This is a genomic window from Yoonia maritima (assembly GCF_002933395.1).
Classification (GTDB): Bacteria; Pseudomonadota; Alphaproteobacteria; order Rhodobacterales; family Rhodobacteraceae; genus Yoonia; species Yoonia maritima_A.
This window is the reverse complement of the sequence record NZ_PKFN01000007.1, coordinates 563,557-620,786: the sequence shown is the minus strand read 5'-3', so window position 1 is coordinate 620,786 and position 57,230 is coordinate 563,557. Positions and strand designations below refer to the sequence as shown.

The window sequence follows — 57,230 nt, the reverse complement described above, 5'->3', positions numbered from 1 at the left end:
GTGAGCCGTAGATGTACTGACCCATTTTAGGGTTCCAGCGGGCGGTCTGGTGACCAAAGTGTACGCCTGCTTCAAGCAGTTGGCGCATGGAGAACTCAGGAAGAGCCATGTCTTTTTTCCTTTTCCGGTTTCAACCTCAGCGGGGGATTAGCGTGTTGCCAACCGGTGGATCCTTTGGGATTTGTCCCCATTGGACCCGCCCCCGCCTGCGGGATTAAGTGCGTGCGCTTTAACCGGGCTTTGCGCCGGACGCAACCCTTTGGCTGCCTCCGGCGGGAGTATTTTATACAAAGCGAGGTGATATCTTACAAAAAGACCCGCTCAACGAACCAATACGCCCCGACCGCCGCGATTGCGACAGATGCAGGAATTGCGACAAGACGGCGGTATGCGTCAACTTGATCGCGAAAATGGATGGATGCTGCACATAAAGCAAAAACCATCGCCAATGGCGCTGCGAAGACCCAAACGGGACCTTCGATCAAAGTTTGCAATGGCGCGGGGTTCAAAACAGCAAGTGCGAGTGCCGCAATAAGCAACACCGTATAGAGCGCAAAGCCCTGCCCTACTTCATTTGCACCGCGATCAACGCGCAGCGCCTGCCAAATACACAAGAACATGACAGCAATTACCGCAAGTTGCCCTACTTCGACCCCGACATTGAACCCAATGAGTGCCGGGATAAACGCGTTTTCGGGCAGTCCGAATTCCGCCAAAACAGAGGCGAAACCAAGCCCGTGAAGCAATCCAAAACCGAATACCACGACAGGTCGCCACCGGCTTAGCCCTTTTGCATAAATATTTTCGAGCGCGACAAACACGATGGACGCCGCAATAAGCGGTTCGACCACGCTGCCGGGCAACCGCACATATCCAAGCGCAGCCAATGCCAGCGTCAGCGTATGCGCCAAGGTGAACAACGAAACCTGCGTCAACAAAGGTCGGATGCGCGCAGATAAGAAAAACAGCCCGAGCACAAATAAGATATGGTCCAAACCTTTAGGGACGATGTGATCAAAGCCGATCGGAATATAGGACCCAAATACATGCAAACCAGACTGTGCCGATCCACCATTAATCAAGAAAGGTTCCGATAACGCACCGCCCGACAAGGTGCCCGTATATGGATCATTAGCGATGTCGTTCTGGCGTACAATTAATGTACCGTATGCAGGCACCCAGCCGATTTGAAACGTTTCGGCGTCCTCAGGGTATGTTCCGACAAGCGTAAGGCGGGTCATACGTACGGACGTTTCGTCTTCGGCGCCATAAACAATGGTGCCGTTGTCATTTAGTATCGTAGGTTTGCCATCGACCAAAAACGTAAAATTTTCTATAAATTGCGGCCAGTAGGCGTCAAACCGATCTGCAATGTCCTGCGGTGTTAACGTACGCAGCGCGTCGTAATCTTGGGCATTGGTCGCTGTATCTGTGTCTTCGACAGTATTTAGGTCAACACCGGCCAGCATGGCCTCTGCGTTGACGTCTAGTTCAATCATGACAACGCCGTCCTCGGCCCGCAAATTTAAAATGCTTGGAAAGACTTCATGCGCCCTCGCGGACGTGCCTGTCATCACAATAACCGTGATCATGCTTGACATCAGCGCATGAAAGACAACCCTTGCAACGTTGGATAAGGAAACACCTATGCGCATTTTAGCTCTTCTCTTTTCATTGTTGGCCGTTCCTGCAACCGCACATGAGTTCTGGCTTGAACCAACGGCTTATCAGATAGCCGCGGACGGTAACCTTGAGGCACATATTGTCAATGGCCAGAATTTCGCGGGAACCAAGCAGGTGTTTTTTCCACAACGTTTTGAACATTTCGCAGTCATCGCTGGCGGGACGGGCGTAAATGTTCGTGGACGTGCCGGAGATCGACCAGCGCTGAACCAAGCACCTGCTGCTGAAGGTCTAAACATCGTCGCGTATCAGGCGCGTAACGCGACGGTCGATTACGCAACTTGGGAAAAATTTCAAAACTTTGTTGATCATAAAGACTTTGGCGATGTGTTGACGCGCCAAAGGGAACGTGGATTGCCCGAAGCTAACTTCAAAGAAGTGTATTCACGCTATTCCAAGACATTAATTGGCGTTGGGAATGCTGCCGGTGCCGATCACCGTGTGGGGCTGGAAACTGAACTCGTTGCCCTGACGAACCCCTACACGGATGACTTGGATAACGGCTTCACGGTTCAATTGTTTTATCGTCAGGACGTGCGCGCAAATGTGCAGATCGAGGTCTTTGACAAGGCGGCCGACGGTACTGTCGAAGTTTCATATTTCCAAACCAATGATGATGGTATTGCAACTTTTCCAGTCACCGGTGGCAATAGCTATATGGTCGATGCAGTTGTGTTGCGCGAACCGACTGATGAATTGCAAGAGCAAACTGGCGCCGTTTGGGAAACGCTGTGGGCAAACCTGACATTTGGCGTCCCCGAATGAGAACTAGCCTTCGTCAAAAAGCTACCGCCGTTTGTGACCAAAAAATCGCACAAAAAGGTGACGGTGTTGGGTTGTCTTTCTATGCATTTTTTGCAAACCGCAATGATGATCCTGCCTTGCTAATGGAGGCCGCGACTTGGTGGATCGAAACCCATAAATTGGACCATTTTGAAAAGGCGGTAAAAATTCGTCAAATGATGCAAGATGGGCTGTGACGGACGCTTGCGCATCGTTCCCGGCTCGGTCAGAACGGGCGCATGACACAACAAGCTGACATTCTTTGTATTGGTTCGGTCCTTTGGGACGTGATTGGACGCACGGCAAGTTCAATGCGTGTAGGCTCTGATGTTCCGGGGCGCATTACGCGGCTTCCGGGTGGCGTTGCGATGAACATTGCAATGACCCTACGGCGTTTTGGTATGACCCCTGCCTTACTTACCGCAATTGGGCGTGATGCTGAGGGCGATGAACTGGTTGCAGAAGCCACCCGCATGGGAATGGTGTGCGATCATATTTATCGCTCCGAAGACCTGCCTACGGATGTGTATATGGCGGTTGAAGGCGCGAATGGCTTGATCGCCGCAATCGCTGACGCGCATTCGCTAGAAGCCGCAGGTAATAAGATTTTGCGCGCGATGGCAAACGGTGCACTTGGCACAGCTGACGTGCCGTATAGCGGCACCGTTGCACTGGATGGCAATCTGACCGAGGAGCTCTTGCAAGACATCGCGGGATCAAACTTGTTCCAACATGCAGACCTACGCGTTGCGCCAGCATCACCGGGCAAAGCGGAACGGTTGTTGGCGCTTCTTGGTCACCCATCAGCAACATTGTACGTCAATCTCGAAGAGGCCGGGCTACTGTGCCACATGCAATTTGATGATAGCGCCAGTGCCGCGGCTGCGCTGATCCAACGTGGTGCGCACCGCGTGCTTGTCACAGATGGCGGCAAATCCGCATCAGAAGGTACGCAAGGTGACATCATCACGCAAACCCCACCTGCTGTCATGGTCACGCGTGTGACTGGCGCAGGCGACACATTTATGGCGGCACACATAGCGTCAGAGTCAGAGGGCATGAACCGCGCGACAGCCTTGACACGTGCACTAAACGCCGCAGCGACATACGTATCCGGAGAAACACCACTATGACCATTCCAATTCATTACAGCGCCGAAGTTGCACATGCGCGCGCGGACGGTCGTCCGATTGTCGCACTCGAAAGCACGATCATTACTCACGGCATGCCATTTCCTCAGAATGTCGAAACTGCCCGTATCGTAGAAGACGATGTCCGCAAGGCTGGTGCCGTTCCCGCCACGATCGCTGTGATTGACGGATTGCTTCATGTTGGACTTGAGCCTGAACAATTGGACAGTCTTGGGCAGGCCCAAAACGTCGCAAAGCTATCACGTGCCGACATGGCGGCATGTATCGCAACAGGTGGTACGGGTGCCACGACGGTTGCGGCGACAATGATCGCTGCGCATCTGGCGGATATTCATATATTCGCTACTGGTGGAATTGGCGGCGTGCATCGGGGCGCTGAACTCAGCTTTGATATTTCTGCAGACCTACAGGAACTGGCGCAAACACCTGTCACAGTCGTCGGCGCTGGCGCGAAGGCAATTCTTGATCTACCCAAGACGTTTGAGGTGCTCGAAACGCTGGGTGTGCCTGTCATCGCATATGGGCAAGATGTGCTACCCGCCTTTTGGTCTGCCACGTCTGACATCGCGGCGCCATTGCGGATGGACACCGCCGAAGATATCGCGCGCGCGCAAACCACGCGCACGGCAATGGGTCTTAAGGGTGGACAGTTGGTTGCCAACCCAATCCCGCAAGCGGATCAGATTACGGCAGAAACGCTTGCTCCGATCATCGCGCAAGCCTTGGCTGAAGCGGATGAACAGAGCGTCAGCGCGAAAGCTGTCACACCATTCCTGTTAGGACGCATTTTCGAACTGACCGAAGGACGGTCACTCACTGCAAATATTGCGCTTGTTCGAAACAATGCGCGGCTAGCTGCACAAATAGCCATCGAAATGGTAAAACTGGGCTGATATCAAACACCATAAGGTTGTGGCTTGGTCCGGTAGTACATAGATGTCCATTAAAGATATTTGAGATAGTGAAATGACCAACGCGACTCCTGACGACCCTAAGCGCCGTGGTAAGTTGCGCATATTTTCAGCCTTACGCAGTAACTTTTTGGCGGGACTTATCATTGTCGCGCCCATTGGGCTGACCCTTTGGCTGATTTGGACTGTTGTCGGTTGGATCGATAGCTGGGTTTGGCCCTTTGTTCCCGATGCCTACCACCCCGAAGAGCTTGTTAACCGACTTCTAAACCGGGGGCCGGGTGACGAAATTACCGTGAACGTGCGTGGCATTGGCGTATTCATCTTTTTGATTTTCACGGTGATGGTTGGCTGGACGGGCAAGGGGCTGATCGGGCGTTCGTTTATACGCATCGGTGAACGGTTTGTGGACCGTATGCCGGTCGTGCGCTCTATCTATAACGCCGCAAAACAGCTGGCCGAAACTGTGTTTTCACAACGCGACACGTCGTTTGATAAGGCTTGTATGGTTGAATATCCACGTAAGGGTATTTGGGCAATTGCATTTGTATCAACAAATGCCAAAGGCGAAATCGACGCCAAACTATCAAATGGCGAACCTGTTGTGACGGTATTTCTACCCACGACGCCTAACCCGACATCAGGCTTTTTGCTGTTCTTACCTCAAAGCGAGGTGAAGTTCTTGGACATGACGGTCGAGGATGCCGCGAAGCTTGTGATTTCGGCCGGTCTTGTCTATCCGAACAAAAAACAAACGCCCGAAATTGTCGAAAGTGACGCTTAAGTGTTCAGTGCTGCTATTACGGGTTTTTTCACGGGCTTTAGTCTTATTTTAGCGATCGGCGCACAGAACGCATTTGTATTGCGGCAAGGCTTAGCGCGGAATCATGTATTCTTACTTTGCTTGTTATGTGCGGGTTCTGACGCGCTTTTGATTGCGGCTGGCGTTCTGGGGTTTGGCGTGATCGTTGAACTGTACCCTCTTCTGCCGCAAATCATGACATGGGGCGGTGCCGCATTCCTGATCGTTTATGGCGCGATACGTCTTTGGGCGGCTTACAAAGGGGAATACGCCATGCAGATCGCCGGGCAATCCGCCGGATTGTGGGCAACGTTAGGCACCGTCGCTGCGCTGACATGGCTTAACCCACATGTGTATTTGGACACACTCGGTTTAATCGGTGCGATTTCGGTCCAATACGATGACGTCGCCCAGAAAACCGTTTTTGGGATTGGCGCAATCACGGCGTCTTTTGTCTTTTTCTTCAGCTTAGGTTACGGCGCACGACTGTTGGCGCCAATAATGCAATCCGCGAAGGCATGGCAATTCTTGGATGTGCTCATCGGTGTCGTCATGTGGCTTTTGGCGTTTAAGCTGCTTAGCTAAACATGTCTGCCAAATCCACGGTGCTTTGATTGTTCAAGTCGCCTTTGTGCTGCGATAAGAACGCATGTGCCGCAGCTTCGCCCGCTTCGCGCAGGCGGCTTAACACGACGGGCGTTGGAATGGTTTTGGTCGCGACGTTGAGTTCGTTCATCAAACCATCATCCGCGATCATATGCACCAAGACGCTTTTCATAGCACCCTCGGGTACTGATCCTTCACGGATCAGACGTTGCACAAACGCAATCGCGCGAAGTTCACGTAGTAACGAGCTGTTAAAACTGATCTCATTTATCCGATTATGAATGCCCTGTACGTCTTCTGGAACATCTTCACGGTAAAGCGGGTTGATGTTCACAACTAAAACGTCGCTAGGCAGATGTTTTTCAAACAATGGGAATAACGCTGGGTTACCAGTGTATCCACCATCCCAGAACGCCTCTGTTTTACCTGTTTTCGGGTCTGTAAATTCGACTGCCTGAAACATCGTGGGTAAGCAGGCAGATGCCATGATCACATTAGGACAGATTTCCACATCATTGAAAACACGTATTTTTCCAGACCGAACGTTCGTTGCGCAAATATAAAGTTCAGGCCCTTCATCTCGGCAGATTTTATCGTAATTGAATTTGTTGACGATTGCCTCAAGTGGGTTGCGAAGTGCTGGGCCGTAGATATAGGGCGACATCATGCGCGTCGTAAAATCAAAGGCGGCGTAAGCGGGCGAATATTTCAGTGTCTTGGCCCAAACATGCGCTGTCGGAGCAAGCGACGCGATCCAGTCAGAAAGGCTTGGGTCCGTAACGGCACCCACCTGCCCCCAAAGCCATTCGAGGTTATCTATCGCGCCTTGTCGGCCGCCATCGACCCAACCAGATTTCAACGCAGCAGCATTCAAAGCGCCGGCAGACGTGCCCGAAATCGCCGCGATTTCAATATCTTCTTCCGCAAGAAGACGCGACAACACCCCCCAAGTGAACGCGCCATGCGCACCACCGCCCTGAAGCGCGAGGTTGATACGTTTCACAGTGCGGTCCAACCGCCATCGACACTAATGGTGGTGCCGGTAACCTGCGCCGCGGCATCAGAACAAAGATACAAAGCCGTACCGCCCAACTGTTCGGTCGTCGCAAATTCTTTTGATGGTTGCCGTTCTAGCATGACGTTTTTAATCACGTCTTCACGGGACATGTCGTATTCTTTCATCGTGTCAGGGATCTGCGCCTCGACCAAAGGGGTCAGAACATAACCCGGACAGATCGCGTTGCATGTGATGGGTTCTTGCGCGGTTTCAAGGCCGATTGTTTTCGTGAAACCGACAATCCCGTGTTTTGCAGCAACATAGGCGGATTTATACGGTGACGCGGTCAGTCCATGAGCGGATGCAATGTTGATAATCCGCCCCCAGCCCTTTTCACGCATACCAGTGATTGCAGCTGCAGTTGTATGAAAAGCAGAGCTTAGGTTAATCGCGATGATCGCATCCCATTTTCCCGCCGGAAATTCTTCGACTGGGGCCACGTGTTGAATACCGGCGTTATTCACCAAAATATCACAACCGCCAGCATCAGCTATCAACCGACGACATTCATCGCCCTTCGACATGTCGGCTTGAATGTAACGCGCAGTCACCCCAGTTTCTTGAGCGATTTCAGCAGCAAGAGCATGGTCTTCGGCCGTATCAGTGTAGGAATTTAGCACCACATTGATGCCTGCCTTAGCCAATTCACGGGCAACACCCAGCCCGATACCTGAATTTGAGCCTGTGATAATCACGGTTTTGCCTGAAAGTGACATGGAATCTGCTCCGTCATGTTGCGTTACGACTCAGTCTACATGCTGCAACTGCAAAGGCCACCGATTGTTAGAATAGCCAATAAAAAAACGCCCGCACAAGGCGGGCGTAAAGTTATTGAGGCAGGTTTCATACAGGCAAGAAACCTATCGAGCAGTGACTCCTTTATAAGCAATCACTTGCGCGGCTCCAAGCTAAAAGTTTGAAAACGCACAAAAGCCGCTTTACGATCAGTTTTAATAACCAAATCAAACCAACGGGGCATCACAATTATGACATCGCATTTTCATTACAGCTGGCGAGGTTTGGCAACTTCCTTAATGCTCTTCGCCACAGGCACAACAGCGGTCGCCGAACCCCAGCATGGCATAGCTATGTATGGCGATCCTGCCCTTCCACCGGATTTTGTGTCCCTGCCCTATGCAAATGCGAATGCCCCGACGGGCGGCCACATTGTCACCGCCGAAGTCGGCAGTTTTGACAGCCTAAATCCATTCATCCGGAAAGGGTCAGTTCCGTGGCAGTTACGCTTCTTTATCGGCGAAAGTTTTATGGGCCGAAGCCTAGATGAACCGTTCACACTCTACGGTGTTTTGGCCGAATCGGTTGAAACCGGACCGAATCGCGAATGGGTTGAATTCACGTTGCGCGAAGGCACGCAATTCTCGGATGGTAGCCCGCTCACAATCGAAGATGTGATGTGGTCTTATGAAACGCTGGGCACAATTGGACACCCGCGCTATCTGGGCTTCTGGTCCAAGGTTGAAAGCATGGAACAGACTGGTGATCGGTCCGTCCGGTTTACCTTCAATGTCGAAGATCGTGAGCTGGCGTTGCTTGCTGGGATGCGCCCAATTTTGAAAAAGGCACAATGGGAAGGCGTGGATTTCGCCGAAAGCACGACAGACATCGTACCAATCACATCAGCCCCTTACATTATCGATGACTTTGAACCGGGGCGTTTTGTTTCGCTAAAACGTAATCCAGACTATTGGGGCGCCGACGTTCCATTTCGGGTCGGCACCAATAACATCGACGAAATACGCCTTGAATTCTTTGGCGATGAAACGGCGGCATTTGAGGCGTTCAAGGTTGGTGAAGTGAATTCAAACCGTGAATTCAACGTGGCGCGTTGGGATACATGGTACAACTTCCCGGCGGTTCAAAATGGCGATGTGATCAAATCTGTTCTCGGCCATGAACGCCCATCTGGTATGACAGGGTTTGCGATGAACACCCGCAAAGCCATATTTGCTGATTGGCGCGTACGCGATGCAATGCTGCATGCGTTTAATTTTGAATTCATCAACCAAGCCCTAACAGGTTCAGTCCAGCCGCGGATCACGTCATATTGGTCTAACTCACCGCTTAGCATGTCGCATGGTCCTGCCGAAGGGCGTGTGCGCGAATTTCTAGAACCTTTCGCCGATGAGCTGATCCCTGGCACATTAGAAGGCTATAGCCTGCCTGTCGCAGATGGCAGCGAACGGAACCGCGCAGGGACGCGCGCCGCATTGGATCAAATGGAAGCAGCCGGTTGGACTGTGCAAGACGGCGTGATGAAAAACGAAGCTGGTGACGAATTCACATTCGATATCCTTCTTGATCAAGGAGCAACCGAAAATCAGACGATCATCGATATGTATGTTGAATCGCTGTCACGTATTGGTGTCACCCCGACAGTAACTGTTGCCGACAGTGCGCAATTCAAAGAACGCACTGACGCCTATCAATTTGACATGGTTTACTATCGCCGGGGTGTGTCGCTCTCGCCTGGCAACGAGCAATTTAACTACTTCGGTTCCGAAGACGCCGATCAAACCGGAGGCCGTAACCTGATGGGGGTCAAATCACCCGCAGTGGACGCGATGATTGGTCGGCTTCTTACCTCAGATAGCCAAGATGACTTTGTCGCGGCTGTGAAAGCCTTGGATCGGTCACTGACTGCAGGACGCTATGTTATCCCTATCTACCAGTGGAACATTAGCCGTATCGCGCATTCCAAAAACCTTCACTTCCCCGACACAATGCCAATTTTTGGCGATTGGCCAGGCTGGCAGCCAGACGTCTGGTGGTACTCTGAAGACTAAAGCGTTCCCCTTAGCCCGCGCGGCTGGGGGTTAGCTCAAGGACGTGACCCATAAAATGGTCGCGTCTTCTTGGCTTAGCGACACGACGTTATGCCCCATAGACGCATCGTAGTATGCGTTGTCACCACGGCTAAGTTCAATTGGCTCATAAAATTCTGTGTAAAGCCGAACTTGCCCAGTTAATACGTATAGAAACTCCTCGCCGTCGTGGCGCACCCAGCCGTCGAAATCATCCATAGAACGGGCCCGCACACGGGCGCGATACGGTAACATTTTTTTGGTCGTCAAAGTTTCGGCTAGTAACGCATGCTCGTAAGTGGTTGTGATCTTTGTACCTTCGTCACCGTTCCTTGTGACAGCCATACGGCCGTTTACTTGTCCTTTTGACGGTGGTGTAAACAATTGAGGTACCGATATTTCCAATCCGACCGCTAACTTTTTCAGCGCATCATAGGTTGGTGACATCTGGCCATTTTCAATTTTGGAAAGCGTCGAACGCGCGAGGCCAGCTTGCTGGGCAGCCTGCTCCAATGTCCAATCACGTGCCTTGCGTAATTCACGTACACGCGCCCCTAAATCAAGAGGCTGGGCAATTGTGCTGTCGCCGTTTTCATGTGCAACGCGGATAAGGCTTTGTGGATCGTGTTCTGTCATGACGCCTGTCTTAATCAGAGGGCGCAATTGTTGCAACTGCGAGGATTGCCCCGATGCACCATGCGCACAGGTCTAGCACGAATATGTGCTATTTTGCACAGTGTTTTATGTGCATTGGCTCTGGCCCCTGTTCACTGACGTGCTATCACAAATCGAACGGTACGTGTGACGCGTACGGAATGCTCAGCCGTCGACAACCCGCTAAACGTTGCGACGCGACAGGAGAACCAGATGGTCAAACTTGATATTATTTCCGATCCAATCTGCCCGTGGTGCTATATTGGTAAGACCAATTTGGATAAGGCGTTGCTCCAGTTTCCGGATCACCCATTTATCATGGAGTGGCACCCCTTTCAGCTGAACCCCGATATGCCCGCCGAAGGTATGGACCGGCGCGCCTACCTTGAGGCAAAATTTGGCGGTAAAGATGGTGCGGTAAAGGCATATGCCCCTGTTGTCGAACATGCAGAAAAGACAGGCGCCGTGATCAATTTTGACGCTATTAAAACGACCCCAAACACGATTGATGCGCATCGGCTCATCCACTGGGCGGGGATCGAGCAGCGACAAACCTTTGTCGTTGATTTGTTGTTCAAAGCCTACTTCGTTGATGGGCGCGATATCAGCAACCACGAAGTTCTCGCAGACATCGCCGACACAGCCGAAATGGATGCTGCCACAATCACAAAGCTACTGAGCTCTGACGCTGACATCGAAGATATCCGCGCGCGCGATGCCCATAGCCGCAAAATGGGTGTAAACTCTGTACCGACATTTATCGTGGCGCAGCAACATGCGGTTCCCGGTGCGCAGCCGCCTGAAACCTGGGTCAGCGTGATTACCGAAATCATGGATAAGCTAGAAGAAGACGCATGAACGCTCCACGTCCAGCTTGGCACAATAATGACAGGCATCAGGTTGCTTTGGCACCCTAATTCAGAATGCGAACAAACTAATCGTAACCTGTCGCACCCTATTGCTGGACCCCTTTTATGAAACGCCTACCACAAACAGAATTCATTGCGCTGATGGCAATGGTCGCGGCAACAGTCGCATTTTCAATCGACGCGATGCTCCCTGCTTTACCGCAAATCGGTGCAGAACTGACGCCGCTTGACCTAAACCGTGCGCAGCTGATCGTGACCAGCTTTGTGCTGGGTATGGGCATTGGGACGTTATTTACTGGCCCACTGTCGGACGCATTCGGACGCAAACCGGTCATGGTCGGCGGTGCGCTGCTTTATATTATTGCATGTGTCATCGCTTGGCAGGCCCAAAACCTCGAAGTCATGCTCGCGGCTCGTGTACTACAAGGACTGGGTGCAGCAGGCCCGCGCGTGGTCGCGATGGCATTGGTACGTGATCTCTATAGCGGCCGCGAAATGGCGCGGATCATGTCTTTTGTCATGATCGTATTTTCAATTGTACCGGCACTGGCGCCCACCATTGGTCACTACATCATCATTGGTTTTGGCTGGCGTGGAATTTTCGCAGCCTTTGTCGTATTTGCATCCATTGTGATGACATGGTTGGTCATAAGACAGCCTGAAACACTGACGCCTGAAAAACGACGCCCACTTAGCGTTAAGGCTCTTGTTAGTGCAACGCGCGAAATGTTCGTTCACCGGACAGCACGATTGTCGATCCTGGTGCAAACCTTGACCTTTGGCATGCTGTTTATGTTGATTTCGTCAACACAGCAGGTCTTTGACCAAACTTTTGCGCAAGGCGATGTCTTTCACCTCTGGTTTGGCGCAATCGCAATTTTCGCCTCATCGGCAAGCGTGCTGAACGCACGACTGGTCGTTCGATTGGGGATGCGCGCGATTATTAAATCTATGTATACAGTGCAAATTGCTATCACTGTAATGCTTGTCGCCGTGACACTGTTCAACGGGCCCTATTGGCTTAGTTTCGGTGCCTATCTTATTTGGGTCACAGGTAATTTTTTCCAAGCCGGCCTAACAATCGGGAACCTTAATGCGCTCGCGATGGAAGAAATGGGGCATATTGCAGGGCTAGCCGCATCCGTCATTGCCGCTGTGGCGACCGTTGGTGCTGTGGTTATCGCTGTGCCTGTCGCGCTGATGTTTGATGGAACGCCGATGCCAATGGCCTATGGTACATTGGTATGCGCAAGCTTGGCGCTATGGCTCACGACCATGATCAAACGGCCCGGTGAAGAATAACCACCGTTCTCGCTTTGTACCAAATACTCATAACAAAGGCCGGGTTTACCCGGCCTTTTTCTTTTTCTCGTCGGCAAGCTTTTGTGCCAACTCTCGTGCGATATTAAACGCACCTTGGATTTTATCGCGCTCCTTAGCCCAGTCACGCAGCACGACGATCTTGTTGTCCTTGACCTTGGCCTGACCGTCTTGGGCATGCACAAACTCAACCAATCCCTGCGGTGACGCGAATTTATCGTTGTGAAACTGAATCGTCGCGCCTTTTGGCCCTGCATCCAATTTTGAAATACCCGCGCGTTTACACATTGCTTTGATACGTACGACCAACATCAATGTGTTCACCTCACGCGGAAGCTTACCAAACCGATCAATTAACTCCGCCGCAAAACCTTCTAACTCGACCTTGGTCGTTAACTCCGACAGGCGGCGATACAGGCCAAGCCGTACATCTAGATCAGGCACATAGTCTTCTGGGATCAGGACAGGGACACCAAGGTTGATCTGTGGCGCCCATTGACCATCATCGATGATGCCCTCGGCATCCCCAGATTTAATCGCGGCAATCTGATCTTCAAGCATCTGTTGGTATAGTTCATATCCAACTTCGCGCATCTGCCCTGATTGCTCTTCACCAAGCAGGTTCCCCGCCCCACGAATATCCAAATCTTGACTCGCGAGCGTAAAGCCAGCCCCAAGGCTGTCGATAGACCCCAACACACGCAAACGCTTTTGTGCCGTGTCGGTCAGTTTTTGCCTCGGTTTAGTTGTTAAATAAGCATAAGCACGTGTCTTAGACCTGCCAACACGTCCACGAATTTGATAAAGCTGTGACAGACCAAACATGTCAGAACGCCAAACAATCATCGTATTTGCCGTCGGAATATCAAGGCCGGATTCAACAATTGTTGTCGCCAATAAGACATCGTATTTCCCATCATAAAACGCGTTCATCCTGTCGTCCAATTCACCGGCGGCCATCTGGCCTGTCGCAGTGATATAGGATACTTCAGGCATCTCCGTTTTCAGGAACTCCTCCATTTCGGGCATATCGGCGATCCGAGGAACAACGATAAACGATTGCCCGCCACGGTAGTGCTCGCGCAACAATGCCTCGCGCACCGTGACCGTATCGAATTCGCTCACGTAGGTACGTATCGCAAGCCGGTCGATCGGCGGTGTGCCGATAATTGACAGGTCGCGCACACCAGACAACGATAGCTGCAAGGTCCGTGGAATAGGTGTGGCTGTCAGCGTAAGCACATGCACATCAGTACGAAGTTGCTTTAGGCGTTCTTTGTGTTGAACCCCAAATTTTTGTTCTTCATCAATGACTAACAAGCCAAGGTTCTTAAACCGCACACCTTTTGCCAGCAACGCATGCGTGCCAACAACAATATCAACGGTGCCTTTCGTAATCCCATCACGCGTCAAGGCCGCATCTTTGGCTGAAACGAAACGCGACAGCGGTCGGACGTTCACAGGAAATCCCCGGAACCGTTCGGCAAAGTTTTGGTAATGCTGCCGTGCAAGCAACGTCGTTGGTGCAATTATTGCAACCTGAATCCCTGAAAGCGCGGCGACAAACGCTGCCCGAATGGCAACTTCGGTCTTACCGAAACCGACATCACCACAAATGAGGCGATCCATAGGCTTGCCAGCAGCCAAGTCATCCAGCACATCAGCGATCGCAGCCAACTGGTCGTCGGTTTCAACGTAGGGAAAACGCGCTAGGAATTGATCCCACAAGCCGTCAGGCGGGTCCATCGCGGGTGCCGTGCGCAATTCGCGTTCAGCAGCGACCCGAATAAGCCGCTCGGCGATTTGCCGGATGCGCTCCTTGAGCTTGGCTTTCTTTGCCTGCCATGCACCGCCTCCCAGCTTATCCAAAAGCCCAGTATCGTGGCCGTATTTGGACAGGAGTTCGATGTTTTCCACCGGCAGATAAAGCTTTGAATCTTCGGCATATTCTAAAAGGAGACATTCGTGCGCCGCCCCTAATGCGGTGACGACCTCCATGCCTTTAAAACGGCCCACACCGTGATCCACATGAACCACGAGATCGCCGGGGTTTAGGCTGTTCGCCTCGCTTAGGAAATTTTCGGCGCGACGTTTACGTTTGCTTTGACGGATTAGCCTATCACCCAGAACGTCTTGCTCAGAAATGACCGTGAGCCCGGGCGCTTCAAAACCGTGATCAAGCGGCCAGACAGCAAGATGAACCCCAGACTTCCCAACCCGACTGAAATCTTTAATAGCGATAGTTTCAGAAATGCCTTCGTCTTCGATCAGCCCTTCCAGCCGTTCGCGCGCGCCTTCGGAATAGGACGCAATTACGACAGGTCCGTCCTTAAGCTTTACTTTCACATGGTCCGCTAATGAACTGAAAAGGCTAATTTGTTCCTGCTGTCGCTCAGGCGAGAAATTGCGCCCGATACGCCCGCGAGCATCAATAACACCCACACCTGTTGCCTGTTTCAAAGGCGAAAACTGCATCACCCGTCGGTTGGAAATCGCAGCATCCCACGCGTTATCATCCATATACAACAATGCAGGCGGCGCTGGTTTATAGACGCTATCCATCCGACCCTTTTGGGTCAGCGCGTGCATGCGCGTGCCATATTGGTCTTCGATGCTTTCCCAACGCGCCAGTCGCATTGGCCCCATTTGATCATCCAAAGTCACTGTCGCCCGCGGCAGATAATCGAATAACGTTTCAAGATCTTCTTGGAAAAAGCCGAGCCAGTGTTCAATCCCCGCATGTTTGCGACCAGCACTGACGGCTTCGTAAAGCGGATCATCAGTGCCCGCTGCGCCAAATTCAATGCGATAGTTTTGCCGGAACCGTGTAATTGCTGAATCGTCTAAAATGACTTCGGATACGGGCGCGAGTTCAACTTCGGTTAATTTTTCGGTGGTCCTTTGTGTGGCCGGATCGAAACGCCGCGCGCCATCCAAAACATCGCCAAAAAGATCCAGCCGGACAGGTCCAGATTGCCCCGGTGGGAAGATATCGATTATGCCACCCCGCACGGCATAATCGCCCGGCTCCATCACTGTGGGACTTTGGGTAAATCCCATACGAACCAAAAAATTACGCAGGGCAGTTTCATCAATCCGACTGCCAACTGTGGCCTTAAAAGCCGCCTCGCGCAGGATACTGCGGGCGGGTACGCGTTGCGTTGCGGCTGCAAGCGACGTCAGCAGCACAAACTTTTCAGGCATCCCATGAACAAGCCCTGCAAGCGTCGCCATGCGTGCGGCAGAAACATCCGCGTTCGGGGAAATCCGGTCATACGGCAGGCAATCCCAAGCTGGGAAAACGAACACAGGAACATCTGGCGCAAAAAACGAAAGCGCTGCCTGCATGGCGGCAAGCCGTTTGTCATCAGACGCTACGTGAAGAACGGGATGGCCTTTAGATAGCTCAGCCAGAATAAGCTGCGCATCATAACCTTCGGGGGCACCGCTTACGGTGATGTATTTTAGATCGGACATGCGGGATGAACTACTCCGCCGGGCTTTGGTGTCAACCGTTCAGTAGCCAAACGGCTGCATGAGACTAAAAAGCATACCGTAGGCTGCCGAAATGAATACAGAGACCATCGCGATGAGCTGGATAATCAGTCGCAGACGTATCAGGTATTTTGAAAGCTCAGCCCCCTGCAGTGGATTTTGTGATAACCGCTTGGAAGCAAAAACATTTATGCCTCCGACAAAGGTGATTGGAAGCACCAAAAGCATGACACCTTGAGCGACTTCCAATCGGTAGTAGAGGGCAGAAACGACGACTGAAGTCAGAATAAATGCAAGTAAACCAACAGCTAAACCGCCACCTTCTTGTACCAGCGCTTGAATGCGTCGCACATTGATATCGACCAATGCCTCTAAATCGCTTCCGGCTTGCGCGCCAAAGCGTCGCGCACGCAAAATCATGTCAAACGGCACGCCTATGATCCAATGGCTTACAATCATCCAGCAGGTGCAGACCATGATCCAGTACCAAAGGTTGGAAAATGTGTGCACATCCAGCACACGAGAAAAGAGGCCGTTCCAATCCAAAGTCGTATCCTGTTGATCTAACTCATTTTGGGTGACGTTAGCGTTACAAACGAAAGATGCCCATACTTGTGATAGGTAAAAATCCATGCGACCAAGGCCGCAATTACGAAAGATGACACTATGAAACCTACTGTTGCTCCTTTTCCCGCCGCGCGCCTGCGTCGCAACCGCCAATCCGCAAGTCTTCGGGCGCTTACGCGTCAGCATTCATTCAGCGTGGATGATCTGATTTGGCCCGTTTTTGTGATGGATGGGACAGACGACGAAACGCCTGTTGCATCAATGCCGGGCGTCACCCGCAAGACAGTGGATCGCGTTGCCAAGGCAGCGATAGAAGCCCAAACATTGGGCATCCCTGCAATCTGCCTTTTCCCCTACACGGGTATGGAGGCCCGTACCGAAGATTGCGCCATGGCATGGGATCCGAACAACCTCACGAACCAAGCGATCCGGGCAATCAAAGATGCAGCACCCGACATCGCCGTTATGACAGATATCGCATTAGACCCTTACAACATTAACGGGCACGATGGATTTGTCGAAAACGGCGAAATCGTGAATGATCGTACGGTCGAAGCGCTTGTTAAAATGGCGCTGGCGCAAGCGGATGCAGGGGCTGATATTTTAGGCCCATCTGACATGATGGATGGTCGTATCGCCGCGATCCGCCACGCGCTTGAGACAGAAAAGCATCAAAACGTCACGATCCTTAGCTACACGGCAAAATATGCATCTGCGTTCTACGGACCGTTTCGCGATGCGGTTGGCGCGTCATCCGCGCTGACTGGTGACAAGAACACCTATCAAATGGACCCCGGCAATTCAGACGAAGCACTGCGCCTTGTCGAACGCGACCTTTCCGAAGGTGCCGATATGATCATGGTGAAACCCGGGATGCCGTATCTGGATATTTGCCGTCGCGTGAAAGACGCATTTGGTGTGCCCACATTCGCCTATCAAGTCAGCGGAGAATACGCGATGCTGCAAGCCGCCGTGCAAAATGGCTGGTTGAACGGCGAACAAGTCATGATGGAAAGCCTTTTGGCATTCAAACGCGCTGGCTGCGATGGGGTGCTAACCTATTTCGCGCCAGAGGCCGCGAAAGTTCTGAATCGCTAACATCATAGACAGTTAGTTACGATAGGTTTCCAGCAAAGGTTTGTTGTTCTTTATATGCCGTGCAATCAAGCGATGTTGCCGAGGTAAATCGACGATCATTTGCGCGGCTCTTGTTGGGCATTGTTGACCAACAAGGCCGGGGAACAGTGTCTCGATCTCTTCCTGTGCGTCGATAGAAAGTGAATGCACCGTTTCCCGTCCTAAGAACAAGGTCTCAGCAGGTGCACCTTCAGCGAATACAACTTGATGATCGTCACATAAAATATGGTAATAGCTTATGTCATTGATCGTTTCGTCAATGAATATATCTGGGAGGTTTGTCAGCCGCACCGCCGGGATAAGCACATCCCTTAGGCCAAACATGCGCTCTGCTACTTTTGACGAAACAAGTATCCGGTGCTGGCGCGACACCAATAGGTCTTGCTTGGGTAATCCTTTGCCTAATGCGCCGGCACGAATGCGTACCGGTCGCAGCTTTGGATTCGCTACTAGGTCCGCGCTAGAGAGCTTAATCACACCAATCCAACGAATTTTAGCTGCGCCCGCAGCAAGCGTCGCGATTTTCTGACCAACCCGAAGTTTTTCGATTTCGATAGCGCCCTCACAAGTAGCGATTTTTGTCCCACCGGCGAAACAAACAACGTTTTGGGTTTCCACATTAAACCCACCACCGGTGTTTTGGACCCCCCTTCCATCGGCCGTGGTCCAATTATCCAAATCAAGTATGGATGCGATCAAATCCTCTTGTTGAATTGGTAGCGTACCGTCTGCGGTCCACTCCATATAATCTTCGTCACCATCAATAATGACCGCCCCGTTGCTTGTCGTAAGCCCGGTCCCAGTAAGGTTTGGCGTTTGCGTATTACTGCCGTCAGCCTCGTTCCCGATAACCGCGACATAGTTTGTTGCGGTAATTGCGTTCCCGTCACGTGTTCCTTGGAACGCCCAAAACATTTCATTGCGACCAGCGATATCATAGCCGCCCTTAATATAATCGACGTCGCCTCCGGAATCGAAATTGATTGTATCAGCGGCAGGGTCCATATCGATTGTCACCACAGTGCCAGCAGGAACACCACCGGCAGGGACGGTCCATTCGATCATTTGTTCACTACCAAAGAAGCCGGTCTCGTCGCGCTCATCGTCGGTGAAATAGATAACTTCTCCGGCGGAAAGACCTGTGGTTGCGATAAACGCGATATCGTCGTTATCGCTATCCCAACCGACGAAAAGAACATCTCCTGGCTCTAACGGCATCTACAAACCACCCTCACAACGCGCAGCACTCGTTATTTCAAACTTCAACCTCAGGAGGATCAGATAGCACATTTTGAAATTTATCAATAGTGTCGATCAGCTGCTGAAACAGTCTTGGCGTGCCCCAAACAAACCAACAGGTGACAGCTTCTTAGAATTTACTTATACTTCCCGAAATAAGAGACGATAAACGTTTCAGATATGGCAGATAAGGCGAAAAAAATGAGCACTTACACAAGGCGTAGCTTTACGCTTGGCGCATTGGCAACAACGACTTTGGGGGCATGTAGTAATGGTATTGGCGGCAATGGGCCTGCAACCATTGATGCACGTGTCGACGGTACATTGAACGCGATGTACTCGCAGTTTCCGGGCACTCAGCAGCTCGCCAGCCGTGCCAGCGGTATGCTCGTGATGCCGTTGATCACCGAAGTCGGTCTTGGTCTTGGCGGTTCCTTTGGACGTGGGGCCCTACGCATCGGCAACTCAACAGTCGACTATTATTCATCCGCGTCGGGCAGCGCTGGCCTGCAAATCGGTGCCCAGCAATACAGCCATGTTCTGTTTTTCATGACCCAAGATGCGCTGATGGATTTCCGTCAATCCCCGGGCTGGGCGGCTGGTGCCGATATCGAATATGCAATCAGCGCCCAAAGCGAAATGCTGCGCGCTGAGACAACGACGTCGCTGTCACCAGTCATTGCTGTCGTCTTTGCGCAAACCGGATTACGACTTGGCGCGACGCTTGAAGGCACAAAATATACCCGCATCATCCCTTAGGGTCTTGCAATGCCAATGGGGCGTTTATCGATCACAACCAACATTGACTGTCCGATCCTTATTTTGGCTGCGGGCAGTTCAAGCCGTATGAATGGGCGTGATAAATTAAACGAATTGGTCGATGGGGAACCTCTTCTTCGAACCCAGTGCAAAAGAGCGATAGCAACCCAACAACCTGTCTATGTGGCGCTGCCCGCGGCCCATCACACAAGAGCAGAACTGCTTTCAGGGTTAGATGTTACGATTTTGGCAATAGCACAGGCGACTGAAGGGATCGGCGCAACCTTACGGGAATCTGTCGCAATGCTGGCACCGTGCTCCAAGTTTATGGTGATTCTCGCTGACTTGGTATCTTTGCAAACGTCTGATCTGCTTCACATGCTTTGCGTAATTGGCACTCACCCAAACCACCTTATTTGGCGCGGCGCGACACACAAAGGAAACCCCGGCCATCCCGTTGTTTTTGATAACGCATTACGTTCAGAATTCTTACATTTGTCAGGCGACAATGGGGCTACCAAAATTATCAAAAAACACCGTGATCAAATGCGGCTTGTCCCACTTGGCGCGCAAGCACGTTTAGACCTAGATACCCCCCAAGATTGGGCGGATTGGCGCGCGGGCGTTAAGATTTAAACAGAACTTTGGTTTCTTTTTTCTGCAATGTTTTACGGGCCGCACGATACTGCTTTAACCCTTCCATTGTGGCAAGCTGCGGAAAAAGCCGGAACAGTTCTTCGCGTTGATCTGCGTCCACACCGCGAAGTGAATAATCGCCGGGTTGGAATGTCTCGGTCCATGCGCCGTTGGACAACACCACCTCGTGATGTTCACACATGAAATGCACATAAGTAAGATCCTGCGGTGCACCGATTTTTACACCATCAATTTTTGTCAGGTCTTTTGCGTAAACCAGCACTTCGTTTTGCTCGAAATACATTTGCGCCATTTCAGAAACGATCAACACCCGGTGGTACGGCGATACCTGCATATCTCGTTCAGGCAGACCATCACCCAATGCCCCGGCTTTGATGAAAATTGGGCGAATGCCCGGCGTCGCTTTAAGGTCATCTGTCGTAACTGACTTATGCCCGACCCAAGTGATGTGCCGGATACCGTTATCGCGCGTGAGCACCCGCGCGCCCACCTTCAAATCTTCGACGAGAATTTCACCACGGGGCGTTGCAATTGCAGTGCCCGGTGTAAAGCAGGGTACGATTTTTTTTGGCCGTGACGGATCAGTTCCAGGAACCGTATTGGCAGGTCTATTCACGCTCCAAAGAGCAGCGCTATCAGAACATGTGTTCACGACTGTCATGCGAAAATCCCCTGTTCAAACACCTTACTCACAAAGCCGTTCTCTGCTGAACGGAAACACCGTTAAATTACCAGCCACCAGCGCATACAAGCAACCTATTCTCGGGGCCGCCGCGCAAAAAGTTCATGTTTGCAAGCAATTACCCTAGTTAAGACATGCTTTGGGCGCGATGGCGACCCAATGCGAACACTGTCCTGACTTAATCCTATAAGCCCTACACCTTAACAAGTAATACTGGTGCCGATGGAGAGACTCGAACTCTCACGATATTACTATCGGGGGATTTTGAATCCCCTGCGTCTACCATTCCGCCACATCGGCCAGTGCGGACCTCCTAAACAGGACCGCGGGCAACGTCAATCAGTCGAATGCATTTTCTTGCATTAAAGTCGCGCGGCACCGAAAGTATCGCAATCGCTGAGGTTACCTGTCTCGAAACCACGCGCAAACCAGCGTTGGCGTTGCGCGCTTGTTCCATGTGTAAATGTGTGCGGTTGTACGCGCTGTCCGGCATTGCGTTGCAGTGTATCGTCGCCGATCTGCGCGGCTGCGTTCATTGCTTCTGCAATGTCGCCTTGCTCGAGGCTATCAAATTTTTCCCGTGCTGCACGTGCCCAGATACCGGAAAAGCAGTCAGCCTGTAATTCAATCCGCACAGAAATCGCATTTGATTCTGCTTCAGAAGACCGCTGCCGAATTTGATTTGCTTGTCCCAAAATACCTAATTCGTTTTGAACGTGGTGCGCAATCTCATGTGCTACGACATAGGCTGCCGCAAAATCGCCCCGCGCGCCGAAACGATCATCAAGAGTCGTAAAAAATGCCGTATCAAGAAATGCTTTTTTTTCGGGCGGGCAATAGAACGGTCCGGTTGCAGCGGACGCACCGCCACATGCTGATTGGGTCTGCCCCTTAAACAACACTAAGGTTGGTGCATTATAGACCTGCCCTAGTTGGTGACGGAAAATATCTGTCCAGACATCCTCTGTATCGGCCAACGTCACAGATACAAATTCAGCGGCACGTTCATCAGCAGGCGTCAGTTCAGCTGATTGCGCACTGCCCTGCCCGTCCCCGTCAAGGTTTACAAATTGGCTCACATCAACACCAAAGTACCAGCCGATGAGTAAGACAGCGACAGCGCCAATACCACCAATGCCGCCTGCACTGCGCGCACCGCCAGCGCGTCGTCGGTCCTCGATTTTGCCACTACCGCGGCGTCCCTGCCATTTCATCACCCAGTCTCCCGTTGCCTATGCGGCATTTTAACTGCATCCAATAACGGCACAAGCTTGACCCCACTGTGCCAGCGTGGCCTAACGCATAAAATACAGGAAGGTTCTATAATGTTGCGCAGTCTCTACAATTGGACGTTGTCATTGGCCCAATCACGCTATGCGCTTTGGGCACTTGCCGTCGTTGCATTTGTCGAATCTTCGTTTTTTCCAATCCCACCGGACGTTTTAATGATCCCGATGATCATTGCGCGCCCATCACGCGCGTTCCTCATCGCTGCCGTTGCGACAGTTGCGTCGGTGTTAGGTGGAATGTTTGGCTACTACATCGGCTTTGCACTAATGGAGACCGTAGGCCAACCCATTCTTGACTTTTATGGGAAAGGTCACGCGTTCGAAGAATTCGCCGCAAAGTACAACGAATGGGGCGCATGGGCTGTCCTGACTGCTGGTGTCACACCCTTCCCGTTCAAAGTCATCACGATCGCGTCAGGCGTGACGCAACTGTCATTTCCTGTATTTGTTATTTCCGCCATTATCGCACGAGCACTGCGTTTCTTTTTGGTTGCAGCACTTTTGTGGAAGTTTGGGGAACCTATCCGTGACTTTATCGAACGCCGACTTGGGCTTATTTTCATCGCTTTTTGCGTTCTTCTGCTGGGCGGGTTCGCCATTGTGGGGCTGCTATGACACGTAATTTAATGGTTCTTATCGCCGCAGGTGGATCAGCGGCATTGATGGCTGGCGCATTTACATTTCAGTTTTTTGGATATCCGCCCTGTGCAATGTGCCTTTGGCAGCGCTGGCCACATGTGGCCGCGATTGTGATCGGCCTATTGGCTTGGAAAATTCGTGGATGGTTATTGCCAGCGCTTGGCGCATTGGCCGCTGCAACGACTGGTTCTATCGGTTTCTTCCATATGGGCGTGGAACGTGACTGGTGGGAAGGCCCCAGCAGCTGCACAGGCAACGGGCTATTGAATGGCCTTGATGGTGCTGGATTACTTGCCGTCGAAGGCCCCAAAGTCATCATGTGCGATCAAGTGTCTTGGGAATTTCTGACACTCTCAATGCCGACATGGAACGCGATATTCTCTTTCGTTTTGGTCGGCTTTTGGATTGCCGCAGTTGTTCTTAGCGGCGCGTCGACAAAAGAAGGCTCGTCTCGCTCCGCGTGACGCCTTCTAAGCGGCGAATGGCAGACAGCACCTGATCGAATTCTTCAAGCGTCGCTGTTCCGATTTCCGCGATCAAATCCCAAGTGCCGTTGGTTGAATGAACCATCTGCACCTGGGGCATACGGGTTAGGCTTTTTGATATCTTCTCGGCCCCGCGCCCTGCAATTTCCAAGCTCATAAAGCCGCGCACCGGATCGGGCCGCACGTCTGAACGGGTGACCACCGAAAACCCCACGATCTCACCGGCCTCGACCAGCCGATCAAGTCGCGTCCGAATGGTGCTGCGAGTCACGTTAAGTTCTGCTGCCAACTCTGACAGCGATGCGCGCCCATTTCGACGCAAGGCCCCGACCAGCCGGGTATCCAGTTTGTCCAATTTAACCATCCACTTTGTACAACTTAGATTCATTTTGCACGTTTTGTGCGCTACCGCCAGCCGTTGTTTTGGACAATAATTTTGGGATGACACAAAGACACTGCATCTTAATTGGGGCACCGGTGGACTGCGGAAAACGCGTTCGTGGTTGCCTCATGGGCCCCGACGCATACCGAACCGCTGGCATCTCAGAGGCGATCACCGAACTTGGACACACAGTCGAAGACATCGGCAACCTGAGCCCCGCATCGGTAGAAGTCGCGCCTGCCCGAAACCCACAAGTTTACAAGCTGGCCGAAAATGTCGGCTGGACACAAACCCTCATGGCCGCCGCTGAAGAAGCAGCGCCACGGGGCATGCCCATTTTCATGGGTGGCGACCATGCGCTTGCAGCTGGAACTGTTGCAGGTATGGCCGCCCACGCAGCCAAACAGAACCGACCGTTTTTTGCGCTTTGGCTGGATGCGCACAGCGACATCCATACGCCCGATACGACCGACAGCGGAAACCTGCACGGCACGCCAGTGGGCTATGTCACTGGACGTGATGGCTTTGACGCCTATCCGCCCCTGCCCGTGCGTGTCGAACCCGCGAATATCTGCATGATTGGCTTGCGGTCGGTTGATGCCGCTGAACATGCCGTTCTAGACGATGGCGACGTGATGCTGGTGGATATGCGCATGATCGACGAACAAGGGATCAGCGCCCCGCTGCAGGCTTTCTTGGATAAGGTCCAAGCGGTCAACGGAATGCTGCATGTGTCGCTTGATGTGGATTTCCTAGACCCATCTGTCGCACCCGCGGTTGGAACAACTGTTCCCGGCGGCGCCACTGTCCGCGAAGGCCATCTCGTCATGGAAATGCTCTCGGACTCCGGTCTCGTGACCTCGCTTGATCTGGTTGAGCTTAATCCGTTTCTTGATGATCGCGGCCAGACCGCAAACCTAATGGTAGACCTGACAGCATCCCTGCTAGGCCGCCGCGTATTTGACCGCCCAACCCGGAGCCACCAATGACACTCAAAGCCTCACCACTCGCGATGGTTCCATTCGTCAGCGTCGACAATATGATGCGACTGATCCACAGCATCGGTATCGAAACCTTTATGGCTGATCTGGCGCGCGAAATTGAACGCGACTTCGCCCGCTGGGAACTGTTCGACAAAACGCCACGCCTCGGCAGTCATTCAGACGTTGGCGTGATCGAACTGATGCCGACATCTGACGGTGAACTGTATGGCTTCAAGTATGTAAACGGTCACCCGAAAAACATGAAGGAAGGCCTACAGACAGTTACAGCATTTGGCGTGCTGTCAGATGTTTACACAGGATACCCGGTTCTATTCTCAGAGATGACGGTTTTGACCGCCTTACGCACAGGTGCCATGTCTGCGGTCGCAACCAAACACCTTGCGTCGCCTGACGCAAAAACCATGGCCATGATTGGCAATGGTGCGCAGTCAGAATTTCAATGCCTCGCGATCAAGGCTGTCTGTGGGATCAATGACATTCGCCTTTACGACATCGATCCCGAAGCAACCAAAAAATGTGCGGCAAACTTGGCCGACCTTGGGTTCACCATAACGTCCTGCGCAACCCCGGAAGAAGCAATTCAGGGCGCTGATGTGATCACCGTGGCCACGGCGGATAAGGATATGCAAACAATCCTGACCGACAACATGGTTGGCGCGGGCGTCCACATCAACGCTATCGGCGGCGACTGCCCCGGCAAGACAGAGCTTCACCGCGATATCGTCGCCCGATCAACCGTATTCGTTGAATACCCTCCACAGACGCGGATCGAAGGCGAAATTCAGCAAATGCCCGAAGACCACCCGGTCACAGAGCTTTGGCAGGTTATCACAGGCACAACGCCGGGCCGCACATCCGCGTCAGAGGTCACCCTGTTCGACGGTGTTGGCTTTGCGATCGAGGACTTTAGCGCCCTTCGCTATGTCCATCAGCAGATCAAAGACACGCCATTTTATGTCGATATTGATCTGGTTGCAGACCCAGATGATCCTCGTGATTTGTTCGGCATGATCAAACGCGCTGGATAATGCTTTGGGGCAGGAAAATCACCACGATTTCCTGCCCCAAATTTTAACTACAAAAAATATCCAATTTTCTGCGGAAACTTGGATAATAAAAACAATACGTTAGGCGTCACTAACTGCCCCCAATTCGCCAACCCAGCATCGCCCATTGCACCCTATATCAAGTGTCTGATAAGGTATACTGAACGAGATATAGCAGTAAGAATAACAACAGGCGGTCCACGTGAACGATACTCCAGAAACCCCTGAAAACGATGACGAAAACACGCCAGCACGTTATGTTTATGACGGGCCAGCGGTTACCATCGAGCACGAGCTGAAAACCAGCTATCTTGATTACGCAATGAGCGTGATCGTAAGTCGTGCGATCCCCGACTTGCGCGATGGGCTAAAGCCAGTACACCGCCGTATCCTTTATGGTATGAACGAAAGCGGTAACACGTCGGACAAACCTTACCGGAAATCAGCGCGTTCTGTTGGCGATGTTATGGGTAAATACCACCCTCACGGTGACAGTGCGATTTATGACGCTTTGGTCCGGATGGCCCAAGATTTCTCTATGTCGCTAAAGCTGCTTGATGGGCAAGGTAACTTTGGTTCGATGGACGGCGACCGCGCCGCTGCGATGCGTTACACCGAAGTCCGGATGGATAAGCCCGCTGCATTCCTGCTGGCCGACATCGACAAAGACACGGTTGATTTCCAAGACAACTACGACGGCAAAGACCGCGAACCCACTGTTTTACCTGCACGTTTTCCGAACATGCTGGTCAACGGTGCTGGCGGTATTGCTGTTGGTATGGCGACCAACATTCCGCCACATAACTTGGGCGAAGTGATCACTGCCACTTTAGCGCTGATTGACGAACCGGACCTGACATCCGAACAATTGATCGAATACGTCCCTGCTCCTGACTTCCCAACTGGCGGGATCATTCTGGGCCGCAGCGGTGCGCGTAAAGCCTATCTTGAAGGCCGCGGTTCTGTCGTTGTGCGCTCAAAAACGCACGTCGAAGAAATTCGCAAAGATCGCTACGCAATCGTCATCGACGAAATTCCCTATCAGGTGAACAAGGCCGCGATGATCGACAAGATCGCCGAAGCTGCCCGCGAAAAGCGGATCGAAGGCATTGCACATGTCCAAGACGAATCTGACCGTAATGGTGTTCGGGTTGTTGTTGAACTAAAGCGAGACGCCACGGCCGAGGTCGTGCTGAACCAGTTGTTCCGCTTTACGCCGATGCAAACTTACTTTGGCTGTAACATGCTTGCGCTGAACGGCGGTAAGCCAGAACAACTGACACTACGCGCGTTCCTGACTGCGTTTATCGACTTCCGCGAAGAAGTGGTTGCACGACGCACGGCATTTGAATTGCGTAAGGCACGTGAACGGGCGCATATCTTGTGCGGTTTGGCCGTTGCCGTCACCAACATCGACGAAATCGTTGCCACCATCCGTTCGTCTGCTGACGCCGCGACTGCGCGTGAAAAACTGATGACACGTCGTTGGCCTGCTGAAACGATCCTCGAATATATCGCGCTGATCGACGATCCGACCCATACCGCCAACGAAGACGGCACATATAACCTGTCCGAAACACAGGCCCGTGCGATCCTTGAATTGCGCCTTCAGCGTTTGACCCAAATTGGCGTCAAAGAAGTGACAGATGAACTTCAAGAATTAGCAGGTAAGATACGGGAATACCTAGAAATTTTGGGTTCACGTGATCGCATCATGCAGATCATCCGTGATGAGCTACACGAAGTCCGCGATCAGTTTGCTGTGCCTCGCCGCACCGAAGTCGTCGACTGGGCCGGCGACATGGACGATGAAGATCTTATCGAACGCGAAGACATGGTCGTGACGGTCACGTCTGGAGGTTACATCAAACGTACAGCTCTTGCCGATTTCCGTGCGCAACGTCGTGGTGGTAAAGGCCTGTCATCCATGCAGACCAAAGAAGAGGACGTGGTGACCACGCTCTTTGTGGCCAATACGCATACGCAACTGTTGTTCTTCACGACAGACGGAATGGTCTACAAGCTTAAGACGTGGCGCCTACCGCTTGGCAGCCGTACAGCCAAAGGCAAAGCGATCGTCAACATCCTTCCTATTCCACAAGGTGTATCCATCGCGGCGATCATGCCCGTTGACCGCCCCGAGGACGAATGGGACGATCTGCAAGTCGTCTTTGCAACCTCTGCCGGTACAGTCCGCCGTAACAAACTGTCAGATTTCACGAACGTCATGCGTAACGGTAAGATCGCAATGAAGTTTGAAGACGATCATGCTGAAACGACGCTAATCAACGCGCGCATCGCTTCAAACGAAGATGACGTAATGCTGGTCACCGATTCAGGTCGTGCAATCCGCTTCCCTGCTACAGATGTCCGCGTCTTTAACTCGCGCGCTTCGGTTGGTGTGCGCGGCATCAAGCTGCAAGGCGAGGATAAGGTCGTTTCGATGTCGATCATCCGCCACTTTAAGGCCGAGGCCGATGAACGTGCCGCATACCTAAAAATGCGTCGCGCGATGGCTGGTTTGGCCGATGATGCGGAAACGGATGACGAAGAAGACGCAGTCGCAGGTGCAATCAGCCAAGAGCGCTATGCCGAAATGTCGGCCGCTGAAAACCTGATCCTTACGATCACATCCAAAGGGTCTGGTAAACTGTCATCCAGCCATGACTACCCTGTTCGCGGACGTGGCGGCATGGGCGTTGCAGCGATGGACAAAGCAATGCGCGGCGGCCCACTGGTTACATCGTTCCCAGTGGAAATGTCAGATCAGATCATGCTGGTGACATCCACTGGTCAGTCTATCCGGGTTCCAATCGAAGGTATCTCCTTCCGGTCACGCGGCGCAGGTGGTGTCAAAGTATTCGATACGGGCAAAGGTGAAACTGTGGTCAGCGTTGCATGGATTGCCGATCAAGGCGACGAGGATGCCGAAACCGACGACTAACCTACTACCCCCTATTTCAAAGCTGATACGCCTGCCTGATAGATCGAGTTCAGGCAGGCTTTTTTGTGGCTAAATTGGAACATTCAGCTGTAAAATAGCGAGCAACCTAGTTCGCTCAGAAAAACAATTTATAGATGAGTCTATAATTCCCATAAGGCTTTAGGAACCATGACCTTGAAAATTGCACTTGCCACACTTCTTATCAGCTCAGGCATGACACCAGCCTTCGCTCAAAGCGTTGAACTTAGCGCAGCGTCCATTGAATTGGGCACAGCGCTTTTAACTGACGACGGCGAAGACGGCATCCAAACCACGATCGAAGGAACCGCAGAGTTTTCAATTGCGCCGGCCTTTTCCGTCGGTGCAAGCTTTGGTTTGTACAATCACAGCGGCGATTCCTATGCCATCGATGCGGGCACCTATGATACGACAAACTTAACATTGCACGCGCTTTACAAATCAACGCCGACGTCAGCAATCGGTCTATTCGTTGCAACGGAATCCACTGATGCAGTGAGCGATAACATTAACATTGTTGGCTTGGAATTCGGAATGCGCTCAGGCAGCACCGGTTTCGAGGCATACTACGGCGTTACAGATCTAACAGCCTATGATGATGAAGACTACACATTCGGCGGCATGTCCGTTGACTTTGCTACTGCGCAAGGCGTTACTTTTGGCGCCCGGTATGATGCCTTTTCTCCGTCTTATGGCGTAACGACCGGTGGTACCGTGATCGAAGCGACAGTAACTGATGTCGCGATTAGCGCAGGTTATGATTTTGGTAATGGGGTCGGCATTAATGCAGAGCTTGGCCGTCTAGGTATCACCGCAAACGATGGAGACACAAACTATACGGCTGCTGACCCACAAGTTTATGTCGGCTTCAACCTTAACTACAACTTTGGCGCTACTGGCGGAACATTGACTGATACACGTTCCTTCATGGAGCAGGCTTCATTCTCTCTTGATCGCTTTTAAGCGTGTTGATCTATTATCAACGCGAATACTGAATATGTCCCGGGTGTCACATCCCGGGGCTTTTCATTTCTTGGTCTGCCGATTAAGTCAGAACGATGGATCAGACATTACACATCATCGGCGGCGGCATGGCCGGATCAGAGGCTGCTTGGCAGGCTGCAAACGCAGGGCTACAGGTTGTCGTTCACGAAATGCGACCGAAGGTAGAAACCTTTGCCCATCGTACTGGCAACTTGGGCGAGATGGTATGTTCCAACTCATTCAGGTCAGATGATCACGAACAAAATGCCGTTGGTTTGTTGCACTGGGAAATGCGTCAAGCCAATGGGTTGATTATGCAAACAGCTGAAAAGCACCGTTTGCCTGCGGGCGGCGCATTAGCCGTGGATCGTGACCCATTTGCGGAAAGCGTGACCGCCGCGCTTAAATCGCATCCGAACATCTCAATTTCATATGATGAAATTACCAGCCTGCCTGACGACGGAAATTGGATCATCGCAACCGGCCCTCTGACATCGGGTAGTTTGGCAAAGGCAATCCAAGCCGAAACCAGTGCCGAAGCACTTGCATTCTTTGATGCAATTGCTCCGATTGTTTACCATGAAAGCATCAATATGGATGTGGCATGGATGCAGTCACGCTATGATAAAGGTGAGACCGAGGAAGAGCGGACCGCCTACCTCAATTGCCCGATGAATAAAGATCAGTACGAGGCGTTCATCGACGCGCTTCTTGCCGCCGAAAAGACAGAATTCAAAGAAGGCGAAACTGCGGGCTATTTCGACGGCTGCCTACCTATTGAGGTAATGGCAGAGCGTGGACGCGAGACGCTTCGTTTTGGCCCGATGAAGCCTGTTGGCCTGACGAACGCTAATGATCCCGAGAACAAGCCATATGCGGTCGTTCAGTTACGTCGCGATAATGCGCTTGGCACATTGTACAATATCGTCGGGTTCCAAACAAAAATGAAGTACGGCGCGCAAAAGGCTGTATTTAAAACCATTCCTGCTCTTGAGAATGCCGAATTCGCACGGCTTGGCGGCATTCATCGGAACACATTCATCAACTCGCCAACGCTACTTGATGAACAAATGCGCCTGCGCTCGCGCCCGAATATCCGCTTTGCCGGGCAGATTACTGGCGTTGAAGGTTATGTAGAAAGCGCTGCGATGGGTCTACTTGCTGGGCGCCTTGCGGTCGCCGAGCTCACAGGAAAAACGCTGCCCGCGGTTCCAAACACGACCGCCATGGGCGCGCTGGTGACGCATATCACCGGCGGCGCAGAGGCAAAGACGTTCCAGCCCATGAACGTCAATTTCGGCCTGTTCCCACCTCTCGAAGGTGCGAAAAACGGGCGTCGAAATCGTAAAGAGCGTTACAAAGGTTACACAGATCGCGCCAAGTCAGATTGGCAGGCGTGGCTCGCCCAGACCGTGTAAATGATCACGCGGTTTGCCCCGTCGCCCACAGGGCCATTGCATCTCGGGCACGCCTATTCTGCTCTGACGGTTTGGGATATTGCAGCAAGGCACGGCGGAACCGCGCTGCTGCGCATTGAAGACACTGACAGCACCCGCGCCCGACCCGCGTTCGAGCAAGCCATTTATAACGATCTTCACTGGCTGGGACTAGATTGGCCGCTGCCTGTGCGGCGACAATCAGATCATACGGCCGACTATAACGGCGTCATTGAACAACTGGCAAAGCGCCAGTTGGTATTCCCTTGCTCTTGCACAAGGCGCGATATCCAAGATGCTGGGGCAATGCCCGGTGTCGAAGGGCTTGTTTATCCAGGAACCTGTCGGCACCGCACAATGAATGACGCGCAACCCGGTGATGCGATCAGGCTAAACATTAGCGCGGCCTTGGAACAACGCGATCGTACTATGACGTTTGTCGAGCTTTCATCCGGTGCGCCCATCAAACATCACATCACCCCAGATCAGCTTATCAACGACATAGGCGACACCGTTCTCATCAGAAAAAACACTGGCAATCCGGCCTATCATCTCGCTTGTGCACACGATGATGCGCTGCAAAGAGTCACGCATGTCGTGCGCGGTATGGATTTGTGGGCACAAACACCCTTTCAGGTTCTGCTGCAAAACATCATAGGATGGCGGACCCCGCAATATCACCACCATGCACTGATAACCGACGATAGTGGTAAGCGTTTAGCAAAAATCGATAAATCAAAGGCCCTATCAAAATATCGTGCCGAAGGCGCCACACCAGACGACATACGCCGCATGGTCGGATTTCCCCCATCATCTTGCTAAAAATACTCCCGCGCGGAGCGCATTCCTACGGCTCCAAAGGCGCTTCCGTCACAACTTCTTCACCATCAACAACCGCAGTAAAGAAACAGGTCCGACGGCCAGTATGACAGGCCGCGCCTACCTGCTTCACCTCAACCAATAGGCAGTCACGGTCACAGTCGATTTTAAACGCAACCAATTCCTGCGTGTGCCCACTTGTTTCGCCTTTAATCCAGAATTCTTGACGCGAACGGGACCAATAAGTCACGCGACCAGTCTCTAACGTCTTGGCCACAGCTTCGGCATTCATCCATGCCATCATCAGGACTTCGCCGGAAACGCTGTCTTGGGCGATCGCGGGGATCAGCCCTGCGTCATTGTATTTCAAACTGTTTGGATCGAATGACATGGCGAAACCCTTTGCAACTGAATGTCTTCGGACTATCTAAGGGGGACCGTTCAGAAGGGCAAACGCGATGTCAGCAGAAACAGATATGATCAAACTCTATTCCGGTCGGATTCTGGCGTTGGCAGCGGATATGCCACGAACGACCCGACTCAATACGCCGACTGCAACCGCAAAAAAACGCGCGCCACTTTGTGGATCGACGGTGACGGTTGATGTCCAATTAGACGACGGGGTTATCACCGACTACGGCCAAGACGTAAAAGCATGCGCGCTTGGTCAGGCGGCAGCGGCGGTGGTTGGGGCAAATATCGTTGGCCTAACACCCGGGCAGATCAAAGCAGGACGTGATCAGCTATTTGATATGCTCAAGAACGACGGTGCGGTCCCTGCTGCCCCGTTCAACGATCTTGAGGTTCTACAGCCTGCAAAAGACTACAAGAACCGCCACGCTTCAATCCTACTTGCGTTTGATGCAACGCTTGATGCGCTCGAAGCTTCTAAGACAGACGCATAAAAAACCGCCGCACACCCGGGACAGAGTGGCGGCGGCAGGTTTTTCGCGACACGGGTTCGGTCAAACTTCCTTCGGGAGAGGCAAAACCCCGTTCAGGATATTAGACAGGCAGGTCGTTCAGCATTGCGTATGTGGGACAGTGCAATGTGAGGGTAACCAAACCCGCGTCGCGCAGGCACGTCAGACTAATCCGGGTAGGGATAATCCGACAAACAACATGACCATCAAAGCAACAACGCCAAGCGCATCAGAGATAATCGTGTCACGGGACCGGACAATAACGTCTTTGATTTCCTTAGCCATTTTGTTGCTCCTTTGTTCTGTTGCCACTTTGTTCTCATGGAATTAACCTTCGGTAAAGAACTTTTTGGGAACATTTGAGAACAAAATACCTAACCAACTGATATTAAACGAATAGATTTTTCCTGCTCCATCAGCCAAAGCAGTGTTCGGGCCGCCTGCCCGCGTTCTGATTGAAGTTTTGGATCGTCGTTTAACAATTTACGCGCGTCTGTTTGGGCAAGCGCCATCAGTCCAGCCTGACGTTCAAGATCCGCAATCCTGAAACGCGGGATACCCGATTGCGCCGTCCCAATTACGTCACCCGCCCCACGCATAGCAAGATCTTCCTCGGAAATTTTGAACCCATCTTCCGTTTCGCGCAAAATTTCTAACCTACGTCGTCCGGTTTCACTGAGCGGTGCTTGGTAAAGTAGTAGACATGTCGATGCCGCTGATCCGCGCCCCACCCGTCCGCGTAGCTGGTGCAGCTGCGCCAAACCAAAGCTCTCTGCCCGTTCAATCATCATGATTGATGCATTTGGGACGTTCACACCAACCTCGATCACGGTTGTAGCCACCAAAACTTTGGTTTCGCCGGACACAAACCGCGCCATGGCGGCGTCTTTTTCCGCGGGCGGCATTTGGCCATGCACCAACCCGACGACACCTTCGCCTAGTGCTGTCCGCAGGCGTTTGAACCGCTCTTCGGCGGCAGTCATGTCGACAAATTCGCTTTCTTCGACCAACGGACAAACCCAATAAGCCTGTCGCCCTTCGCTGACCGCGTGACGCAGTTTTTCGACCACTTCATCCATACGCGATGTCGAAACCAAGGCCGTTTGTACTGGTGTTCGTCCGGGCGGCTTTTCATCCAAGACCGAAACATCCATGTCGCCATATTGGGCCAAGGCTAGCGACCGTGGAATTGGTGTCGCCGTCATAACCAGCACATCGGTCGCGATACCTTTTTCACCAAGCTCCATGCGCTGCGCCACACCAAAACGATGCTGTTCGTCTATGACGGCCAGGCGCAAGTCGTCGAAAACAACGTCCTTTTGGAACACCGCGTGGGTGCCCACCAAAATCGCGATTTCTCCATCAGCCAATGCGCTCAGCTTTGCCGCACGCTCTCCGCCCTTATCGCGTCCGGTCAAAAGGTCGAGCCTGATCCCCGCACTTTCGGCAAGTGGCTGTAAGCCTTCAAGGTGCTGGCGCGCTAAAATCTCTGTCGGGGCCATCATGACGCCCTGCCCGCCAGCCTCGACGACCGCGAGCAGCGCAAGGAAGGCGACCAAGGTTTTGCCCGCGCCGACATCACCCTGAAGAAGGCGATTCATCCGAAACGCTGACGCGAGATCTGCGTTAATTTCCGCAACGGCCCGCGTCTGAGCATCTGTTGGCTTATACGGCAAATTCGCTAACACCTTAGCCGCCAGCACACCCGTGCCCATCGACTGCCGCCCTTTTGCCCGCCGAGTAACCGCACGCGCCAACGCAAGCGTCATCTGGTGCGCAAGCAATTCGTCATAGGCCAATCGCTGGCGCGCGGGATCATGTGGAGAAAGATCGGTCGCGGCCTTTGGGCTATGAACAGCAACCAATGCATCGTGCCAATTGGGCCAGTTTTCACGCTTCTTTAGCTCTGGGTCGATCCATTCTGGTAAATCTGCGGCCATATCCAAAGCAGACCGCGTCGCGCGGTACATCAATTTTTGCGTAATGCCAGCATGCAACGGATAAACAGGTTCAAACGCTGGAATTTCGTCTGCCTCGTCCAAGGTCACACTGTGGTCGGGATGGACCATCTGTGCAACGCTATCGAAAATCTCAAGCTTGCCCGAAACAACGCGTTTTTGCCCAGTTGGAAGAATTTTTTGCAGGTAATCCCCACGTGCGTGGAAAAAGACCAGCTGAAACGAAGTCTCCGCATCAGAGACATTCACCCGATACGGACGACCACGCGTTTTCGGCGGGTAATGCTCGCCTACAGTCACCTCTACCGTTGCTACTGCTGGCGCAACAACCTCGCGGATTGACGCCCGGCGATGTCGGTCAACGCCAGACATAGGCAAGGTCATCAATAGATCGCGAGGTTTGGTTACCCCTGCGGCATCAAGTATTTGGGCCGTCTTCGGGCCAACCCCATCCAATTTGGTTAGCGCACCAAACAGCGGGAACAGAACCTCTGGCCGGCCGGTCATGCGTCGCCAATCAGGGCAAGCCAGGCGTCTTCATCCATTGTTTCAACGCCAAGATCAGCAGCTTTCTTTGCCTTTGATCCAGCACCGGGACCTGCAACCAAGATATCAGTTTTCGCGCTTACGGATCCCGAAACTTTAGCACCCAAGGCTTCTGCACGCCCCTTGGCCTCGGCGCGCGTCATTTTCTCAAGCGTCCCCGTGAATACGACAATTTTTCCAGTGACAGGGCTGTCCGTTGTCGCTGCAACCACATCCTGAACCTCGAGTTCAGCCACCAATCGATCAATTGATGCGCGCTCTGCATCTTGCTGCATTGCAGTAATGAGTGAGGTCGCCATCACCACGCCAACACCATCAATGCCTGTCAGTTCATCCCACTCCGCGCCTTCGCCAATTTGTGCGCTTGTCATGGACGTTTCGAAGTTACGCCAAGACGTGTAATGATTAGCAAGTAAATTCGCAGAGCTATCGCCAACGTGCCGAATGCCTAATGAAAAAATCAAACGCCCTAGAGGAATTTTTCTTTTTTCATCAATTGCATCGAACACGTTATTCGCGCTTTTCTCGCCCCATCCTTCGCGGTTCTTCAGTTGTTGCATCCCGCCACCAAAACGCGCGCGCAGGGTGAAAATATCGGCCGGTGTTTCGATCCAGCCGTCAGCATAAAACTGTTCAACCTGCTTTGCACCCAGACCGTCGATATCAAACGCCCCCCGAGACACAAAATGCTTTAGCTTTTCAACGGCTTGCGCGGGGCAAATGATCCCCCCGGCACAACGGCGAACAGCGTCACCTTCTTCGCGAATTGCGGCAGACCCGCATTCAGGGCAGGTATCAGGAAACACATATGGTTCTGCATCCTGATCACGCCGCGCGACATCTACATCTTTGATTTTCGGAATCACATCACCCGCACGGTAGATCTGTACCCAATCACCCACTCGAATATCACGACCATCACGGATCGGGTTACCGTCACCCCCCACACCAAGTATGTAATCTTCGTTATGAAGCGTCGCGTTTGACACGACCACACCGCCAACCGTGACTGGCGCCAGCCGCGCGACCGGCGACAATGCCCCCGTCCGGCCAACCTGAATGTCGATGGCTTCCAGTCTTGTCCACGCCAATTCGGCAGGAAATTTATGTGCGATCGCCCAACGCGGCGTGGTAGACCGAAAGCCCAGCCGACGCTGCAAATCTAAGTTATCAACCTTATAAACGACGCCATCAATATCGTAGCCTAAAGTCGCGCGCTGCTCTTCAATCTTGTGGTAATGCGCAACCATGTCCTCGGGACCATCACATTTAGCTGTCAGGCCATTTGTTGAAAACCCAAGTTCAGAGAGCCGTTGAATTGCTTTGAACTGCGTATCCGCAAGCGGCGCTGACAGGTCACCCCACGCATATGCAAAAAACCGCAGCGGCCTAGTTTTGGTGATCGTCGCATCAAGCTGCCGCAAAGATCCGGCGGCTGCGTTTCGCGGATTTGCAAAAACCTTTGCGCCGATACTTGCCTGCCGTTCGTTTAAAGCTTCAAAATCGGCGTGGCTCATGTAGACTTCGCCGCGGACCTCCAAAACGTCTGGCGCACCTTGTATTTCATGTGGAATATCGGTGATCGTTAATGCGTTTGCAGTAACATTCTCACCAACGGCACCGTCCCCACGGGTGGCCGCCTGTACCAAACGCCCATGTTCATATCGTATAGACAGGGACAGCCCGTCGATTTTGGGCTCGGCGGTATATAAAAGTGGCGCATCACTTCCAAGGCCAAGATATTTTCTGATGCGACCATCGAAATCATCAACGTCTTCGTCGGTAAAAGCGTTGCCCAGTGACAACATGCGTATGACATGCTGAATTTTACCAAATCCGTCTGCGACCTCCCCACCGACTTGATCGCTGGGGCTGTCAGCGCGTTTCAATGCAGGAAAGGCGTTTTCGATCGCCAAATTTCGTCGCTTTAGCTGGTCATATTCTGCATCTGAGATATCCGGCGTATCATCGCGATGGTACGCGGTATTGGCTGCGCTTAACTGCTTTGCCAATACCAAAAGTTCTTTTTCAGCTTGCTCAGCAGACAGTTTATCAACCGACAAATGGGCTGTATCATTCTGACGAGTATGCGTTTTTTGTACCACGTAGGCCCCCGGAATTTCACAACCGGCATCGGCCGGCGAACGGTGCAATTCTTAGGCAACCAGCTCTTTGTCGTCCAGAGGCTATCAGTGCCGAAATAAAACCTGAGATTCAAAAACGGCTGCGCGTTTTACGCGCTCACCGCTATTGGTTCGACTTGAGATACCGGTTCAGGATCACGTAGAACATATCCACGCCCCCAAACTGTTTCGATATAGTTTTCACCTGAAGTGGCCTCGCTCAGCTTTTTGCGCAACTTACAGATGAAAACATCGATGATTTTAAGTTCAGGTTCATCCATCCCGCCGTAAAGGTGGTTCAGAAACATCTCTTTTGTCAGTGTCGTTCCTTTACGCAAGCTCAGAAGTTCGAGCATCTGGTATTCCTTGCCTGTCAGATGCACCGTGCTTGCGCCCACGCTCACCGTTTTGGCATCTAGATTAACGTCAATGCGACCCGTTTTGATAATGGACTGCGCGTGCCCCTTAGAGCGTCGAATAATCGCATGAATGCGTGCAACAAGTTCTTCGCGGTGGAAAGGTTTGGTCAGATAGTCATCCGCACCAAAGCCAAACCCTTTGAGCTTGCTTTCGGTACCATCATCGCCCGACAGGATAAGGATTGGCGTATCAATCCGGCTAAGGCGTAGCTGACGCAGTACCTCATAGCCGTTCATATCCGGCAGATTCAGATCAAGTAAGATAAGATCGTAATCATATAGCTTCGCAAGATCGATCCCCTCTTCACCAAGATCAGTCGCATAGACGTTTAGGTTGGCATGGGTCAGCATCAATTCGATGCTTTTGGATGTTGTTGGGTCGTCCTCGACCAGCAAGACACGCATTTGGGGTTCTCCGCTCTATCGTTTGTCTTGTTAACCTAAACACCGAATGGTTAACCACCCGTTACCACATAATTTCCCATAGCAATTCAACTCAAGGTTGCCTATAACGTTGTAACGCTGTCGCCTTCAATGCGCCCTCCCCGTGATGTGCGACGGCGTTCTCCCATTCGGAAAACTCCTCATCTGACAATCCATACCGCTCCAATGCCTCTTTGCGCAGAATTAATCCCGCGGCGACAGCCCGAACAACAGCCGCCTTGCGCGATGCGACCCAACGCCTCGTGTTCTCGCTTGGTAAATCAGCGCGCGTCATCACTGATCCATCAGGCAAGGTAACAGACCGCGGTCCTTCAACTTTACGTAAATACATTTCGCACCCCTTTTGAATACTCCCGGACAAGGTTATCTGCAAAATGACTTAACGCTTCGTATAACCAGCCCTTGAGAGTACGGCGCATTTTCCTATATTTCATATCAAACTCTATCTAATTGGACGCACCATGCCCCTTGATTCGGCGTTGAACTCTCTCGGCTTTGCCAAGCCACCCGCGCAAACGCGTGTTGTCGTTGCCATGTCTGGCGGCGTCGATAGCTCTGTTGTGGCGGCGCAACTGGCCGAAGAAGGCTATGATGTGGTTGGCGTCACACTGCAGCTATATGATCATGGTGCGGCCTTGGCCAAAAAAGGTGCCTGCTGCGCTGGCCGCGACATTCATGATGCACGCCGCGTCGCCGAAGAAATGGGTTTTCCGCACTATGTGTTGGATTACGAAAATACATTCCGCGAGGCTGTGATTGATGAATTCGCTGACAGCTACCTTGCGGGTGCGACGCCGGTGCCCTGCATTCGCTGCAACGAGCGTGTGAAATTCAAAGACTTGCTGGAAACCGCCAAAGACTTAGATGCTGATTGCATGGCAACAGGCCATTACATCCAACGTCAAATGGGCGACGCCAAAGCAGAGCTTCATTCAGCGGCCGACAGCAATCGCGACCAAAGCTATTTTCTGTTTTCAACAACGCAAGAACAGCTGGACTATCTACGTTTCCCACTAGGCCACCTGAAATCCAAAGACGAAACTCGCGCACTGGCCAGCAAATACGGCTTAAGCGTTGCGGATAAGCCTGACAGCCAAGACATCTGCTTTGTTCCCGACGGGAATTACGCAAAGCTGATCGAAAAACTGCGCCCCGGTTCTGCCGAAGCTGGTGATATCGTCGATGTCGACGGCAATGTTTTGGGGACCCACAAAGGTGTGATCCACTACACCGTCGGACAACGCCGCGGCTTGGGTATCGGTGGCTTGGCTGATCCGCTTTATGTGGTCAAACTCGACGTCGACAAGAAGCATGTCATCGTTGGCCCCCGCGATATGCTGGCAACACGCCGCGTCCCAATCCGGGAAATCAATTGGCTGGGCGACACCAAGTTCACTGATATGAAAGAACGCAGCATCATGGTGCGGGTCCGGTCAACACGGCCGCCAACCGATGCGATATTGCGCCCTATCTCAGAAACTGAAGCCGAAGTGGAATTGATGGTTGCCGAACAAGGCGTATCACCGGGGCAAGCGTGCGTATTCTATGACCCTGATAGCACACGTGTTTTGGGTGGTGGCTGGATATGGCGCGGCGCATAATACGCCGCGCGATAACTTAGGGCTTCATCATCACCTTACCCTTGCGACCCGGCTTCAATGCGGCCTGCATTGCATCGGTGACAGCCTCCAAACCAAATGCGCCGCCATCGGCAAGCGTAAGCTCACCAGTTGAAGCGAGCGTTACCAATTCGCCGATAAGGCGCTGGCGGTCTTCTACTGGTAGCTCTGCACTGACGCGCGCGCCCCAGAAGCCTTTGACCGCTATGTGCTTCATGATCAAGGTGCCGGATGACAAGGTCAGAGGTGCGCCCGTTGCTGTACCAAAAACTACCAGCTCACCGTCCACCGCCAGGAGATCGGTGAGGTCATTTGCAAGGTCACCACCAACAGAATCAATTGCGGAAACAGCACCTGACGTGCCGATGATGGTTCTTGCCGTCTCTTTCCAGTTGGCATCTGTTGTGACAAGCACGTTCTCGATCCCCATGTCCGTCAGCTCTTGTGCAGCCTGAGGACGGCGCACGAGATTCAAAAGATTGATTCCACGGGCCTTAGCCAATACGGCCATAATCTTTCCCACTGCGCCGTTGGCGGCGGTTTGAATGATCCAATCGCCCTTCGTGGCTTTCAACGTTTCAAGAAGTGAAATCGCACTAAAAGGCATTGCAATCAGCTGTGCGCCTAGACTGTCTGAAATCACATCAGGCAATGGCAGCACACCAGACGCCGGCGCGACAAAATATTCGGCCCATGTGCCGTGCACCCCTGCGATTGCCACACGCTGGCCGATCATCGCATCATCAACGCCCTCGCCCACGGCATCGATGACACCCACAGCCTCTGACCCGCCGATGGCGCCGGGCAGTTCCGGTTTGTAGCCATAGTTGCCACGGATTGTCCAAAGGTCATGATTATGAATCGGCGACAGGGTCGTTTTGATCAACAATTCGCCCGCAGCAGGCACAGGCAGCTCAACGTCGGCGGGCTTTAACACGTCAGCGGGTTCACCGAATGTATCATGAATGATGGCACGCATATTTTTATCCTTTGTTTCATGTTGTTAAACGTCAGTTAGTCATGGCATCCTGCCCATACAAGCGTGGGGATTTGCCAAACGCGACGTAAATTTATCACTGGCAGATCGGCACATATCCCGTTACCCAGAGATCATGATTTATAGTACCGCATCCGACTGGCGCGCCGCGCCGCAAAAACGTGTTTTACTGTTTGCTATGTCAGGCTTGGGCAAGACGTATCTGTCTTCCATGCTGCGCGAACAGGGTGATTGGTTCCACTATTCCATCGATTATCGGATCGGTACGCGCTACATGGGCGAACTGATCGCAGATAACGCCAAACGCGAAGCGATGAAGGTGCCGTTCCTGCGTGATCTTCTGCGCTCTGACAGTATTTATATCGGCTCGAACATCTCGTTCAACGATCTGAAACCGATGTCTTCATATTTGGGAAAACCCGGCGACCCTGATCAAGGTGGATTGCCTTGGGATGAATATACCCGACGCCAAGACCAATTCCAGCAGGCCGAAGTCGCCGCATTGCATGACACTGGGCATTTCATTGAACGATCACATGACCTTTATCAGTATCCCCATTTCATATGCGACACAGGTGGATCGATTTGTGAGTGGGTTGATGTCAATAACCCTAACGATCCGATCATGACTGATCTGGCGTCAAAAACGCTGATCGTTTGGATCGAAGGGTCTGAGGCACACACAGCCGAACTCGTGCGCCGCTTTGATCGCGAACCAAAACCAATGTCCTATGATCCTGTTTTCTTACTGAACACATGGAACGCATATCTGGTGGAATTTAACGTCGCCCCCGACAAGGTAAATCCAGATGATTTTATCCGCTGGGCTTTTGCAAAGGCGCTCGCGCACCGTCAGCCACGCTATCGCGCCATGGCTGAACGTTGGGGCATTACGGTGCCAATGGACGCCGTGGCATCTGTCAAAGACTCGGAGGGCTTTGTTGGCATGATTGCCGACGCACTTGAGATGCGCAGTTAAGAACCCTATTTCTTAATCCCTGCTGCTTTAGGACAAAAACTATGCCAATCAAATTGCCCTCCGCCCTGCCCGCCTTTGACGTTTTGTCACGTGAAGGTGTGAGCGTCATGGGTGAAGAACAGGCCGCCCGTCAGGACATCCGCCCACTGCGGATCGCATTGTTAAACCTGATGCCCAAGAAAATTCAGACCGAAAATCAGTTCGCACGGCTGATCGGGGCAACCCCGCTTCAGATTGAACTGACACTGATCCGGATGTCCGAGCACCAGACGAAAAACACAGCAGCCGAGCACATGGCAGAATTCTATGTGCCGTTCAGCGAGGTCACCGATCAAAAGTTTGACGGCTTGGTTATCACCGGCGCCCCAATTGAGCATCTACCATTCACAGATGTGACCTATTGGGACGAGCTCAAGCAGGTGTTCGAATGGACACAGACCAATGTGCATTCCACCTTTGGCGTTTGTTGGGGGGGGATGGCAATGATCAACTACTTCCATGGGGTGCAAAAGCATATTCTTGATGAAAAGCTATTTGGTTGCTACCGCCATCACTTGATTGATAGCGCGTCACCTTACCTCATGGGGTTCTCGGATGATTGTGTCATCCCAGTCAGTCGTTGGACCGAAATGCGCCAAGATGAAATCGATGCGGCGAAGGGGCTGAAGACGCTGATTACCAGCGATGACGCTGGACCCTGTTTGGTTGAAGATCCCGCGCATCGCGCGCTTTATATCTTTAACCACTTTGAATACGACAGCGGCACATTAAAGCAGGAATATGATCGGGATGTCGAAGCAGGTACCGCCATTCACGTGCCTTTGAACTATTACCCCGATGATGACCCAACGAAACAACCGCTCAATCGGTGGAAAAGTCACGCGCATCTCTTATATGGTAACTGGATCAATCAGATCTATCAGACCACACATTTTGAGTTGGACAAAATTGGGACGCAAAACGCTTAAACTGGCGACGTTGGCACTGGGCTTTGGCGCGATGCTAACTGGTTGTGGCGCACAAAACCGTGCGACGAAGGCTGAACAAAGCTATCCACCGTTGGGAAATTTCGTGAGCGTTGAAGGGCGACAGGTTCACTATGTGCAATCTGGTCAAGGCCCTCACCTGATTTTGCTCCATGGTGCAGGTGGAAACCTACGTGATTTCACCTTTTCACTGATGGATCAGCTTACGGATCGGTATACGGTGACAGCCTTTGATCGCCCGGGGCTTGGATACACTGATCAAGTCCCGGGAATTTCCACAGCGCCGACAGCCACCACAGGCGATAGCCCCCAAGACCAAGCACGCATGTTGCGATCCGCGGCCGAAATGCTTGGGATCGAACACCCAATTGTTGCAGGTCACAGCTATGGTGGGATCGTAACATACGCTTGGGCCGTCGAAGGGCTCGATGCACCAAGTACCGTGAATGCCCGTAGTATCGTATCGATGGCAGGTGTAACCATGCCTTGGCCCGGTAAGCTTGATCCATATTACACAATCAACGGCAGCGCATTTGGTGGCGCAATTACCGTACCTATGATTTCAGCGCTCGTTCCTCGTGGCATTGTAAACAACCGGATCGAGGCAACCTTTGCACCTCAAACAGCACCGGTTGGATATGCCGATTACATCGGCGCTGGGCTGACCCTGCGCCCTGACAGTTTTCGCGCTAATGTGAGACAGGTGAACACCCTACGTCCGCATGTTGTGACCCTTTCACAGCGCTACCCCGAGCTCACGCTTCCGATTGAAATCGTGCACGGCACCGCTGATACAACTGTTCCGCTGCATATCCATGCAGAAGAGATCATAAAGATCGTGCCATCAGCAAATCTGACTCGGCTGGATGGAGTCGGACATATGCCGCAGCAAACGAACCAAGACGAAATCATCGCTGCAATCGACCGCGCAGCCGCGCGGGCCGGATTGCACTAAGCAGCGCTTAAGCCCATAGTAGGGCAAAAGAAATATCGGGAGACGTTTCATGGATTTGCCCTTTGATGGCGGCATCAGCCAGTTCTATCGCGACGGCGCGCCAGATGACGTGCGCGCAGCAATCAAATCTGCTGGCAAATCTGATATTTTAAATCCCAATTACCCCTACGACAAACGCTGGGACAAAGGCGAATATGAAGACGCGCTTGCCGCACTTCAGATTGAATTGGTGCGGATGCAGGCATGGGTTCGTGATACGGGCCAGCGCATCGCAATCGTGTTTGAAGGACGTGACGCGGCTGGCAAAGGTGGCACGATCAAACGCTTGCGTGAAAACCTAAACCCGCGAGTGGCCAACGTAGTTGCACTTGCAAAACCGACAGACGTCGAAGCGGCACAGTGGTATTTTCAGCGCTATATCGCGCATCTGCCTCACAAGGGACAGATCACAATCTTTGACCGCAGTTGGTATAACCGTGGCGTTGTGGAACATGTATTTGGGTTCTGTACCCCCGAACAGCGTGAACGCTGGTTTCATCAAGTACCGGCATTTGAACAAATGCTTGTCGGCGAAGGTATAAAAATCTTTAAAATTTGGCTGAACGTTGGGCAAGCGACACAGCTAAAACGCTTTCTTGATCGCGAAAAAGACCCACTGAAGCAGTGGAAGCTAAGCTCGATCGATGTCAAAGGGCTGGCGAAATGGGACGCGTATAGCAACGCGATTGATGAAACACTGGATCGTACCCATTCAGATGTTGCGCCTTGGACCATCGTGCGATCTGACGATAAAAGACGTGCTCGGGTCAATGCGATCCGCAGTATTTTGACCCAGTTGGATTATACGAACAAAGACGCCAAGGCGCTGGGCAAGGTCGACCCAAATATCGCAGGAGGCCCGGACCTCTGGAATGTCTAAACGCGGTTATCATCACGGCAACCTACGCCAAGCATTGATAAGCGGCTGCCTGACGCTCATCGAAAAACGTGGCCCTACAGGTTTCACCCTGTCAGAGGCAGCCCGCGAGGCAGGTGTAACCCCTGCAGCCGTCTACCGTCACTTTGAAGGTCGCGAAGACTTGATCGCTGCGGCCGCTCATCAAGGGTACGAAATGTTCGGGGATGCGATGGATGTTGCATATGGCAGCGGCCAACCGTCCGCGCTCGCCGCGTTTGAGGCGACCGGTCGCGCCTATCTTACCTTTGCTCGCGATCATCCGGGGCATTATATTGCTATGTTTGAATCTGGCATTTCGATGAACCGTTCACCGGAGCTGAATGCTGTCGCAACCCGTGCGATGGGCGTTTTGGAAAAAGCCGCCGAAGAACTAAGCCAGCACATCCCTGCTGACCGTCGCCCACCCCCGCAAATGTTTAGCGCACATATCTGGGCACTGTCACATGGCGTGGTTGAGTTATTCGCGCGTGGCAGCCCCGGAACCAAAAGCCCCTTTGCCCCGGAAGACCTGCTTGAAAGCGGAATTGGTATTTATTTACGCGGCCTTGGGCTGCTTGACGCAGATAATTAGGGACGACAATGGACGGTTCTTTAGCACTAATTTTCCTCATCACCAGCCTGACAGATATGGGACTAAACGACTGCAAGACCGGTCGTTGCTTACAAGAATACGATGCTAGCGCGCGTATATCTTTGCAAGGCGGACAAGTACTGTTTCAAGAAGAACAGCAAAGCGAAGAAGTCTACTTTGGCTATGATTTGCCGCGTCAGTTTGGCCCGTTTCAGCCAACGATTGGCGCGTCGCTTACGGATGAAAACGGGCTTTGGGTCGGCGCAGGCTTTAAGTGGACAAGCCAAGATATGATCGCAGGGCCCCTGTTTTTGGAAACATCGTTAATGCCCGGCCTCTATTCACGTGGAAATGGGCCCGATCTGGGGGGCAGCCTTCATTTTCGGTCGGCCTTGGGGCTTGGCTATAGGTTCGACAACGGTGGAACACTGGCGCTGCTTTATGATCACCGGTCAAATGGCGACACCCAAAATTTGAACCCCGGATTAGAGACAATCGCGATCCGCTATGCGTTTGTGATCGAATAAACGCTATTTTAACAGCACCAAAGACCGTTCATCCCAAATCACACGCGTCTTGGCGCCAACATCTAGAACCGGACGACCAATCAGGTTCTTCATCGCGATATTCAACGGTTGCGCGACGCCATCGATCCGCACGTCATAATAGGTCATATCACCATAATAGACGACCTCATCCACCACGCCATCGACGAGCTTACGATTAGTCGTTTCCCCTTCGAACAAAATGCCAAGCGTTTCTGGACGAATACCCGCAACTGCAGGACCAACCGAAACTTCTTCGGGTGCTTGTTCCGCCGATATTTTCAGAGGGCCTAGCCCCTGAACGGTCACGTCAATCTCCTCAGATACCGCATTAACTTCGGCATCTAAGAAATTCATTTTACCTATAAAACTTGCTACGCGTCGAGAATTAGGACGACGATAAAGCGTTTCTGGATCGGCCAGCTGCCCGATCTCTCCCTCGAACATGACGGCGATACGGTCAGACATAACGAGTGCTTCTTCTTGGTCATGGGTGACCAAGATAAATGTAATCCCGACCTGACGCTGCAGCCGGATTAACTCGACCTGCATCTGTTCGCGCATCTTTTTATCCAAGGCTGAAAGCGGCTCGTCCAGCAACAGCACCTTAGGTTTCAAGATCAGGGCGCGCGCCAGTGCTACCCGCTGCCGCTGCCCACCTGACAATGCGTGTGCCGCGCGTTTACCATAGCCCGCAAGACCAACCATCGTTAGCGCTTCCTCGACCATCTTGGCCTTTGTTGGCTTATCAAGGTCTTTAGATTTCCGAAGACCAAAGGCCACGTTTTCGGCCACAGTCAAATGCGGGAAAATCGCATACGACTGAAACACCATATTCGTGGGGCGCAGGTTGGCGGGAACATCTGCCATGTCCTTTCCACCGATCATCACAACACCGTCCGAGACGCTCTCAAAACCTGCAATGGTGCGCAGCAATGTGGTCTTACCGCAACCCGAAGGTCCTAGCAGGGAAAAGAACTCTCCGGCATTGATGGTCAGGTTGATTTCACGCAAGGCGTGATAATCGGCGTAGTATTTGTTAACGCCCGTAAGCGTGATCAAAGCGGTCACAGAAAACCCCCTTTGTCTTTCACACCCGCGCGGGCCAATCCCCGGCGGCGCAAAAGCTCTGCAATTGTCAAAAGCACGATGGACAGCGCCACCAAAATCGTTCCAAGCGCCATCACGACTGGCAAGGATGCCGGAAAGCGTAGCAAGCCCCAGATATAGACGGGCATCGTCGGGCTGGCACCGGACAAGAAGAATGCGATGATGAATTCATCAAGTGAGATCGTGAAGGCGATCAGCATCGACGAAATGATCCCCGGCATCACCAGCGGCAACGTCACAAGGCGGAACGCGGAAAACCGGCTTTCGCCAAGGTCCATTGCGGCCTCTTCCATAGCTGGATCAAGATTTTGGAACGCACCGTTAAGGATCGCGATACAAAAGGGTGTACAGATCAGCACATGCGCGGCAATGATCGTCCAATTCGATAGACCCAGATCAAAGATCTGCACCACAACAACCAGCAATGACACGGCAACGATAATTTCGGGCAAGACCAGTGGCAACATGATGAAACCCATGATCCCCGCCTTGAACCGAAAGCGATGCATCGCCCCTGCCCGCGCGGCACAAACACCCAAAATTGTTGACGTGATCGCCGATACCAGCGCGATAAACAGCGAATTCTTAACTGCGGCATGAAGCGACTTATTACTGGCCAGCTCTGTGAACCAATCGGTCGTAAATCCGCTTAGTGGAAAGGCAATAATCGTTGCGTCGTTGAACGCAAAGATTGGTAGCAAAATTATCGGCGCATAAAGAAAGATCAGATAAGCGATGGCATAGATACGAAGGCTCATGAACGCCCCTTTAGCCAGCGACGGTTGATTAACACAAAGGTCAGGCTGATCGCTGTGACACACAACATCGCAACAATAGCCAGCGCGGCACCCAATGGCGCGTTGTTCAACGCCAAAAACTGCGTCTGGATCATATTTGCGATCAGTTTGCCACCAGCACCACCCATCAATTCAGGGGTCACATAATCGCCAATCGTCGGGATAAAGACGATCAACACTGCACCAACCACACCCGGCATCGCCAGTGGTAGCGTGATACGCATAAACGTCATGAATTTGCTTTCCCCAAGGTCTTGCGAAGCCTCAAGCAGCGAGCGGTCGATTTTTTCAAGCGCCACGAAAATGGGCAGGATCGCAAACGGGGCAAATGCGTGCGCAAGCGTGATGATCACAGCATTCACGTTATACAAAATGAACGTCAGTGGTTCGTCAATCAGCCCCACATTGATCAGCCCAGTGTTGATCACGCCATTATAGCCCAAGATGACTTTCCAAAGAAAAACCCGGATCAAATAGGATGTCCAAAAGGGAATCGTGATCAGGAACAGCCAGAGCGACTTGCGATCTGGACGCACATGGAAAGACAGGAAATATGCCACCGGAAAGGCCAGCAACACTGTCACAGCCGTGACCGACGCCGACACGAACAGTGACCGCTGTAGCAGTGCGCCATAAATCGGCTTTTCGGCTATTTCGCGGTAGTTATTCAACGTGAATGTCGTATCCAGCGTCATAAAATCTTGCGTCCAAAAGCTGAACAAGAAGATCGCGATCAATGGGAACGCCATAAGCAACATGGCGTAAAGAAATGGCGGGCTCACCATCAAAAGCCCGCGACCATTTTCAGAAGAGAGGAATTTACTCAGCATGGACCGATGCTTTCACTGAAGCACGGAAAAGATCAATATCCAAAATGAAATCTAGTCATCGGCTTTACAAATCAGCGGACAAAACGTGCAGAATTTATGCCTGTTTGTCAGTTGGCTGCATTTTGCGGCTTAGCCCAACTTTGCCGGCCGTATTTAACTGCGATGCGACGCTTTCAATGTCATCGGACGATCTATTTTGGCTTAGCTTCGATTTGGCTAAGACTTTGGTAACCTCGATCTCAAACGCGACGATATTGTCTAACATGCCCGCCATGAATTCCTTTGGCGCGTCCGACATCTTCCAAGCATCGACGCCATTCACGACCCGTTCATGTTTTTGTGTCAAACGACCGACAGCCGCGATTTTGGATTTGTTGTCGTGCTGAAACGTAATCTTGCCGTGGATATGAACTGTTTGGTAATTCCATGTTGGAACAGCCTTGTGATGCTCGGCCTTTGATGGATACCAATTAGGTGAGATATAGGCGTCATCCGATTGAAATATAGCCATAATATCTGATCCGGCTGGCAGCAAACGATGTAAGTCATTCGCTAAAGCCAAATGACCTACCAATTGATCTTTACCGACTGCGATCAATGGAAAATGGTTCGCAACCAAACCATGATCCGTGTGCGCCACCAAAGTCGCCAATGGAAACTCGGTTATTAATGCCTGCACAGCTTCCGAGTCAGTTTCATTGAAATGTGCCGGAATATACATCGGGCTTCCTTTTCTGCAGCCAAACCTGCAATACAATCTGGACCAACACAATGCAAAAAGGGCGGCCCGCTGGACCGCCCCTTTCGAAAACATGTAGCAGCGATTAACGCTTAGAGAACTGGAAGCTACGACGCGCTTTGCGCTTACCGTATTTCTTACGTTCAACAACACGGCTATCGCGTGTCAGGAAGCCAGCAGCTTTCAAGGCAGCGCGCAGTGACGGATCGTACAACTGCAGTGCCTTAGAAACACCGTGCTTAACCGCACCAGCTTGACCAGAAAGACCTCCACCAGCAACAGTTGCCATGACGTCGAACTGATCAACAACACCAGCAACCTGGAAAGGCTGACGCAGGATCATCTGCAGAACCGGACGTGCAAAGTATTTGTTCATTTCTTTGCCGTTCACGGTGACCTTACCAGAACCTGGCTTGATCCAAACGCGTGCAACCGCGTCTTTACGCTTACCAGTTGCATAAGAACGGCCTAGTTCATCACGAACTGGTTCACGTGGCGCAGCAACTTCTACAACAACTTCAGCTGCTTCAGCGACTTGGCCCAGCTCTTCGAGAGAATTCACTTGATCAGTCATTATGCAGTCCTCGTGTTCTTTTTGTTCATGGACTTAACGTCCAGAACTTCAGGCTTCTGCGCTTCCATACCGTGCTCAGTACCAGCGAATACACGCAGGTGAGTCATTTGCTGACGGGACAGCTTGCCGCCTGGCAACATGCGCTGAACAGCTTTCATGACGACGCGCTCTGGGTGTGCGCCTTCCAGAATGTCGGCTTTGGTCTTTTCTTTGATCCCGCCGGGATGACCAGTGTGCCAGTAGTATTTTTCGTCACGCTTGTTGCCGGTCATCTGGATTTTTTCACAGTTGATGACAATAACGTTGTCGCCCATATCCATGTGCGGAGTGAAGGACGGTTTATGCTTGCCGCGCAAGCGCATAGCGATGATCGAAGCAAGACGACCAAGAACAACGCCTTCAGCGTCGATCAGGATCCATTTCTTGTCGATATCCGCTGGGGTAGCGGTAAAGGTTTTCATATCTCACCAGAAGTTTGGGGTGGCACAAGGCCACAGTCATTCGGATTGGGGCGTTATATAGTGGCCACAAACACAGTCAAGCACACTTACCAATGATTAATTGTTTAAAAACAATCCCTTAGAAATTAGGTATTATTTTACCCCAACTAAATCGCGATCCTTTCTGGCGGATAATCCAATAAGTCCCGTAAACGCTCCATCGCTTGAACGAAATGGGCGTGCGGGACTAAACCATTCACTGCAATGCGCACGGCATGCACCGAACGGCTTTCACGCAGCGCAAAATCATCCGCAGATTTAATCAAAACGCCTGAAGCTTCTGCTGCCTGACAAAACTCTCCGGCGCGCCATCCCATTGGAAGATCAAGCCACAAAAACGGAACCGTTTCAGAATAGCGCATGTCATAGCCATCCAGCACCTGAACCGCAGCGAGAATATCATCGCGAATACGGGCCTTTACCCGATCCACGATTGCGTCCAAATCCGGATGCCGAATAATCGCTGCATACAGGTCAGTCACGATCCGTGTCACACCAAACGATGTAAAAGTCGCTGTGCGCGTCAACGCCTTGCTCCACCCCTTGGGAGCCACAGCAAAACCAATCCGTAGCGATGCCGTGATAGATTTCGAAGGTGACGTTAGATACCAGCCCAACCCCGGCAAAAGCGCGCGGTAACTTGGGCCAACCCTCTCTGTATTCATCAAGCGATAACAATCGTCATCAATAATATGCACACCATGCGCAAGCGCAAGTGCTGCAATCTGTTCGCGCCGCATTGGCGTGGTCTGCTTTACCGTTGGATTACATACCTCGGCAGAGGTGCAAAACACTTGAATTTTATGTTCCTTGATGGCGTCTTCAAGCGCGTCAAGCATTGGGCCATCATCATCCCACGGAATACCGATAACCTCGGCACGGCACAAAACACCCGCAGACCGAAATCCACCATAGCTCAGCTCATCAACCGCAATAACAGGGCTTGCCCCAGTCAACACGCTTTGCAAGATCATCAGAATGGCGTTCTGCCCCCCATGGCTCGCGACGATGTTGTGAATGTCGAACGCGCCAATATGCTTTGAATCCAATGTTCCAGCAAAGGCCTCTCTTGCAGGCAAGTCCGTGTCACGTGTTGGATAACGCAGCAACATGTCTGGCGCAGTGGTATCCGCAAGATCGCGCATCGCCGCGCGGATGATATCGCCCTGCCCCACGTCAGGCATTTTCGGGCTCAGAAGATGCGCCTGACCATCACGATCAAGCGCGGGGTCAAAAAAACGATCAGCTGCAGGCAGGCTACGTACAGGCTGCAGCTTTGGCTCGGACACAAACGTACCCCGGCCAACCCCCGCGTGAAGCCGCCCTTCGTCAATAAGAAGCTTATATGCCCGTGCAACTGTGCCCGGTGTCACACTGACCCGGTAGGCCAGATCACGCACTGGCGGCAGCTTTTCACCAGGTCGGAGCTGCCCTGACGCGACACCTTCACGGATCGCCTGCGCAAGCGCTTGATATTTTGACCTCCCAACCTCGGCAAGATTTGGCTGCCAAATTGTATCGGTTACAATCATTTTCTAGACCTACAGAAAAACACTTTGTATCAATTTACCTATAGCAATTCGCTATATTGTGTCAATACAATTGAAGGAATACCTCATATGTCACACGCGCTCCCAGCGGCGCAGTTCGCCGCACTTAGCTCCCAACCCGCCATGCCACTCATGGCACGCGCGGCGGTTCGCTTTGCCGTGGCCGTGACAAAATGGGATATGCGGCGAAAAACTCGCCGTCACCTCAAGGACCTATCACCATATTTATTAAACGACATTGGTTTGGATGCGTCTACTGCCCAGGCAGAACGATCTAAACCTTTCTGGCAGGCCTGATACGTTTGCATCTTCCTGACTGGGCCGGATATTCTCCGGCCCTTTTTTTTTGCGCCCATGCTATTTTGATTGTACCCATATTTTCAAATCATACTGGTACAATTATGTTGACCGCTACCTTACAGGTCGTAAATTTCACCGAATTTTTGCTCTAAATAGTCAAGTAACGGTGCTTCGGAAGGGGTTTCGCCGGTCGCATGTTGAATTGTATCGATCGGCGAACGCAAACCACCGAACTGTTGCAGGTTCGTACGCAACCAAGCAGTTGCAGCAGATGTATCACCCCGCCCCAAATCATCATCCAAATTAGGTACTGCTTTGCGTAAAGATACATTCAGACAGCCTGCATAAACATTGCCAAGTGTATAGGTCGGAAAATAACCAAACAAACCTTCGGACCAATGCACATCCTGCAATACGCCGTTTGATGGCTTGTCAACTTCGTACCCAAAGTCAGCGGCGAAACGATCATTCCACGCGGCCTCAAGATCGTTGACATCGAGGTCACCCGAAATCAGCGCGCGTTCCAAATCAAAGCGCAGCAATACGTGCAGGTTATACTGGACCTCGTCCGCCTCGGTCCGGATAAAGCCGTTATTGACCCGATTCACCGTCGCAAAGAATGCATCTTCGCCCGGAATACCAAAATCACCAAAACTGTCGCGCATCTGGCCGTAAAGCCAACCAGTAAACGCACGACTGCGCCCCAATTGGTTTTCATAAATACGGCTTTGACTTTCATGGACGCCCATCGAGACACCCGCGCCCAGTGGTGTCAATAAATGTCGATCATCGATCCCCTGTTCATAGGCTGCGTGACCGACTTCGTGGATCGTAGAATAAAAGCAATTGAACGGATCTACCGCATTCGTTCGGGTCGTAATTCGCACATCCATACCGGAACCTGACGAAAACGGATGCACAGCCTTATCAATGCGCCCGTTATTCAGCGTATACCCAAAGGCAAGCGCTAGCTTTTCCGACAGTGCTAGCTGCGCGGCCTCGTCAAAATTGCCTGACAGTTCTTGGGGTGCGTCGCTATCGAGAATCGCAGCACGTAACGCAACCAATCGCGGACGAAGTGCGTCAAACATCGCGCCAATGCTAGCGCCTGTTGCACCCGGTTCATAATCGTCCAAAAGCGCGTCATATGGATCTGCATTTCCTGCAACGGCTGCCGCTTCTTCCTTGCGTAAGTCGACGACTCTTTGCAGGACGGGTAAAAAGCCTGCGACATTTTCATCGGCACGGCACTGCGCCCAAGTCCGATGCGCAAGCGATGTCGTTTTCGCCAGCTCTGCCGCTAATGACGCCGGGACTTTGGTCGTACGCTCAAAGCTTCGCTTAATATGACGCAGGTTCGCAGCGGCGATGTCATCGATTGCTTCGGCTTTTGAAAGCCACTCACCAACACGTGGATCAATTCGACGTGCATGTAAAACATTCGCCATCGCGCCATGTTCCTCGGCGCGTTGCGGCGTCGCACCTTCCGGCATCATTGTTTCCTGGTCCCAACCAAGACGACCTGCGACTTGCCCCAAGGCTTCTGTCTCACGTTGGAATTGCATCAAGTCATCATATGCGGTCATGTTGTCAGCCTCGGACAGATTGAGAAATGGGATATTGCGCTAAGAAACGGCCACGCAAGATCAGCGCCCAAAGAGCAACGGCCCCGATTTGGTGCACAATCGCAATATGCCATGGCGCTGAATAAATAACGGTAAAGATGCCCAAAACCATTTGCAGAAACATCATTCCAAATACGCCATGGAACGCCGCCCGAATTTTACGGTTTGCAGATTTCCGTGCCCGCAAAAAGACGAACAGACCATAGGCAAATAACGTATAACCTGCCATGCGGTGCATGAACTGAACCAGACCGTCATTTTCGAAAAAATTGCGCCACATTGGTGTGATATCCAGCGGATTTGGCGGAAGAAAACCACCCGCCATAAGCGGCCAGTCCGGGTATCCGCGGCCAGCATCAATACCCGCAACCAATGCGCCAAGGATGATCTGGATAAACGCCAACCCAACAAGAAACGTCGACAGGCGCACCATACGCTGGTCGGCACTTCGGCGGGCTTGCAACAAATCAGACTGCGAACGCGCCAACCGTAACGCATAAACGATGATCATTCCGACAATGACAAACGCCAATCCTAAATGGGTCGCCAATCGATATGATGCGACGTCCAACATCCCTTCGCCAAGGCCAGAAGACACCATCCACCAGCCAATTGCACCCTGCACACCAATCAATGCACCGATGCCAAACAAGCGCCCGGTCCAACCGGTCGGGACCTTGCGCGTCGCGACAAAGGCTAAGAACCCGACAGCCCATACCAACCCGATCAAACGACCAAGCTGGCGATGCCCCCATTCCCACCAATAGATAGATTTGAACTCAGAAAGCGACATACCTTTGTTTTGCAATTGATACTCTGGAATTTCCCGATATTTTGCGAATTCCTCGGCCCAAGCCGCTTCGCCCATCGGCGGTATGGCCCCTGTGACGGGCTTCCATTCAGTAATTGATAAGCCACTGTCAGTCAGACGGGTCAAACCGCCAACGGCAATCATAACGACGACCATTACCAAAAGGGCCAGCAGCCACGCGCGAACACCACCGCGTGCGCCCTGCCCGGCGCGATCAATCGCCCCCGGCGCAGCAACCTGCTTGGGTGTATCTCCGACTTCTTCGAAAATTGAACGCTTTGTTGCCATTATGGCCTCCAGATATGTCTTGAATTGGAAACTAGGGCTGTGACATGACCTCTGCAAGCGGCAGGATGACGCAAGACCACGTAGGGTGGATCTTGATCCACCTACCCCCGTTCTTTCCAGCGCACCATTTGGCGCATAACACCATGTAACATCTGCACATCCGCACGTGTCATCGGCATACGTGACCATAGATTTCGCAAATTCACCTTCATGCTCGCGGCCTTATGTTCTGGGAAAAAGAACCCTGCATCGTCAAGACGTTGCTCATAATGTTCGCTCAGTTTCTCAATCTCTAGCTGCTCAGCCCATTCACCAACGGCAGAGTTGGTCACATCGGCAGTTGGTACTGCCTCGCGGCGCCATTCATAACCCGTTAACAATACACACTGCGCAAGGTTCAATGAGGCGAATTCTGGATTAACAGGCACTGAAATAATTGCATTCGCGCGCGCAATATCGTCGTTTTCCATGCCCGCACGTTCCGGACCAAACATCACAGCAACCTTACCACCCGCAGCAATACGGGCGCGCGCATCTTTCATGGCAGCCTCGGGGGTGAAAACGGGCTTTGTTAAATCACGCGGGCGCGCAGTTGTCGCATATACGAAATCACAATCACCAATAGCGCTCGGTGTATCCTCAAACAACTGCGCCTCATCAAGCAATCGCCCTGCACCGCTGGCCATGACAACGGCCTTTTGGTTTGGCCATCCGTCACGTGGATCAACGATCCGCATGCGGTCCAGCCCAAAATTCCACATTGCACGCGCGGCGGCGCCAATGTTTTCGCCCATTTGCGGACGGATCAGGACAAAAGCAGGTTGCGGATCAGAGCTTGGCATCGGACTTCCTTTGATATCGGCTGGCGTGATACGCTGGCGCGTATCACAACGCAAGGAAACCCTATGGCTATTCATAAATGTGGTCTCGCCCTGATAATGACTGGATGGCCCAATCGAAGCCATAGCCAAGCGTCACAAACCCAGCTAGAACGCCATGAACCAAGATTAATTCGGAATACACGCCCATGTCAGACGCCGTTGAACAGCCACAAATCTACCTGATCACCCCATCAGAGTTCGATCTGTCAACCTATCCAGACCAACTTGCGGCATGCCTCGATAGCACCGAAGTCGCCTGTGTACGCCTTGCGATTGGCACAAAAGATGAAACGCGGATTGGAAAAGCAGCTGACGCCCTTCGCGAAGTTACACACGCCCGCGATGTCGCATTAGTGATCGATAGCCATATTATGATGGTTGAACGGCTTGGCCTTGATGGCGTGCACCTGTTGGACGCAGCCAAATCAGTCATCAAGACGCGCAAAGAACTGGGCGAAGACGCGATCGTCGGCACGTTCTGCGGAACATCCAGCCACGAAGGCATGTCTGCCGGAGAAATGGGCGCCGACTACGTCAGCTTTGGGCCCGTTGGAAAATCCACATTGGGCGCAGGTGAACAAGCTGGTCTTGATTTGTTCGAATGGTGGTCAATGATGATCGAGGTGCCCGTTGTCGCAGAGGGCGCATTGGATGTTGAACTTATTCGCGCGCTTGCGCCACACACAGATTTCTTTGGTATCGGAGAAGAAATCTGGCGTTCGGAAGATCCGGCAAAGACACTAGCCGATCTGCGTCTGGCGATGGCGGTCTAGACCTGCGCGCACCGTATTTTCAAGCGTTTTAGCCAAAGCCTTACGGTCTTCGAAATCGCCAAGTTGAACGGGCGGGTGGTAGACAACAGTCACGCCACCCTGATGTTTTGCAGCCAGAGTCGAAAGCAAATGTGGGCCAAAATCCATATCCCCCCACCAGCCGTAAAACCGCGCGTCTTCTCCGGCTGG

Annotated in this window: 59 protein-coding genes and 1 tRNA gene (2 of these 60 only partly in view); 30 read left to right on the top strand and 30 right to left on the bottom strand. The window is 52.2% G+C overall.

Annotated elements, in window-relative coordinates:
• On the bottom strand, positions 1–109 hold the 5' portion of the coding sequence (gene rpsB / locus CYQ09_RS04580; protein WP_106744222.1) for a 30S ribosomal protein S2. 659 nt of this gene lie to the left of the window's left edge; the window shows 109 of its 768 coding nt (coding positions 1–109); the start codon lies at positions 107–109; its stop codon lies beyond the left edge, outside the window.
• A gap of 196 nt (positions 110–305) precedes the next feature.
• Complete coding sequence (locus CYQ09_RS04575; protein WP_239495847.1) at positions 306–1,499, bottom strand: HupE/UreJ family protein; 1,194 nt, start codon at positions 1,497–1,499, stop codon at positions 306–308.
• 148 nt (positions 1,500–1,647) lie between these two features.
• On the opposite strand from CYQ09_RS04575, the gene CYQ09_RS04570 reads away from it, so the two are divergent.
• The 6 genes from CYQ09_RS04570 (at position 1,648) to CYQ09_RS04545 (ending at position 5,915) form a co-directional block, all read left to right on the top strand.
• On the top strand, positions 1,648–2,448 hold the full coding sequence (locus tag CYQ09_RS04570; RefSeq protein WP_106744221.1) for a DUF4198 domain-containing protein: 801 nt from the start codon (positions 1,648–1,650) through the stop codon (positions 2,446–2,448).
• Positions 2,445–2,663: a DUF6500 family protein gene (locus CYQ09_RS04565; RefSeq protein WP_106744220.1), complete on the top strand. Its 219-nt coding sequence runs from the start codon at positions 2,445–2,447 to the stop codon at positions 2,661–2,663. The genes CYQ09_RS04570 and CYQ09_RS04565 overlap by 4 nt, the downstream gene beginning before the upstream one ends.
• A gap of 42 nt (positions 2,664–2,705) precedes the next feature.
• Entirely contained in the window at positions 2,706–3,599 is an 894-nt protein-coding gene (locus CYQ09_RS04560; protein WP_106744219.1) for a PfkB family carbohydrate kinase, read from the top strand.
• A complete protein-coding gene (locus CYQ09_RS04555) occupies positions 3,596–4,510 on the top strand; it encodes a pseudouridine-5'-phosphate glycosidase (RefSeq protein ID WP_106744218.1) in 915 nt (304 codons plus the stop codon). Before CYQ09_RS04560 ends, CYQ09_RS04555 begins: the two co-directional genes overlap by 4 nt.
• 73 nt (positions 4,511–4,583) lie before the next feature.
• Positions 4,584–5,312, top strand: a complete 729-nt coding sequence (locus CYQ09_RS04550; RefSeq protein WP_106744217.1) for a DUF502 domain-containing protein — start codon at positions 4,584–4,586, stop codon at positions 5,310–5,312.
• The gene (locus CYQ09_RS04545; protein ID WP_106744216.1) at positions 5,313–5,915 is read left to right on the top strand and encodes a LysE/ArgO family amino acid transporter; all 603 of its coding nucleotides are present in this window, start codon (positions 5,313–5,315) and stop codon (positions 5,913–5,915) included.
• On the opposite strand, the gene CYQ09_RS04540 is transcribed toward CYQ09_RS04545, so the two are convergent.
• Together CYQ09_RS04540 and CYQ09_RS04535 are read right to left on the bottom strand one after the other, a co-directional pair.
• Complete coding sequence (locus CYQ09_RS04540) at positions 5,908–6,939, bottom strand: patatin-like phospholipase family protein (RefSeq protein WP_106744583.1); 1,032 nt, start codon at positions 6,937–6,939, stop codon at positions 5,908–5,910. The genes CYQ09_RS04545 and CYQ09_RS04540 overlap by 8 nt on opposite strands.
• Positions 6,936–7,709 carry a 3-hydroxybutyrate dehydrogenase gene (locus CYQ09_RS04535; protein WP_106744215.1) on the bottom strand — a complete coding sequence of 258 codons (774 nt, stop codon included), beginning with the start codon at positions 7,707–7,709 and terminating at the stop codon, positions 6,936–6,938. The genes CYQ09_RS04540 and CYQ09_RS04535 overlap by 4 nt, the downstream gene beginning before the upstream one ends.
• Positions 7,710–8,027: 318 nt before the next feature.
• On the opposite strand from CYQ09_RS04535, the gene CYQ09_RS04530 reads away from it, so the two are divergent.
• Positions 8,028–9,797, top strand: coding sequence for an extracellular solute-binding protein (locus CYQ09_RS04530; protein WP_430383323.1), 1,770 nt, complete (start codon positions 8,028–8,030; stop codon positions 9,795–9,797).
• 30 nt (positions 9,798–9,827) lie between these two features.
• Here the strand turns inward: CYQ09_RS04530 and CYQ09_RS04525 are convergent, their stop codons facing one another.
• Positions 9,828–10,451 (bottom strand): helix-turn-helix domain-containing protein, encoded by a 624-nt coding sequence (locus CYQ09_RS04525; protein ID WP_106744213.1) that lies wholly within the window; start codon positions 10,449–10,451, stop codon positions 9,828–9,830.
• A gap of 231 nt (positions 10,452–10,682) precedes the next feature.
• Here CYQ09_RS04525 and CYQ09_RS04520 point away from each other — a divergent pair, with 231 nt between their 5' ends.
• Positions 10,683–11,327: a DsbA family oxidoreductase gene (locus tag CYQ09_RS04520; RefSeq protein WP_106744582.1), complete on the top strand. Its 645-nt coding sequence runs from the start codon at positions 10,683–10,685 to the stop codon at positions 11,325–11,327.
• Between the two features lie 116 nt (positions 11,328–11,443).
• Positions 11,444–12,640, top strand: a complete 1,197-nt coding sequence (locus CYQ09_RS04515) for a multidrug effflux MFS transporter (RefSeq protein WP_106744212.1) — start codon at positions 11,444–11,446, stop codon at positions 12,638–12,640.
• A 45-nt stretch (positions 12,641–12,685) separates the two neighbouring features.
• On the opposite strand, the gene mfd is transcribed toward CYQ09_RS04515, so the two are convergent.
• Both mfd and CYQ09_RS04505 read right to left on the bottom strand, forming a co-directional pair.
• The gene (gene mfd / locus CYQ09_RS04510; RefSeq protein ID WP_106744211.1) at positions 12,686–16,135 is read right to left on the bottom strand and encodes a transcription-repair coupling factor; all 3,450 of its coding nucleotides are present in this window, start codon (positions 16,133–16,135) and stop codon (positions 12,686–12,688) included.
• Positions 16,136–16,174: 39 nt separating this feature from the next.
• On the bottom strand, positions 16,175–16,786 hold the full coding sequence (locus CYQ09_RS04505) for a component of SufBCD complex (protein WP_106744210.1): 612 nt from the start codon (positions 16,784–16,786) through the stop codon (positions 16,175–16,177).
• A 33-nt stretch (positions 16,787–16,819) separates the two neighbouring features.
• Between CYQ09_RS04505 and hemB the strand changes: the two genes are divergently transcribed.
• Positions 16,820–17,818: a porphobilinogen synthase gene (gene hemB, locus CYQ09_RS04500; protein WP_106744209.1), complete on the top strand. Its 999-nt coding sequence runs from the start codon at positions 16,820–16,822 to the stop codon at positions 17,816–17,818.
• A gap of 12 nt (positions 17,819–17,830) precedes the next feature.
• Here hemB and CYQ09_RS04495 read toward each other — a convergent pair whose 3' ends face one another.
• Complete coding sequence (locus tag CYQ09_RS04495) at positions 17,831–19,075, bottom strand: Hint domain-containing protein (protein WP_106744208.1); 1,245 nt, start codon at positions 19,073–19,075, stop codon at positions 17,831–17,833.
• Between the two features lie 222 nt (positions 19,076–19,297).
• Between CYQ09_RS04495 and CYQ09_RS04490 the strand changes: the two genes are divergently transcribed.
• Positions 19,298–19,855, top strand: a complete 558-nt coding sequence (locus CYQ09_RS04490; RefSeq protein ID WP_106744581.1) for a YSC84-related protein — start codon at positions 19,298–19,300, stop codon at positions 19,853–19,855.
• A gap of 9 nt (positions 19,856–19,864) precedes the next feature.
• Entirely contained in the window at positions 19,865–20,491 is a 627-nt protein-coding gene (locus CYQ09_RS04485) for a nucleotidyltransferase family protein (protein WP_239495845.1), read from the top strand.
• Here the strand turns inward: CYQ09_RS04485 and CYQ09_RS04480 are convergent.
• The 3 genes from CYQ09_RS04480 to ypfJ form a co-directional block, all read right to left on the bottom strand.
• On the bottom strand, positions 20,481–21,173 hold the full coding sequence (locus CYQ09_RS04480; RefSeq protein WP_106744206.1) for a Hint domain-containing protein: 693 nt from the start codon (positions 21,171–21,173) through the stop codon (positions 20,481–20,483). The genes CYQ09_RS04485 and CYQ09_RS04480 overlap by 11 nt on opposite strands.
• 235 nt (positions 21,174–21,408) lie before the next feature.
• Positions 21,409–21,494 (bottom strand) — tRNA-Leu (locus tag CYQ09_RS04475).
• A gap of 62 nt (positions 21,495–21,556) precedes the next feature.
• Positions 21,557–22,408: a KPN_02809 family neutral zinc metallopeptidase gene (gene ypfJ, locus CYQ09_RS04470; RefSeq protein WP_106744205.1), complete on the bottom strand. Its 852-nt coding sequence runs from the start codon at positions 22,406–22,408 to the stop codon at positions 21,557–21,559.
• Between the two features lie 111 nt (positions 22,409–22,519).
• On the opposite strand from ypfJ, the gene CYQ09_RS04465 reads away from it, so the two are divergent.
• Together CYQ09_RS04465 and CYQ09_RS04460 are read left to right on the top strand one after the other, a co-directional pair.
• A complete protein-coding gene (locus tag CYQ09_RS04465; protein ID WP_106744204.1) occupies positions 22,520–23,098 on the top strand; it encodes a YqaA family protein in 579 nt (192 codons plus the stop codon).
• Complete coding sequence (locus CYQ09_RS04460) at positions 23,095–23,586, top strand: disulfide bond formation protein B (protein WP_106744203.1); 492 nt, start codon at positions 23,095–23,097, stop codon at positions 23,584–23,586. The genes CYQ09_RS04465 and CYQ09_RS04460 overlap by 4 nt, the downstream gene beginning before the upstream one ends.
• On the opposite strand, the gene CYQ09_RS04455 is transcribed toward CYQ09_RS04460, so the two are convergent.
• On the bottom strand, positions 23,543–23,962 hold the full coding sequence (locus CYQ09_RS04455) for an Lrp/AsnC family transcriptional regulator (protein WP_106744580.1): 420 nt from the start codon (positions 23,960–23,962) through the stop codon (positions 23,543–23,545). The genes CYQ09_RS04460 and CYQ09_RS04455 overlap by 44 nt on opposite strands.
• Positions 23,963–24,048: 86 nt before the next feature.
• Between CYQ09_RS04455 and rocF the strand changes: the two genes are divergently transcribed.
• The 6 genes from rocF to gluQRS all read left to right on the top strand — a co-directional run bounded on the left by rocF (position 24,049) and on the right by gluQRS (position 32,243).
• Positions 24,049–24,978: an arginase gene (rocF, locus tag CYQ09_RS04450; RefSeq protein ID WP_106744202.1), complete on the top strand. Its 930-nt coding sequence runs from the start codon at positions 24,049–24,051 to the stop codon at positions 24,976–24,978.
• Positions 24,975–26,021, top strand: coding sequence for an ornithine cyclodeaminase (locus CYQ09_RS04445; protein WP_106744201.1), 1,047 nt, complete (start codon positions 24,975–24,977; stop codon positions 26,019–26,021). The genes rocF and CYQ09_RS04445 overlap by 4 nt, the downstream gene beginning before the upstream one ends.
• A 220-nt stretch (positions 26,022–26,241) precedes the next feature.
• Positions 26,242–28,983 (top strand): DNA gyrase subunit A, encoded by a 2,742-nt coding sequence (gene gyrA, locus CYQ09_RS04440; protein ID WP_106744200.1) that lies wholly within the window; start codon positions 26,242–26,244, stop codon positions 28,981–28,983.
• Positions 28,984–29,151: 168 nt separating this feature from the next.
• Positions 29,152–29,964 (top strand): hypothetical protein, encoded by an 813-nt coding sequence (locus tag CYQ09_RS04435; RefSeq protein WP_106744199.1) that lies wholly within the window; start codon positions 29,152–29,154, stop codon positions 29,962–29,964.
• Between the two features lie 95 nt (positions 29,965–30,059).
• Entirely contained in the window at positions 30,060–31,403 is a 1,344-nt protein-coding gene (gene trmFO, locus CYQ09_RS04430) for a methylenetetrahydrofolate--tRNA-(uracil(54)-C(5))-methyltransferase (FADH(2)-oxidizing) TrmFO (protein ID WP_106744198.1), read from the top strand.
• Positions 31,404–32,243, top strand: a complete 840-nt coding sequence (gene gluQRS, locus CYQ09_RS04425; protein ID WP_106744197.1) for a tRNA glutamyl-Q(34) synthetase GluQRS — start codon at positions 31,404–31,406, stop codon at positions 32,241–32,243. It begins immediately after the preceding gene.
• A gap of 25 nt (positions 32,244–32,268) precedes the next feature.
• On the opposite strand, the gene hisI is transcribed toward gluQRS, so the two are convergent.
• The gene (hisI, locus tag CYQ09_RS04420) at positions 32,269–32,631 is read right to left on the bottom strand and encodes a phosphoribosyl-AMP cyclohydrolase (RefSeq protein WP_106744196.1); all 363 of its coding nucleotides are present in this window, start codon (positions 32,629–32,631) and stop codon (positions 32,269–32,271) included.
• A 67-nt stretch (positions 32,632–32,698) separates the two neighbouring features.
• Here hisI and CYQ09_RS04415 point away from each other — a divergent pair, with 67 nt between their 5' ends.
• On the top strand, positions 32,699–33,145 hold the full coding sequence (locus CYQ09_RS04415; RefSeq protein ID WP_106359050.1) for an iron-sulfur cluster assembly scaffold protein: 447 nt from the start codon (positions 32,699–32,701) through the stop codon (positions 33,143–33,145).
• A 180-nt stretch (positions 33,146–33,325) separates the two neighbouring features.
• On the opposite strand, the gene CYQ09_RS18540 is transcribed toward CYQ09_RS04415, so the two are convergent.
• The 5 genes from CYQ09_RS18540 to CYQ09_RS04395 form a co-directional block, all read right to left on the bottom strand.
• Positions 33,326–33,448: a hypothetical protein gene (locus CYQ09_RS18540; RefSeq protein WP_275425355.1), complete on the bottom strand. Its 123-nt coding sequence runs from the start codon at positions 33,446–33,448 to the stop codon at positions 33,326–33,328.
• An 89-nt stretch (positions 33,449–33,537) separates the two neighbouring features.
• Positions 33,538–35,628: an ATP-dependent DNA helicase RecG gene (gene recG / locus CYQ09_RS04410; protein ID WP_106744195.1), complete on the bottom strand. Its 2,091-nt coding sequence runs from the start codon at positions 35,626–35,628 to the stop codon at positions 33,538–33,540.
• Positions 35,625–37,730 carry an NAD-dependent DNA ligase LigA gene (ligA, locus tag CYQ09_RS04405; protein ID WP_106744579.1) on the bottom strand — a complete coding sequence of 702 codons (2,106 nt, stop codon included), beginning with the start codon at positions 37,728–37,730 and terminating at the stop codon, positions 35,625–35,627. The genes recG and ligA overlap by 4 nt, the downstream gene beginning before the upstream one ends.
• A 170-nt stretch (positions 37,731–37,900) precedes the next feature.
• Entirely contained in the window at positions 37,901–38,614 is a 714-nt protein-coding gene (gene ctrA, locus CYQ09_RS04400; protein WP_106744194.1) for a response regulator transcription factor CtrA, read from the bottom strand.
• 91 nt (positions 38,615–38,705) lie between these two features.
• Positions 38,706–38,984 (bottom strand): DUF1153 domain-containing protein, encoded by a 279-nt coding sequence (locus tag CYQ09_RS04395; protein ID WP_106744193.1) that lies wholly within the window; start codon positions 38,982–38,984, stop codon positions 38,706–38,708.
• Between the two features lie 130 nt (positions 38,985–39,114).
• Here CYQ09_RS04395 and mnmA point away from each other — a divergent pair, with 130 nt between their 5' ends.
• Entirely contained in the window at positions 39,115–40,254 is a 1,140-nt protein-coding gene (gene mnmA, locus CYQ09_RS04390; RefSeq protein ID WP_106744192.1) for a tRNA 2-thiouridine(34) synthase MnmA, read from the top strand.
• 16 nt (positions 40,255–40,270) lie between these two features.
• Here the strand turns inward: mnmA and CYQ09_RS04385 are convergent, their stop codons facing one another.
• Complete coding sequence (locus CYQ09_RS04385; RefSeq protein ID WP_106744191.1) at positions 40,271–41,251, bottom strand: zinc-binding dehydrogenase; 981 nt, start codon at positions 41,249–41,251, stop codon at positions 40,271–40,273.
• A gap of 133 nt (positions 41,252–41,384) precedes the next feature.
• On the opposite strand from CYQ09_RS04385, the gene CYQ09_RS04380 reads away from it, so the two are divergent.
• Genes CYQ09_RS04380 through CYQ09_RS04355 form a run of 6 tightly spaced genes read left to right on the top strand, consistent with a single transcriptional unit; the run spans position 41,385 to position 46,245 of the window.
• Positions 41,385–42,248, top strand: coding sequence for an ATPase (locus CYQ09_RS04380; RefSeq protein ID WP_106744190.1), 864 nt, complete (start codon positions 41,385–41,387; stop codon positions 42,246–42,248).
• A gap of 41 nt (positions 42,249–42,289) precedes the next feature.
• Positions 42,290–43,216, top strand: a complete 927-nt coding sequence (metA, locus tag CYQ09_RS04375; protein ID WP_106744189.1) for a homoserine O-acetyltransferase MetA — start codon at positions 42,290–42,292, stop codon at positions 43,214–43,216.
• A complete protein-coding gene (locus CYQ09_RS04370) occupies positions 43,197–44,189 on the top strand; it encodes an alpha/beta fold hydrolase (protein ID WP_239495844.1) in 993 nt (330 codons plus the stop codon). Before metA ends, CYQ09_RS04370 begins: the two co-directional genes overlap by 20 nt.
• A 49-nt stretch (positions 44,190–44,238) precedes the next feature.
• Entirely contained in the window at positions 44,239–45,108 is an 870-nt protein-coding gene (ppk2, locus tag CYQ09_RS04365; RefSeq protein ID WP_106744187.1) for a polyphosphate kinase 2, read from the top strand.
• Entirely contained in the window at positions 45,101–45,718 is a 618-nt protein-coding gene (locus CYQ09_RS04360; RefSeq protein ID WP_106744186.1) for a TetR/AcrR family transcriptional regulator, read from the top strand. Before ppk2 ends, CYQ09_RS04360 begins: the two co-directional genes overlap by 8 nt.
• An 8-nt stretch (positions 45,719–45,726) precedes the next feature.
• Entirely contained in the window at positions 45,727–46,245 is a 519-nt protein-coding gene (locus CYQ09_RS04355; RefSeq protein ID WP_106744185.1) for an acyloxyacyl hydrolase, read from the top strand.
• Between the two features lie 3 nt (positions 46,246–46,248).
• Here the strand turns inward: CYQ09_RS04355 and CYQ09_RS04350 are convergent, their stop codons facing one another.
• The 7 genes from CYQ09_RS04350 to CYQ09_RS04320 all read right to left on the bottom strand — a co-directional run bounded on the left by CYQ09_RS04350 (position 46,249) and on the right by CYQ09_RS04320 (position 52,345).
• Complete coding sequence (locus tag CYQ09_RS04350; RefSeq protein WP_106744184.1) at positions 46,249–47,334, bottom strand: ABC transporter ATP-binding protein; 1,086 nt, start codon at positions 47,332–47,334, stop codon at positions 46,249–46,251.
• On the bottom strand, positions 47,331–48,131 hold the full coding sequence (locus CYQ09_RS04345) for an ABC transporter permease (RefSeq protein WP_106744183.1): 801 nt from the start codon (positions 48,129–48,131) through the stop codon (positions 47,331–47,333). Before CYQ09_RS04345 ends, CYQ09_RS04350 begins: the two co-directional genes overlap by 4 nt.
• Positions 48,128–49,000 (bottom strand): ABC transporter permease, encoded by an 873-nt coding sequence (locus CYQ09_RS04340; RefSeq protein ID WP_106744182.1) that lies wholly within the window; start codon positions 48,998–49,000, stop codon positions 48,128–48,130. The genes CYQ09_RS04345 and CYQ09_RS04340 overlap by 4 nt, the downstream gene beginning before the upstream one ends.
• Before the next feature lie 94 nt (positions 49,001–49,094).
• The gene (locus CYQ09_RS04335; protein WP_106744181.1) at positions 49,095–49,721 is read right to left on the bottom strand and encodes an FMN-binding negative transcriptional regulator; all 627 of its coding nucleotides are present in this window, start codon (positions 49,719–49,721) and stop codon (positions 49,095–49,097) included.
• Between the two features lie 103 nt (positions 49,722–49,824).
• Positions 49,825–50,313, bottom strand: a complete 489-nt coding sequence (gene rpsI / locus CYQ09_RS04330) for a 30S ribosomal protein S9 (protein ID WP_106744180.1) — start codon at positions 50,311–50,313, stop codon at positions 49,825–49,827.
• Positions 50,313–50,774, bottom strand: coding sequence for a 50S ribosomal protein L13 (gene rplM / locus CYQ09_RS04325; protein ID WP_106744179.1), 462 nt, complete (start codon positions 50,772–50,774; stop codon positions 50,313–50,315). The genes rpsI and rplM overlap by 1 nt, the downstream gene beginning before the upstream one ends.
• A gap of 146 nt (positions 50,775–50,920) precedes the next feature.
• Positions 50,921–52,345 carry a PLP-dependent aminotransferase family protein gene (locus CYQ09_RS04320; protein ID WP_106744178.1) on the bottom strand — a complete coding sequence of 475 codons (1,425 nt, stop codon included), beginning with the start codon at positions 52,343–52,345 and terminating at the stop codon, positions 50,921–50,923.
• A gap of 87 nt (positions 52,346–52,432) precedes the next feature.
• Between CYQ09_RS04320 and CYQ09_RS04315 the strand changes: the two genes are divergently transcribed.
• Complete coding sequence (locus CYQ09_RS04315; RefSeq protein ID WP_106744177.1) at positions 52,433–52,660, top strand: DUF1127 domain-containing protein; 228 nt, start codon at positions 52,433–52,435, stop codon at positions 52,658–52,660.
• Between the two features lie 119 nt (positions 52,661–52,779).
• Here CYQ09_RS04315 and CYQ09_RS04310 read toward each other — a convergent pair whose 3' ends face one another.
• The 3 genes from CYQ09_RS04310 to CYQ09_RS04300 form a co-directional block, all read right to left on the bottom strand.
• Positions 52,780–54,249, bottom strand: coding sequence for a carboxypeptidase M32 (locus CYQ09_RS04310; RefSeq protein ID WP_106744176.1), 1,470 nt, complete (start codon positions 54,247–54,249; stop codon positions 52,780–52,782).
• A 4-nt stretch (positions 54,250–54,253) separates the two neighbouring features.
• The gene (ctaA, locus tag CYQ09_RS04305; protein ID WP_106744175.1) at positions 54,254–55,387 is read right to left on the bottom strand and encodes a heme A synthase; all 1,134 of its coding nucleotides are present in this window, start codon (positions 55,385–55,387) and stop codon (positions 54,254–54,256) included.
• Positions 55,388–55,488: 101 nt separating this feature from the next.
• On the bottom strand, positions 55,489–56,229 hold the full coding sequence (locus CYQ09_RS04300) for an RNA methyltransferase (RefSeq protein ID WP_106744578.1): 741 nt from the start codon (positions 56,227–56,229) through the stop codon (positions 55,489–55,491).
• 185 nt (positions 56,230–56,414) lie between these two features.
• On the opposite strand from CYQ09_RS04300, the gene CYQ09_RS04295 reads away from it, so the two are divergent.
• On the top strand, positions 56,415–57,041 hold the full coding sequence (locus tag CYQ09_RS04295; protein WP_106744174.1) for a thiamine phosphate synthase: 627 nt from the start codon (positions 56,415–56,417) through the stop codon (positions 57,039–57,041).
• Here CYQ09_RS04295 and CYQ09_RS04290 read toward each other — a convergent pair.
• Positions 57,009–57,230 carry the 3' end of a lysophospholipid acyltransferase family protein gene (locus CYQ09_RS04290; protein WP_106744173.1) on the bottom strand. The gene runs 636 nt beyond the window's last position, so the window shows 222 of its 858 coding nt (coding positions 637–858); its start codon lies beyond the right edge, outside the window — the gene reads right to left on this strand; it ends in the stop codon at positions 57,009–57,011. The two genes, CYQ09_RS04295 and CYQ09_RS04290, sit on opposite strands and share 33 nt — an antisense overlap.

Bases quoted from the DNA above. Each gene is read 5' to 3' on its own strand.
- CYQ09_RS04575 (WP_239495847.1), bottom strand. From the start codon at position 1,499: ATGATTGAACTAGACGTCAACGCAGAGGCCATGCTGGCCGGTGTTGAC.
- CYQ09_RS04570 (WP_106744221.1), top strand. From the start codon at position 1,648: ATGCGCATTTTAGCTCTTCTCTTTTCATTGTTGGCCGTTCCTGCAACC.
- CYQ09_RS04565 (WP_106744220.1), top strand. From the start codon at position 2,445: ATGAGAACTAGCCTTCGTCAAAAAGCTACCGCCGTTTGTGACCAAAAA.
- CYQ09_RS04560 (WP_106744219.1), top strand. From the start codon at position 2,706: ATGACACAACAAGCTGACATTCTTTGTATTGGTTCGGTCCTTTGGGAC.
- CYQ09_RS04555 (WP_106744218.1), top strand. From the start codon at position 3,596: ATGACCATTCCAATTCATTACAGCGCCGAAGTTGCACATGCGCGCGCG.
- CYQ09_RS04550 (WP_106744217.1), top strand. From the start codon at position 4,584: ATGACCAACGCGACTCCTGACGACCCTAAGCGCCGTGGTAAGTTGCGC.
- CYQ09_RS04535 (WP_106744215.1), bottom strand. From the start codon at position 7,709: ATGTCACTTTCAGGCAAAACCGTGATTATCACAGGCTCAAATTCAGGT.
- CYQ09_RS04530 (WP_430383323.1), top strand. From the start codon at position 8,028: ATGCTCTTCGCCACAGGCACAACAGCGGTCGCCGAACCCCAGCATGGC.
- CYQ09_RS04525 (WP_106744213.1), bottom strand. From the start codon at position 10,451: ATGACAGAACACGATCCACAAAGCCTTATCCGCGTTGCACATGAAAAC.
- CYQ09_RS04520 (WP_106744582.1), top strand. From the start codon at position 10,683: ATGGTCAAACTTGATATTATTTCCGATCCAATCTGCCCGTGGTGCTAT.
- CYQ09_RS04515 (WP_106744212.1), top strand. From the start codon at position 11,444: ATGAAACGCCTACCACAAACAGAATTCATTGCGCTGATGGCAATGGTC.
- mfd (WP_106744211.1), bottom strand. From the start codon at position 16,135: ATGTCCGATCTAAAATACATCACCGTAAGCGGTGCCCCCGAAGGTTAT.
- CYQ09_RS04505 (WP_106744210.1), bottom strand. From the start codon at position 16,786: ATGGATTTTTACCTATCACAAGTATGGGCATCTTTCGTTTGTAACGCT.
- hemB (WP_106744209.1), top strand. From the start codon at position 16,820: ATGAAACCTACTGTTGCTCCTTTTCCCGCCGCGCGCCTGCGTCGCAAC.
- CYQ09_RS04495 (WP_106744208.1), bottom strand. From the start codon at position 19,075: ATGCCGTTAGAGCCAGGAGATGTTCTTTTCGTCGGTTGGGATAGCGAT.
- CYQ09_RS04490 (WP_106744581.1), top strand. From the start codon at position 19,298: ATGAGCACTTACACAAGGCGTAGCTTTACGCTTGGCGCATTGGCAACA.
- CYQ09_RS04485 (WP_239495845.1), top strand. From the start codon at position 19,865: ATGCCAATGGGGCGTTTATCGATCACAACCAACATTGACTGTCCGATC.
- CYQ09_RS04480 (WP_106744206.1), bottom strand. From the start codon at position 21,173: ATGACAGTCGTGAACACATGTTCTGATAGCGCTGCTCTTTGGAGCGTG.
- ypfJ (WP_106744205.1), bottom strand. From the start codon at position 22,408: ATGAAATGGCAGGGACGCCGCGGTAGTGGCAAAATCGAGGACCGACGA.
- CYQ09_RS04465 (WP_106744204.1), top strand. From the start codon at position 22,520: ATGTTGCGCAGTCTCTACAATTGGACGTTGTCATTGGCCCAATCACGC.
- CYQ09_RS04460 (WP_106744203.1), top strand. From the start codon at position 23,095: ATGACACGTAATTTAATGGTTCTTATCGCCGCAGGTGGATCAGCGGCA.
- rocF (WP_106744202.1), top strand. From the start codon at position 24,049: ATGACACAAAGACACTGCATCTTAATTGGGGCACCGGTGGACTGCGGA.
- CYQ09_RS04445 (WP_106744201.1), top strand. From the start codon at position 24,975: ATGACACTCAAAGCCTCACCACTCGCGATGGTTCCATTCGTCAGCGTC.
- CYQ09_RS04435 (WP_106744199.1), top strand. From the start codon at position 29,152: ATGACCTTGAAAATTGCACTTGCCACACTTCTTATCAGCTCAGGCATG.
- trmFO (WP_106744198.1), top strand. From the start codon at position 30,060: ATGGATCAGACATTACACATCATCGGCGGCGGCATGGCCGGATCAGAG.
- gluQRS (WP_106744197.1), top strand. From the start codon at position 31,404: ATGATCACGCGGTTTGCCCCGTCGCCCACAGGGCCATTGCATCTCGGG.
- hisI (WP_106744196.1), bottom strand. From the start codon at position 32,631: ATGTCATTCGATCCAAACAGTTTGAAATACAATGACGCAGGGCTGATC.
- CYQ09_RS04415 (WP_106359050.1), top strand. From the start codon at position 32,699: ATGTCAGCAGAAACAGATATGATCAAACTCTATTCCGGTCGGATTCTG.
- CYQ09_RS18540 (WP_275425355.1), bottom strand. From the start codon at position 33,448: ATGGCTAAGGAAATCAAAGACGTTATTGTCCGGTCCCGTGACACGATT.
- recG (WP_106744195.1), bottom strand. From the start codon at position 35,628: ATGACCGGCCGGCCAGAGGTTCTGTTCCCGCTGTTTGGTGCGCTAACC.
- ctrA (WP_106744194.1), bottom strand. From the start codon at position 38,614: ATGCGTGTCTTGCTGGTCGAGGACGACCCAACAACATCCAAAAGCATC.
- CYQ09_RS04395 (WP_106744193.1), bottom strand. From the start codon at position 38,984: ATGTATTTACGTAAAGTTGAAGGACCGCGGTCTGTTACCTTGCCTGAT.
- mnmA (WP_106744192.1), top strand. From the start codon at position 39,115: ATGCCCCTTGATTCGGCGTTGAACTCTCTCGGCTTTGCCAAGCCACCC.
- CYQ09_RS04385 (WP_106744191.1), bottom strand. From the start codon at position 41,251: ATGCGTGCCATCATTCATGATACATTCGGTGAACCCGCTGACGTGTTA.
- CYQ09_RS04380 (WP_106744190.1), top strand. From the start codon at position 41,385: ATGATTTATAGTACCGCATCCGACTGGCGCGCCGCGCCGCAAAAACGT.
- metA (WP_106744189.1), top strand. From the start codon at position 42,290: ATGCCAATCAAATTGCCCTCCGCCCTGCCCGCCTTTGACGTTTTGTCA.
- ppk2 (WP_106744187.1), top strand. From the start codon at position 44,239: ATGGATTTGCCCTTTGATGGCGGCATCAGCCAGTTCTATCGCGACGGC.
- CYQ09_RS04360 (WP_106744186.1), top strand. From the start codon at position 45,101: ATGTCTAAACGCGGTTATCATCACGGCAACCTACGCCAAGCATTGATA.
- CYQ09_RS04355 (WP_106744185.1), top strand. From the start codon at position 45,727: ATGGACGGTTCTTTAGCACTAATTTTCCTCATCACCAGCCTGACAGAT.
- CYQ09_RS04345 (WP_106744183.1), bottom strand. From the start codon at position 48,131: ATGAGCCTTCGTATCTATGCCATCGCTTATCTGATCTTTCTTTATGCG.
- CYQ09_RS04340 (WP_106744182.1), bottom strand. From the start codon at position 49,000: ATGCTGAGTAAATTCCTCTCTTCTGAAAATGGTCGCGGGCTTTTGATG.
- CYQ09_RS04335 (WP_106744181.1), bottom strand. From the start codon at position 49,721: ATGTATATTCCGGCACATTTCAATGAAACTGACTCGGAAGCTGTGCAG.
- rpsI (WP_106744180.1), bottom strand. From the start codon at position 50,313: ATGACTGATCAAGTGAATTCTCTCGAAGAGCTGGGCCAAGTCGCTGAA.
- rplM (WP_106744179.1), bottom strand. From the start codon at position 50,774: ATGAAAACCTTTACCGCTACCCCAGCGGATATCGACAAGAAATGGATC.
- CYQ09_RS04320 (WP_106744178.1), bottom strand. From the start codon at position 52,345: ATGATTGTAACCGATACAATTTGGCAGCCAAATCTTGCCGAGGTTGGG.
- CYQ09_RS04315 (WP_106744177.1), top strand. From the start codon at position 52,433: ATGTCACACGCGCTCCCAGCGGCGCAGTTCGCCGCACTTAGCTCCCAA.
- CYQ09_RS04310 (WP_106744176.1), bottom strand. From the start codon at position 54,249: ATGACCGCATATGATGACTTGATGCAATTCCAACGTGAGACAGAAGCC.
- ctaA (WP_106744175.1), bottom strand. From the start codon at position 55,387: ATGGCAACAAAGCGTTCAATTTTCGAAGAAGTCGGAGATACACCCAAG.
- CYQ09_RS04300 (WP_106744578.1), bottom strand. From the start codon at position 56,229: ATGCCAAGCTCTGATCCGCAACCTGCTTTTGTCCTGATCCGTCCGCAA.
- CYQ09_RS04295 (WP_106744174.1), top strand. From the start codon at position 56,415: ATGTCAGACGCCGTTGAACAGCCACAAATCTACCTGATCACCCCATCA.